This window comes from Candidatus Accumulibacter sp. ACC005, from assembly GCF_907163215.1.
GTDB lineage: Bacteria > Pseudomonadota > Gammaproteobacteria > Burkholderiales > Rhodocyclaceae > Accumulibacter > Accumulibacter regalis.
Genome location: NZ_CAJQUB010000001.1, coordinates 57,150 through 112,149 on the forward strand (window position 1 = coordinate 57,150; position 55,000 = coordinate 112,149).

Consider the following 55,000-nt stretch of genomic DNA (forward strand, 5'->3'; position numbering starts at 1 on the left):
CCTTGTCGAGGCCAAAGGTGACCAGTTGCGGGAAGGCGATCAGCAGGCCGACCATGATCACCTGGATGCACACGAAGGGAATCGCACCCCAGTAGATGTCCGTGGTCTTGACCGATGCGGGGGCGACCGAACGCAGGAAGAACAGCGCGAAACCAAAGGGCGGGTGCATGAACGAGGTCTGCATGTTCACCGCCAGCAGGATCCCGAACCAGATCAGGTCGATCCCCAGTGCCTGTGCGACCGGCCCGAGCAGCGGCACGACGATGAACGAGAGTTCGAAGAAGTCGAGGAAGAAGGCGAGGAGGAAGACGAGAACGTTGACCACGATCAGGAAGCCGACTTCGCCACCCGGGAGTCCGGTGAGGAGATGCTCGACCCAGCGGTGCCCGTCTACCCCGTAGAAGGTGAGCGAGAAGACGCGCGCGCCGACCAGGATGAAGATCACGAAAGTGGTCAGCTTGGCGGTCGATTCCATGGCCTGCTTGAGCAGCGTCAGCGACAGCCGTTGCCGTGCCAGCGCCATGATCAGCGCACCGGTCGCGCCCATCGCGCCGCCTTCGGTCGGCGTCGCGATGCCCATGAAGATCGTGCCGAGGACCAGAAAGATCAGGAACAGCGGCGGCACCATGGTCGTCAGCGCACGCATGAAAAGCTTCATTCCGTGCAGCGTTCGCGCTTCACGTGGCAGTGCCGGTACCCAGCTTGGCTTGAAGATGGCGATCAGGATGACGTAGCCGACGTAGAGACAGGTGAGCGCGATGGCCGGGATGAAAGCGCCCTGGTACATGTCACCGACCGACTTGCCCAACTGGTCGGCCATGATGATCAGTACCAGCGACGGCGGCAATATCTGCGCCAGCGTTCCGGACGCGGCGATGATGCCGGTCGCCAGTTTGGTGTTGTAGCCGTAGCGCAGCATGATCGGCAGTGAGATGAGGCCCATCGAGATGACCGATGCCGCCACCACCCCGGTGGTCGCCGCGAGCAGCGCGCCGACGAAGATCACTGCGAAGGCCAGGCCGCCGCGCAGCGGTCCGAAAAGCTGGCCGATCGTGTCGAGTAGGTCTTCGGCCATGCCCGAGCGCTCGAGGATCAGCCCCATGAAGGTAAAGAAGGGGATGGCCAGCAAGGTATCGTTGTTCATGATGCCGAAGATGCGGTCCGGCAGCGCCTGGAACAGTTGCGGGCCGAGCAGGCCGAGCTCGATGCCGATCAGGCCGAAGAAGATTCCGTTGGCTGCCAGGGCGAATGCTACCGGGAAGCCAACGAGCAAAAAGAGGACCATCGAGGCGAAGATGATCGGGGCCATGTTGTTGATCAGGAACTCGGTCATCACAGTTCTCCCTGGCGGGCCTTGATGGCCAGTGCCAGTTCTTCTTCGGCCGTTGGTTTGCTGGGCTTGGCAGTCGGGTCGGGGCACAGGCCCTGCACGAAACCGATCCGTTTGATCAGTTCCGAAATGCCCTGAATGACCAGCAGAAAGAAGCCTATCGGTACCAGCAGGCGCACCGGCCAGATGGTCAGGCCACCCGCATTGCTCGACTGCTCGTTGGTTTCATAGGCGAGGACGAATATCGGCCACGACATGTACATCACGGCAACGGCCATCGGCATCAGGAAGAAGATGATGCCGAAGATGTCGATCATCGCTTGCCCGCGTTTGGAAAACTTGCCGGCAATGAGGTCGATGCGCACATGCTCGTTGCGCATCAACGCGTAGCCTGCGCCGAGCAGGAAAATTGCCGAGAACAGGTACCACTGAATCTCGAGAAACGCGTTCGAGCTGTAGTCAATGGTGTAACGCATGACTGCGTTACCGGCACCGATCAAGGTGACGACCAGTACCAGCCAGATGATGCTCTTGCCAACGCGCTCGGTGAGGGCATCAATCAGGCTTGAAAGCTTGAGTAAACCATTCACGGGATAAACCCTCCTTTGACAGTTTGAAATGCGGTCGTCGCAGACTCGATCGCCGGCCGGTTTCCTCTTCCTTGGGAAGCTTGGCTTGGCCACCGCACCAACTAAGCCACGCACGGCAAGCGCGGTGGCAAGAAGGCGCGCCGATTATGGCACATCTTTCAGTTATGCGAGGGCGATTGTAGGCCAGGAAACCATGCCGGCGAGATGGAAAAAGACCTTGCCGATCAGGTGTTTAGAAGGAAGGTCCCGGCAGACGCTGGCGGCGGCAGTGGGCGTGTCTGGCCGCTGCACGCTGTCGGTCGGTCTCACCCGGAGGCCGGCCGCACGCGCGACGACGTCGATCGACTGGTCGCCTCGCGCATCCGAGTCATATTGATGCCGTTCAGCATCGAATTGACGAAAGCAGCGAGGTCGCGTGATCAGCGTGCCGGCAAGGGTGGGGAAGGCGGTCGGGGAACAGGCGAAGGTCGCTGGCGGGGAGCGATCCCGGCCCTGTTCGATGTGGACGACCATCATTTCGACGGCAATGATCGGATCCATCGGTACGCGAATCAGGGGGTGTATTTGCGGTGCGCGTGTGCCTTCAGCGCTGCCACCCGCTCACGCCGGGTGTCCTGAATTGAGCTACCATGCCCAGTCAGACGGCCCGCCGCGCCCGGAATGCTCATGCCGAAGCCCGCACCCGGGCGGAGCAGAAGCTTTTCCGCGAAAACACGATCCGGACAAGGGAACGATGAATACCAACAGAACCGAAGTCGCCCGAACAACCCTGGCCGTCCTATTCATTGGCGTGCTGATTGCCGCTTCCGGCTGGATTCTGAGGCCGTTTCTGCCGGCGCTGATCTGGGCGACGATGGTCGTCGTTGCCACCTGGCCGGTGATGCTGCGCATACAGCGGCACCTCGGCAATCGGCGTGCCCCGGCGGTGATGATCATGACCCTGCTGGTCCTGCTGGTGCTCGTCGTTCCCTTGTCGCTGGCCATCGCCACGCTCGTCGAGAATGCCCCGCAGATCGTCAGCTGGGGGAGGCTTGCTGCCAGCTTCGAGGTGCCGCCGCCGCCCGAGTGGGTGGCCAGCCTGCCGCTGGTCGGGCACCGGCTTGACCAGGCGTGGATGCAGCTGGCGGTTGTCGGAACCTCGGAACTGACGGCCAAGATCGCCCCCTATGCGGGCAATCTGACCAGGTGGTTCGCCAGGGAGGTCGGCAGTTTCGGGCTGGTTTTCGTGCAGTTCTTGTTGACCGTTGCGCTGTCGGCGGTGCTCTATTCATCCGGTGAACGGGCGGCTGACGAAGTTCGCCGTTTCGGGCGCCGCCTGGCCGGAGAACGCGGGGAAGGCGCCGTCGTTCTGGCCGGGCAAGCCGTGCGTGCCGTGGCCCTTGGCGTCGGCATTACGGCCTTCGTGCAGTCGGTACTCGGTGGTATCGGCCTGGCTATCGCCGGCGTGCCTTTTGCCCCGGTGCTGACCGCCTTGATGTTCATGCTCTGCATTGCGCAACTCGGGCCGACGCTCTTGCTGGCGCCCGCCGTCGTCTGGTTGTACTGGAGCGGCGATACCGGCTGGGGAACCTTCCTGCTGGTGTGGACGGTGATCGTCGGGACCATGGACAATTTCCTGCGTCCGCTGCTCATCAAGCAAGGCGCCGACCTGCCCCTGCTGCTGATTCTCGCCGGCGTCATCGGCGGCTTGCTGGCTTTCGGTCTGGTCGGTATTTTCGTCGGTCCGGTGGTTCTGGCGGTTACCTATACCCTGCTCGAAGCGTGGCTGGACGATGCCCCGCTTGTTGCCGAGGCAGCGTCGGCGAGCATCGCCGAATCGCCGCGGAGGAAAGGGCCGCCGCCTGCCGGCTGACCCCTGCCGACCCGGCGTTCAGCCGGCGAAGGCCAAAGGTCGCCGCGGCGCACCCGACCGGACGAGAGTGGGGTAAGGAGGCGCCATGCTAGAATCCTGCGTCGTCGTCATCACCCATTTGCCGGATCCCTGCCATGTTTTCAGGAATCATCGCCGCCGTTGGCCAAATCACCGCGATCGCCTCTCGTGACGACGGCGCCGGCACCGTTCGCCTGACCATCGACGCCGGCAAGCTCGACCTCGATGACCTTGCTCTGGGTGACTCGATTGCCTGTAACGGCGTCTGCCTGACCGTGGTCGACCAGCAGGACCAGCGCTTCTTCGTCGACGTTTCTCCGGAATCGCTGGCGTGCACCGTGGGCCTCTCCGCGCCCGGCCCGGTCAACCTGGAAAAGGCGCTGCGCCTCGCCGATCGCCTCGGTGGGCATCTCGTCTCCGGTCACGTCGATGGCATTGGCGAGGTGCTGCGTTTCGACGCGGTCGGCGACAACCGGCTGCTCGAAATCCGCGCTCCGGCGGAGCTCGCCAGGTACATCGCCCGCAAGGGGTCGATCACCGTCGACGGCGTCAGCCTGACGACCAACGCGGTTGCCGGCGCCAGGTTCACGATCAACCTGATTCCACACACGCTCGCCGCGACCACCCTGGGCCGCCTGCAGCCGGGTAGCCGGGTGAACCTCGAAATCGACCTGATCGCCCGTTATTGCGAGCGTCTGCTGAACGCCGATGCGGAGCGGTGAGGGCACGGCTTCGTCGCTTGGTCGTGGTCTGGCGACTTTCCCAGGACCCCGGGGCGCATCACGGAAGACCATCTGACGTTCCCTATTGCGTGAAACGCTACTGGAGCTTGAGGGAGCAATGAACCGTTCAGCCGCCCGGACGCGACTCGCCGACCCTCGTCAGCCACGGCAACAGCGCCGCTGCCGCTTCGTCAGCGCCTGACGGCTGCGGAGTCGGCGGAGCGGCCTGACTCCACACGCTTTCCAGCACCGGCCGCAGCCGACCGGAGAGCAGGTCAGCCGCGCTCACTTCCCGGCAGCGTCCGTGCACCTGCAGCCAGTCGATGAGGAAATCCTGCTCGGGCCAGTCTTCACGGCGCAGATAGAGCAGTGGCGTGTCGTTACAGGCGGCTTCGGCGAAGGTGCCGTAGCCGGGTTTGCCGAGCACCGCGTCAGCCGCGCGCAGGAGATCGGCGACCGGGCGACCCAGGGGCTCGAAAGCGGTGGCTGCCGGATGCTTGACCTGCCACGCTTGCGGAACCAGCCAGCGGACGCCGGGGATGGCGGGCCAGGCATCGATGGGCAGCTGCTTGTCGAAGCCGCCGAAGGCGATCAGCACCAGCCGCTCGTCGCTGCGACAGCCGATCTGCGCGTGCAGTGCCTGCCGGCAATCCTTGCCCAGTGCGGCGATCGGGCCGATGGCGCGCAGCCTTGGCAGGTCGGCCATGGCCATTCCCGGCGTTACGCGCAGGAAGGACTCGGCGCCGTTATAGGCGTCGAGTATCTGGCGCTGAATCGTCGCTGCCCAGTCCTCTCTGGCGAAGAAGTAGGCAAAGAGCTCGGCCCAGTTCAACGAACATAGGGCGATTGCCGGGATGCCGGCGCGCGCAGCGCCGGCCAGTGGCAGGTAGGCGACGTCGCTGAACACCAGGTCCGGTTGCAGTCCGTGCAACAGTCGGGCGTCGCCGTCGACCCGCTCATCCCAGTCGGCGTGCTGGCGGCGGTACGCCTGAGCCGTCGCCGCGAGGTCGAGGCTGACGGCGTCGTGCATCACGTAGCCGAAGTCGCTGCTCGCCTGCAGGTGCGTGAAATCAGCGCCTATCCGGGATTGCAGTCGGTCAGTGGGCAGGCCGCTGCGGATGGTCAGGCGCAGTTCGGGCAGACGAGCGGTCAAGGCCGCGAGGACCGGCGCCACCTGGGCCAGATGGCCGAAACCGTGTGCCGAGATATCGACGAAGAGGTGTGCGGGTCGCCCCATCGGCGCCAGTCAGACGAAGCGCGCCAGCATGGCGCCCGGCAACTCCGCCGGCAGCGGGATCCACACCTTGTGGCCGTTGCCCGGCGCGACGCGGATCTCGGCACCAGCGAGATTCTCCATGCGCTCGAGAGCGATGACGCGATTGCCCGACGGATGGATGATCTCCAGCCGGTCGCCGACCGAAATGCGGTTCTTGATATCGATCAGCGCCAGCGAGCGCGTCGCGTTCCACTCGATCACGTCGCCGACGTAGAGGCTGCGCCCCGATTCCGAGTGGCCACGCAGGTAGTTCTGCCTCTCGTGTTCGTGGTGGCGCTGGTAGAAGCCGTCGGTGTAGCCGCGGTTGGCGAGGCCGTCGAGTTCGCCGAGCAGGCGGGGGTCGAAAGGGCGGCTGGCCACGGCGTCGTCGATGGCGCGGCGGTAGACCTGTGTGGTGCGCGCGACGTAGTACGGCGATTTGGTGCGCCCCTCGATCTTCAGCGAATCGACGCCGATTTCGGTCAGGCGCCGGACGTGCTCGACGGCGCGCAGATCCTTCGAGTTCATGATGTAGGTGCCGTGCTCGTCCTCGTCGATCGGCATCAGCTCGCCGGGGCGTTCCTTCTCCTCAAGCAGCCACTCACCGCCACCGACGCCGGCGCCCCCGGACTGGCAGGCGCCGCCCACCGCATTGCCCGCCCCGCCGTCGGCCGGCTTGACTTTGTAGTCCCAGCGGCAGGAGTTGGTGCACGTGCCCTGGTTGGGGTCGCGATGGTTGAAGTAGCCGGAAAGCAGGCAGCGGCCGGAGTAGGCGATGCACAGCGCGCCATGGACGAACACCTCGAGTTCCATCTCCGGACACTCCTGGCGGATCTCGGCGACTTCGTCGAGCGACAGTTCGCGCGACAGGATGATGCGCCTGATCCCCAGCTTGCGCCAGAAACGCACGGCGGCAAAGTTGACCGTATTGGCCTGCACCGAGAGGTGCACCGGCATGTCCGGCCAGGTCTCGCGGACCATGTCGATCAGTCCCGGGTCGGCCATGATCAGCGCGTCGGGTTCAAGCGCCACGACCGGCGCCATGTCCGCGAGGTAACTGCGCACCTTGCGGTTGTGCGGCAGGACGTTGCTGACCACGTACAGCTTCCTGCCGGCGCCATGGGCGTCGGCGATCGCACCGGCCAGCGCGTCGAGGTCGCCGAAGGCGTTGTTACGCACGCGCAGGCTGTAGCGCGGCTGGCCCGCATAGACGGCATCTGCGCCGTAGGCGAAGGCGGTGCGCAGCATCGTCGGCGAACCGGCAGGCGCGAGCAACTCGGGAGAAGCGGAGGCAGGGAGCGAGGCAGAGATGGCGAAAGTCCGGGAGAGGGGCGTGACAGGGGACTAAGGGTAGAATGCGGCGAGTCGCGATTCTAACCTCATTTCTTTCCCCATTTCCCCGAGCACCCGTCCATGTCCGAAGAGATCCTGATCAATTTCACCCCGCAGGAAACGCGCGTCGCGGTCATGTACCAGGGCGCCGTTCAGGAACTGCACATCGAACGCTGCGCCAGTCGTGGCTACGTCGGCAACGTCTATGTCGGGCGCATCGTGCGCATCCTGCCGGGAATGCAGTCGGCGTTCATCGAAATCGGCCTCGACCGGACGGCTTTCCTGCACGTCGCCGATATCCGCGAGCCGCGCGCGAACGACGAACCGCTGCGGCCGATCGAGCGCCTGCTCTTCGAAGGTCAGAGCATCCTCGTGCAGGTCATCAAGGACCCCATGGGCAGCAAGGGAGCGCGTCTGTCCACGCAGGTATCGATCGCCGGGCGGATGCTCGTCTATCTGCCGCAGGACAAGCATATCGGCATTTCGCAGCGCATCGAGAAGGAGGCCGAACGTGAAGCGCTGCGTGAAAAGCTGTCGCGCCTGGTGCCCGACGACGAACCCGGCGGCTTCATCGTGCGCACCATGGCCGAGAGCGCCAGCGAAGCCGAGCTGGCCAAGGACATCGAGTACCTGCGCAAGATCTGGCGCGATATCAAGCTGCAGTCGACCACCGCCGCGCCGCCTGCCCTGCTCTATCAGGAACTGTCACTGGCGCAGCGCGTGCTGCGCGACTTCGTCAACCCCGAAACGTCCGCCATCGTCATCGACTCGCGCGAGAACTTCCAGCGCCTGACCGCGTTTGCCGGCGAGTACACGCCGACCGTCGCGCCCATGCTCGAGCACTACACCGGGCAGAGGCCGCTGTTCGACCTGCACGGCGTCGAAGACGAGATTCAGAAGGCACTCGCCCGCCGCGTCGATCTCAAGTCGGGCGGCTACCTGATCATCGATCAGACCGAGGCGATGACCACCATCGACGTCAACACCGGCGGTTTCGTCGGCGTGCGCAACTTCGACGACACCATCTTCAAGACCAATCTCGAGGCGGCGCAGACCATCGCCCGCCAGCTGCGCCTGCGCAACCTCGGCGGCATCATCATTGTCGACTTCATCGACATGGAGAACGAAGAGCACCGCAGCGCGGTCCTCAGCGAGTTCAACAAGGCGCTGGCGCGCGACCATACGCGCCTGACGGTCAACGGCTTTACCGCCCTGGGGCTGGTCGAAATGACGCGCAAGCGGACGCGCGAATCGCTCGCCCACGTGCTCTGCGAAGCGTGCCCGACCTGCGAGGGGCGGGGTGAAGTGAGAACGGCACGTACCGTGTGCTACGAGATTCTTCGCGAGCTGCTGCGCGAAGCGCGCCAGTTCGACGCGCGCGAATACCGCGTGCTCGGCAATCAGGCGGTCATCGACCGCTTTCTCGACGAGGAGTCGCAAGGTCTGGCGCTGCTCTCCGATTTCATCGGCAAGCCGATTTCGCTGCAGGCCGAGCCCAGCTATACGCAGGAGCAATACGACATCGTGCTGATGTGAGTTGCTCCCGCCGTTCGCCAGGCGCCGCACGACGACCGCGACAATCGACGTCGCTCGGCTTGACCACAGGCCGGCGGGGGTCCTATAATCGGCCGCCCTGAGGTGATGTAGCTCAGTCGGTTAGAGCGATGGATTCATAACCCATAGGTCGGTGGTTCAATTCCACCCATCACCACCAACGGATTCAAGCACTTAGCCCGGCTCACAAGGTCGGGCTTTTTGTCGTCTGGCGTCCGTGTAGCCACCATGTAGCCGGATTCGAGCAATCCGAATCAATCCCCCAAAAGAAAAAACCCGGCGCGCTGCCGGGTCTATGTCTTGTTGGTGCGGGTGCTACGCTGTGCCGACTTGTACCGGGTAGCGCGTCGGGGCCACGCGTAGCCAGGGCAGGCAGGACGACTGCGGCTTATTCTGGCGGGCGTTCGTCGGCGCCTCGTGGAACCCCAAGGAAGCCGCGAACAACCCAGCCCGTAACCGCCATAAAGACCCAGCCGAAGGCGAGCCCACCAAAGAGAACGGCAAGGGCAGTTTTGACATGCCCCTGCAGGGCCGCTTGGTCGTGACCGATGGCTGACGGCCCTCCGGTAAAAGCGAACACCGTACAACCCACAACCCACAAAGCGCCAAACAGCATGCCGATTCGGCGCGAACCCTCGAACAGATTGATTCTCATGCGGCCCCCCGGCGCCCCCGTAACTGTCAGCTTCATGATAGGAGGCGCGGCGCGATTCTGCCACTGCTCACGCGTACTGCGTCACGCCTGAACATCGGGCCGCGCGCGCATCTCGGCGACTCGTGCAATTTGAAGTTTCTTGCACGCTTCACAACTTCGGTTTTTTCGGCCGGCCGCCCTTCCTGCCGTTGATACGTGCCTGCTCTTTCCCTGCCTCGGTCTTCGGGCCAGTCGAGCAGCCACCATGCCACTTGCAGCGCCCGTTATCGTAGAGGGTCGTCAGCTTGCAGGGTGTCCCGGCTCTCGTCTTCGCGCCACAGGTCAAGCCAATCAGGTCGGCGGGAAGCGCTGGGCAATGTGGGGGCGGACGCTGATAGCCGCGCTCTTGCCATAGGCGATGAACAGCGGCGCACAAATCGCTATGCTCCCGCAGTCGTCGCCGCTTGTCAGCCGTCGATTCATTCATGGGCACGTTTCGTCGGGCGGCTTGCTTCTGGCATTGTGCGGTGCGCTGTCTGCAAGTTTCGGGCCATAAGCACTTGATTCCTGCCAGATACCATACTGCACAAAGCGGGGCACGCTTCCTGCTTTTGGTTGCTTTCGGCATTGAGCACTGCAGCATTGCACCGCCTCAACATGGAACGTCGACCGACTTCCCGGCGCCTGTTTTCGCGTCATCGCCCAGGGTAGCCGGCGCATCGCGGTGCAGTGTCGAGCCCTCGCCGATAACTGGCAGCTCCCGCAGCACGTCCCGGCAATCTCTCGCCACGAAGGCCACGCCACCGAACCGGCGCACCAGAGAGAGAAACTCTGCCTGCTCAGCTCGCACCTTCCCGCCCGGCGCTTTGCACTCCACGGCCAGCAGGCGGCCATCCTGCATCATCCCGAGCAGGTCCGAACAGCCAGCCCACCCGAACCGAACAAACCGGCCGCCAATCTTCGCCACTCCAGAATTCTGACGCTCCACCCAGGCGACAGCAGGATGATGCCGCAGGGCCTTGAGCACTTCGGCCAGGGCGGCGGCTTCGGGCCTGTCGTTGGTGCGCGGTAGCCGCGAGGCGTCGAACCCGAACAGGTCGGCGCTCATGTCCGGGCCTCACGGCGCGCCAGTAGCCATTGCGTCGCCACCGTAGCGGCCTCGCTGCCGTTGTGCTTGTCGGGATGGCATAGGCGAATCAAGCGCGCCAGCATGTCGGGGGGAAGGTCGGCGGCTCGCACCTCGGCGAAGGCGTCGCGCAGCTCCCGCACTTCCTCGCGCAGTTCGAGCAGTTCGACATGCTCGGCGCGCTTTGACAGCTTCCAGCAGGGCGTGCACGTTTTCTTCCAGGAAGCATCCTGGTCGAATCGGTCGCCGCAGCTTGGGCAGGTCGCGGCGCTCATGCTCTTACCCTCCCCAAACTCCCCAAACTCCCCAGTTTTGGGGGAAATGGGGCGGGCAAGCTCCCCAAACTCCCCACTCCCACTCTAAAGAGTGGGGGGAATGGGGTGCCCCAGTGGGGTGACGTCATGAAATCCACAGCCAGCCCTCCCGCAAGGTCAGCAGCCCACTGTTCACTAGGCTGGTGATAGCCAGGCGTGCTCTATACCCTCGCTGGTCGCTGTCGCAAGTCAGCCGCCCCTTGGTGCCTGCAATGGCATCTTCGAGACTGAGCACCGGCCGGCCTATCGGCAGCTCGTCCGGCACGCCGGCCGGGCGTCGATCGCAGGCGGCCTTGAACATCTCGCGCAAGCCGTCCCAGACAAGGCGAGCGTTTCCGCCCTTCGGAATTTGAACCCGGCGCACCGCATCGCCCGCGTTCTCGTCTGGCACGACAACGCAGCTCGTGACCGGCTCGCCGTCTTCGTCCTCGCCGATCTCCACCACATCCAGCCGGAACGGGCGCGCTGCGCCGTCCTCGCCGTCCTTGCTCTTGGCTACCGTCCATTCTCGGCGGTCGTTATTGCGCGTCACTTCGATGGCAGCATCAAGCGCAGCGTGCAGGCTGGAGTGCCCACGCAAGCCCCTGGTAGCGTCCTTGCCAGTGTGATGAACCAGCAGCACCAGCCCGCCCAATTCGGCCTGTATCGCCTTCGCGGCGCCGATCGCTTCGCCCATGCTCTTGCTGTCGTTCTCATCCATGCCAGGCGCGGCGCGGTTCAGCGTGTCGAGACAGAGCACGCCACCATTCCAGCCGGCGGCCCGAACCGCTTGCACGAGGTCGGCGCGGTCGGTCGCGTTGCGGATGTCGAGCGTCCGCAGCAAGAAGTGCAAGCCATCCGCAATCCGTCCGTGCTTCGCCTGGTATGCCTTCCACCGTTGCGGGATTCCGGCTTCGCCTTCAAGTGCGACGTAGAGCACTGGCGCGCGCACCACCCGGCAGCCGAACCACTCGGCGCCGTTTGCGACGCTCGCCAACAGACTGAGCACCAGAAACGATTTACCCGAACCGGACGGCCCGAACACCGCGCCGATGCCTTCGAGCGGTAGCACGCCACGCACACGCCAGCGCACAGGCGGCAGCGCGGCCAGGTCGTCGGGCGTCAGTAGCCGGAACCGTTGCGGGTGCGCCTTGGCGCGCGCCAGCAGGGCGGCAACAGCCGGCAGCCCGTCGCGTTGGTGCATGTCGTTCAGGTCGCCGTTCTGGCCAAGATCCCGCGGCAGTTCCACCCATACGCCGTGGACGTCCTTGGCGATGGCGGCGGCTTGCGATTCCTTGCCCACGTCGGGCACGACAACCAGCCGCGCGGCCTGGTAGTGCTGGCGCAGTGCTCGGGCGATACCTGCCATCCTGCCGACGCCGAAAGCCACGACAGCGGGCGCGCGCGTCGCCTGGTGCGCGCTCCACGCTTGCCCGGGGCCTTCAACGATGTAGGCGGCGCCATCCGGCTTGAGCGGCCCGCCAATAATCAGGCAGGCGTCCGGCCAGGGCGACAACTTGCAGCCCGGCAGAAACAGCTTTTTCCCTTGCGGCGTGATGAACTGCAGCGTGACCAGTTCGCCGGCCAGTGTCGAGCAGGGCAGCACCAGCGAACCGGCGCAGGCGTTGCCGGCTATCGTCAACGGCCCATCATAGGTGCGCAGGCTATCGGGAAGCCCCAGCTTCTGCTTGATGTACGCCTGCTCGATCGTCGCCGGCTTGCAGGCGTCCAGAAAAATGGCGCGCGGGTCATGCAATGGCGGCTTGCTGCTTGCCTCGGGTTGCTGGCGCTTCTCCTGGTGCGATTGCGGGCGCTTGGCGGGCGCTTCGTCGCCATCCGTCCAGCCGGCAGCACGTGCGGCGGCAAACAGCGTAGCTACTGTGACGGAACCCGGCTTGCTGGCGCTCTTCCAGACTGAGCGGCATTCGCCCTCGCTGCCGTAGTTGTGCGCCTGCTCGCTCCAGCGGTTGAATTCCTCAAAATCGCCCCCGCCATTTGCGAACGCTGCGGCTAACCTGAAATGCTCGCCGGCATTGCATCCAGGGTCCAGGCTCCAGAGAGCAGAGCGGGCGCGCTCGATCTCGGCGAATGCGTCGCGCATCACTGGAAACCTCGCGCAGCAAGAGCGGCGGCGGTGCCGGGGTCGCCGCGGTCAATCCGATATTCCGCGATTGGTCGGCGGCAGCCAGGGCGCATGATTTCGCGCGTGATGAACCGCCATCCTCGGTCTTCAAGCTGTTGGATGTAGGCAGCAAGGCGCCAGCCATGCCCGCGATAATCAGCTTGATTCTGTGGGCCAGTCAGAAGGGCGTTCACGGCCTCATCGGCGCGCGTGCCAAGCTTGGGCCAAGTCGCGGCGGCTATCGGTGGCAACGTGTCGGGGAAAAGGTCGGGTCTGGTATCATGGCGGCGCGGTTCCAGGGCGCTCGCGTTCACTTCGGTGGGGCGGGCGCATCGCATTTACGCCACCTCGCCGGAGGTTAGTCTTTCCGCCGAATCGGCAGGCCAAAGCAAAAACCGATTGGGGCATTTTCTCGGACGAACGCCGAAGTAATGGCCGTTGCGGCATAAGGCGGCGCGCAGAGTTTGCGCTTTGATGCCCAAGCGAGCAGCGAGGGCTTCGGTCGTCAGCATGGGGCGGCCGTCGTCGGCTCGCGTGATTTGGGGGGCGTTCATATCGTTGCTCCTGTTCGTGATTACCAGGGGTGACGATATTTAGCCGGATTGCATGGCGAAATTCAGGCGGAATATTGGCGGGAATGTGGCGGGAATGTGGCGGTTATTGCCCGCTTCCGCCTGAAGTCGTGGCGGAAATATGGCGGCTCAATCGTACTCGCCAGTCAGCAAGGGCTTTGAGTCCTTCGAGCGGGCGGGCAGGTTGTTCGCCAGCTTGCGCAGGCAGCGTGCCAAATCCCAGCCGCCCGGGCCTTGGGTCAGCCACCAGCATGCTGCGAGGTAAGGATTGAACTGGCCGGGCCCCACTCTGGCGGCTTTCAGTCCGTTGCGGTGCGCGCGTCCTGCGTAGTTTGCCCATTTGCCGCCATCGGGAAACATAGCTTCAAGCTGCTCCACTCTCACGGGGTCGAACAGGCTTGCAAGCTCGTCGTCGTGGCCATCGTCCCGCACAGTTGTTTGCTCGGATTCTGGCGAAGCTCCCGCCAGCGCGCGAAGCTCGGCGGGGATGTCCCAGCCGACGGCTATTGCCCACGCCGCGCACACGGCCAAGTCCACGTCGTCGTAATCACGTCCAGTCGTGCGGTATTCTTGGCCGTCCAGAATGCGATAACGCTTGTCGAACATCGCCGCCAGTTCATCCGACGGAAAGCTACACGGCTCGAAACTCAACCGGCCCCCGGGAGACATCCAGCCGCCGGGCCGAACCTCCAATGAGTCGGGGTCAAAGTCGAGTGACAGGGCGCAGAACTGCCACAAGGCAACGCTTGGCATGTGCCGCCAAAGGTCCCAATCTGGCAGGCTTGTTGCCCGCTTGTCATCGTTGCTGGTCATGGTGGGCGCTCCTTCTCTGCGCTCCTTCGTTTGGGATGCCGCGCCAGCAGAGGAAGGGCTCTGTTTTCTCCCCGTCGGGATAGGCGCGGCAGTGCTGCACGGTGCTACAGGCTAGCTGTCTCTCGGGTCTTCGCCATCACTTGTGGGAAAAGCTCCCGGCACTCGTCGGCCAGTTGGGCGCACGCCCACAGGTATTGGTCTTGAATCTCGTTGCTGTATCCCCTGAACGCCTCGCCACCTCCGCCGTAGGCCACCTCCAGCAGGGCGGACAAGTGAGCCAGTCGGGTGTCAAGATGGTTGCATAGATCGTTGGCAGACGCACCCTCGGCGATGGCATAGACGGGCGCCACTTCGCACGGATAGTTGAACGGCGTGCGGCTTGGGTTACTATTTTCAGTAGCCATAATGTGAAGCTCCTTTTCACGTTGTGGTCAGGGTCGGCCGGTGTTTGCCCACCTTCCGGCCCGTTTGCCTGAAACCGTCAGGCGGCGGTGATAACTCGCAGGCTGGGCGCCTGCTCTCCGGCGGGTTGCTCGATACCCGCTTCGTTGAGAATCCAAGCCTCTATCTTCGTGTGCCACATGCGCAGCAAGTCGAGCGGGCGAACCCGGTAATGCTTCTCGGCAGTCGCGCTCGGCTTGTGGCCCATGATTTGCGCCGAGACTCCGGCGGGGCATTCCACCCATTCAGCCAGCGTGCCAAACGAGCGGCGCAGACCATGAATGGTGACGTTTGGCAAGCCAGCGGTGGCTAGTGCCTTGTTGTGCTGAATGCGCGGCTCCTGAAGCCTTCCAGACGCAGCGGCGGGGCTTGAGAATACCCACTCATTACGACGTGGCAGCGCGGCCAGTAGCGCAGCAGCATAGGGGGTCAGCGGAATAGTGCGCTCGCCGTCGACCTTGTCCTTGATGGTTATCGCCTTCCACTGGAAGTCGACATCGTTCCAGGCCAAGCCGGCCAATTCTTCGCGCCGTGCCCCGGTAAGCAAGAGGGTTTGCAGATAGGCGGCAATGACCGGATTCTGTATCTGGCGCACCGCGGCGAACCACGCCGGCAACTGCTCACGCTGCAAACAATCGTCCTTGGCGGCTTTCTTCGGCAGTTCTTCGCGGGCCATGCGGGTGATGCAGGCGTCAGTGTGCGCCTGGTCGCGGTACTCTGGACGGTCTCCGCACCAGTTGAGGAATGCGCGCAGCAGCCCGAATGCAAGGCGCGTATGCGTCGGGCGCCGGATGGATTCATCTTGCAGCCAAGCGCGCACGCGGTCGGCGTCGATCTGCTCCAGAGGAAGGCGCAGTAGCGGGCGCAGGATGCCCGGCAGGGTCTTGTCACTCTCGCCGGGTCTGCGGCCTTGGGTGCGCTGGTCGCCGCCCTCCTTGCTCACCGTCGCATGGTCGCCAAGATGGCTTTGGCTCCACCGTGGGGCGCGAACATCGATGTACGCTTGCCACGCTTCCATTGCTGGCGCCTTGATGCGCTTCGCTTCTTCCCGCTTGGCTTCGACTGCGGCGAGTCGGTCGGCTTTCTCTTGGCGCGGGTCAATGCCTTGGTCAACCATCGTTTGCAGCCGGCGCGCTTCGTCGCGGGCGGCGTCGAGATTCCACGCCCGCACGTCGCCAATGGTCACGCGCACGGTTTGCCGGTTCAGCTTGGCTTCAAAGATGAACGCCTTGCTGCCGGCAGTCACGCGAACGGCCAGGCGCGGCGCGTCGGTGTCCCAGAGAAAGGCCTGCGCCACTTCGGCGGGCAGCGTCTTGCGTCGGATACGGTCGGGCGTCAGGCGTTCGCGTTCGGGCGGTAGGCGTTTGCGGTTCATGCTGTCGGCTCCGGGTTTGGCTACACGGGGAATCCATGTAGCCACCATGTAGCCAAATTATAGCAACCCGTTTCAACGTCAAGCAACGCCTATTTAAGCTAAATAACTGATTGCGCGCCGTTTTGATGCTTTTCTCGAATCCCATTCAACATGGAAAAATGCGTAGAAGTGAGGATTCATAACCCATAGGTCGGTGGTTCAATTCCACCCATCACCACCAAAGAATCAAGCACTTAGCCCCGGTCAAAAGCCGGGGCTTTTTGCTGTCGGGCTTCCGGGGGCCTTTCTGTGCCGCGTTCTCGGGGTGCCGTGCCAATCGGGCCAAGGGGAACGGTTTTCGCCTGCGGGGACGAGCCTTGGGCCGAGCGCGGCAAACTCGGGTCTTCCCTGTTTACGCGGCGCGGTTTCCCTGCCGAGCGCGCACCAAGCATCGACGCCGTCATTGCGAGGAGGCATAGCCGACGCGGCAATCCAGCTCCACCCTCTGATCTTCATTCCGTCGCCACATCAACACCCCACGAGCCAAACGTCTGGATCGCCACGTCGGCTGCGCCTCCTTGCAATGAAGTGCACTCGCGGGTCGGTGCGTCAGTTCCCCCTTTACGCCCAATGGATTCAGGCATTTAGCCCAGGTGACCCGCGGGGCTTTTGCTTCCCGGCTGCCGCGTTGCCGTATACACTCGTTAGCCTCAGCTTGCCTGGATCGCGCGCAGGGATCGTGCGGCGGGCGAGATGTTCCTTGCCAGGACCGCCGATGACCGCAGAGCTGTTTCGCGAAGATGCCACCCTCTCCGCCTGTAAGGCCCGTGTCACGCAGGTCGACGAGCGCGGGGTGCAGCTCGATCGCACCGTCTTCTATCCGCTCGGCGGCGGCCAGGCCGCCGACCGGGGGCTGCTTATCCTGGCTGACGGGAGCGAGCTGGAGATTTTCGATACCCGCAAGGGTGTGCGGCCGGGCGAGATCCTGCATCTTCCGGCCACCGGGCAGCAGGCGATGCTCGCCCACTGCAGGGTCGGGACGGAGGTCACCGCGCAGATCGACAGGCTGCGCCGGCAGCACCACATGCGCTTTCATACGGCCACGCACCTGCTTTGCGCGCTGGTTCCGCACCCGGTCGATGGCTGTTCGATCACTGTGGATTACGCGCGCCTGGACTTCCACATGACCGCGCCGCTCGACAAGCAGGCGCTGACCGCCGGTCTTGCGCGCCTGGTCGACGAGGCTCACCCGGTCCGTCATCGCTGGATCACCGAAGCAGAACTCGACGCCAACCCCGGCCTGGTGCGCAGCATGAGCGTCAAGCCACCGCGCGGTCAGGGGCGGGTGCGCGTGCTCGACATCGAAGGCGTCGACGTGCAACCCTGTGGCGGCACCCATGTTGCCAACACCAGCGAGGTCGGCGCGGTGATCGTCACCAGGATCGAGAAGAAATCGGCGCTGACGCGCCGCGTCGTGCTCGGCTTTGCGCCGCTGGTCGATAGCGCGAGCTGACCGGTGTCCATGGCGTTGCGCGGACAGGGAACGCCTGCTTCTTTCCGGGTGACGCCCCTGGCGGCAATTGTCCGCAGCGCCGTCGTCATCGTCGTCCTGCTTTGCGCGTCGCTGGTCGGCGCCCAGGAAGCACCGCTCCCCGGTATTGCCGACCTGCGCCAGCGGCTGGCGTCGGTCGAACAGTCGGGCGGTCTCAGCACCGCACAGAAAGCGGAAATCACTGCCCTGTATCGGCTGGCCATCTCGCGCATCGAGGCCGCCGAGCGCTTCGAAGACGAGGCGCGCGCCTACACTCAGGCGCTGCTTGACCTGCCTCGCGAGCGGCAGCGACTGCGCGCCGAGCAACAAGCCTACCGGGCGCCGAAAGTCGGCAAGGACTTCGAAAAGCAGGCGCCGGGCGTCGTCGAGCAGGCGCTTCTGGAAGCGGTGGGTGCGGAAGCCATCCTGCGCACGAAACTCGCCCGGGTGCAATCCAGCGTGCAGTCGGAGCGTGCTCTGGCGCTCAAGCAACTGCTGAGTACGGCGCAGGAGGGTGTGGACAAGGTCGACGCCGCCGCGCGCGCCGTCGGCACCTCCGAGCCAGCCGACGAGGCCGAGGCCGCCGCCCGCGCCGCCGCCAAACGCCTCGCCCTGGCCCGCATCGAGGCGCTCAGCCAGCGCCTGGCCAGCCGACCCGCTCGCCTGGCGCTGATGGAAGCCGAAGCCGACCTGCTCGCCGAGCAGCTGGTCAGCACGACCGACTACATCGCCGCCCTGCAGGCGCTGCTGAGTCGGGTCAGCAAAGCCGGCGTCAGCGCGCTGGTCAGCCGGCTCGAGGCGCACCTGCAGTCGCTTGGCGCGGCGCCCGAGGATTTGCGGCGTTTCGCCGAGGTCAATATTCGCCTTGCCCGGTCAGTCGATGAAATCCTCGCCAGGAGACAGCAGGCGGAGGCCGAAAGTGCGCGCCTGCGCGGTGACGTCTCGCTGTTGAACAGCAAGCTGGATACCCTCGATCGTTTGCTCAATCTCAATCAGATCGATCCCTCGGCTGCCTTTGGTATTGCCTTGCGCCAGGAAAGGGACAAGGCTTCGGACGCCATCAATATCGATAGCGCGAGGGCGGCGGCGGAGGGCGAACTGGAGGCCAGCCGGATCGCACTCTTTCAACTCGAGGAGAAGCGTCCGCCCTACGACCTGCCGAGCAAGGCCGCGCTGGAAAAGCTGTTGCGTGGCGCTGCACCCGACTGGGGTAGCGCGATCGATACGCTCCTCGAACAGCGGCGCAGCCTGATTACCCGCCTGAAAAACGAGCAGGCGCGCTACGCCGACGAACTGTCGGCGCTGCTCACTCAGCTCAAGTACTTCTCCGAGCGCTCGCATACCTGGCGCGATGCGCTCGAGAGCCATCTGTTCTGGATTCCCAGCGCGCAACCGATGGGTACGCAGACACTGCGCGCGGCGGCCGAATCGGTGGCCTGGCTCGCGGAAGCGGCGCACTGGCGGGACGTGCGTCAGGCCGTAGCCACAAACCTGGACATCCGCCTGCCCGGATTCCTGGCCGGGCTGGCGTTGCTGCTCCTTGCCATCGCCAGCCGCGGCTGGCTGAAGCGGCGATTGCAGCGCATGGCGTCGCGCATCGGCAACGTGCAATCCGACCATCTGGCGCTGACGCTGGAAGCTTTCGCGATCACCGCGGTGCTCGCGCTGCCACCCGGTCTGCTGCTTTTCGGCCTGGCCTACCTGGTCCATAGCCCTACGGGTTTTGCGCGCAGCCTGGAGACGGCGCTGACGACCAGCGCTGTGCTGATCCTGTTCATGGAGTTCATCCTGCAATTGGTTCGCTCGAACGGCGTCGCCGCCGTGCACTTCTCGTGGAGCCGGTCGACGCTGACGCTGCTGCGTCGCAATACGCGACGGCTGATGCTGCTTTTCGTGCCCATCACCATCGTCATGGTCCTGGTTTCGGTCCATGCGGCTCCCGAGATTCGCGATGGTCTGGGACGAATTTCCCTGATCCTTCTGTGTGTCGCGATTGCCTGGATCGCTTCCCGGCTGTGGCGCCTGTCGCGCCTCAGCCTCGCCGAGACCGACGGCGACAACTGGCTCTGGTATATCGTCTACCTGTGGTATCCGGCACTGATGGCCATCGCCCTGGCGATGATCGTGCTGTCCCTGCTCGGCTATCACTACACCGCTTCACAGTTGCTGCGCCTGACCATGCACTCGATCCTGCTGGTCACCATGGCGACGCTCGTTCACGCCACGCTCGAGCGTGCCTTTGCCGTCTTCGAGCGACGCCTCATGCTGGCCCGGGCAAGCGAGGCGGGCTCCGAGTCGAGCGCGCGAAGCATCGATCGCCATGCCGCGCAACGCGCGGCTGACGCGATTCCCGAAGACGTGCAAGGCTACGAAATCGATCGTCGGACGATCAGCCGACAAAGCCGCGCACTGCTCCGCCTGATCGTTCTGGTTGGCGTTGCTTTCGGCATGGCGTCCATCTGGCAAGGGCTCTTGCCGGCGGTTCGCACGCTCGACGAGATCGTGCTCTGGCGGATGGGCTCGGGCGACGGCACGCTGGCGCCGCAGGTGGTGACCCTGTGGAGCCTGATCGTCGCCGCTACCGTTTTCACCATCGCCATCATCGCCATCAGGAATCTGCCGGGTGCGCTCGAGGTGGCGGTCCTCAGCCGCTTCAACCTGGCGCCCGGCACCGGCTATGCCATAACCATGCTTTTGAACTATCTGATCGTCCTCGTCAGCCTGCTCGCCGCGTCGAACCTTCTCGGAATCGACTGGAGCAAGCTGCAGTGGCTGATCGCGGCGCTCGGTGTCGGTCTCGGCTTCGGCTTGCAGGAAATCGTCGCCAACTTCGTATCCGGCATCGTCATTCTCTTCGAGCGGCCGTTCCGCGTCGGCGACATCGTGACCATCGCCGGGCATACCGGCACGGTGACGCGCATCCATATCCGCGCGACGACGATCAGCGACTGGGATCGCAAGGAACTGCTCATTCCGAACAAGACCTTCATTACCCAGGACTGCATCAACTGGACGCTGTCCGACCCCATCACGCGCTTGATCGTCCCCCTGGGCGTCGAGTACGGCAGCGACACCGAGCAGGTCGTCGACACCCTCATGGAGGTGGCGGGCAGCAATGAAAGCGTCTGCGACGAACCGGCGCCTGCCGCGCTGTTTCTGCGTTTTGGCGAAAGCAGTCTGGAGTTCGAGTTGCGTGTGTTCACGCGCCTGGTCCTCTACCGGAGCATCGTCACCCACGAACTGCACATGGCCATCGACAAGGCGTTTCGCGAACGTGGAATCACGATGTCGTATCCGCAACGCGATGTGCATCTGAGCACCGATTCGCCGCTCGAAGTTCTCGTGAAGGCGCCAGCGTCGGAACCCGGTGCGCCGTCATGAGCGTTCGGCGATTGCCGCCCGGCTGTGCGCGCCGACCCTGATCAGGGCGACTTGCCCGGCTCCGTCGAACAACGCGTGGCGACCGTTTCACGAATGATCCCGGCCAGGCGGCGCACGCCCGGACCGGCAAAATCAGTATCCGCGAGAACCAGATATAGTGGCACCAGCCGTTCACGCCCCGCGCGCAGTGGCAGCGCTTTGAGCAGTCCGCTCGCCAGCTCGTCGCGGATGTGCTCAAGCGGCAACCAGGCGAAGCCGTAGCCCATGCGTATCGCCTGAATCGAGCTCGCCATTTGGCTGACTGTCCAGCGCTGGTCCACCTCCACCGATAGCGTCCGCCGATCGCGGGTCGCGCCGGTGTCGCTGACCAGTACGTGGCGGTGCGCGCGCAGATCACGCGCGCCGAGTTCTCGCCCGAGCCCGTGCAGCGGGTGGTCACGATGGGCGACGGCGACGACCGGCATCTGCAACAAGGGGTCGCCGAGAAAGCCGGGCGGTGTCTGCGGCGCAATCGCCAGGTCGGCCTGGCCGGTGAGCAGCGCCTCGGTCGTACCGCCAAGCACCGATTCGATCACCGTGATACGCGTGCGCGGGCTCTCGGCGCCGAAGCGCGCCAGGCAATCGAGCAGTAGCCAGGTCGGGAAGAGGATTTCCGCTGCCAGGTGAATCTCCGCCTCCCAGCCAGCCGACAGGGCAAGCGCGGCAGCTTCCAGGTCCCTGGCTTCGTCGACCAAGGCCAGCGCGCGTCGGTAGAGCATCTGCCCGGTCGGCGTCAGCACCGCCTTGCGTCCCTGGATCGCGAAAGCCTTGAGGCCGAGCAGCGATTCTATCTTCTGCACCGCGTAGGTCACCGCCGACTGGCTCTTGTGCAGAACCTCTGCCGCCTGCGCGTAGCCACCGGCATCGACGACGGCGATCAGGGCTCGCCATTGTTCGAGGGTGATATGCGGAGTCTCGGGCATGTATCCAATGAATAGATAAAAAGTAGCGAAATATTGTTCTTTTTTATCTTAAGGGTAAATAGTCAAATGAGGGCATACGCAACGGAGCTCGGCGTTGCCGACTTCCCCGACCCTTCTCCCGCCAAACAGGAGGCCCCATGAACACCCGTAACCTGCAACAAGTGATCCGCTCCATCCCCACCTCGGACGGCGCCGGCGTCAAACTCCGGCGCAGTCTTGGCCACGCCCCTAACCTCCGCCTCGACCCCTTTCTGCTGCTCGACGAGTTCTCGTCCGAGAACGCCGACGACTACATTGCCGGCTTTCCCGATCATCCGCATCGTGGTTTCGAAACCGTCACCTACATGCTCGACGGCCACATGCTGCACGAGGATCATCTCGGTAACCGCGGTGACCTGCGCAGCGGCGGTGCGCAATGGATGACCGCTGGGCGCGGCATCATCCACTCGGAGATTCCACAGCAGCAGAGCGGCCGCATGCGCGGCTTCCAGCTGTGGATAAACCTGCCGGCGCGCGAAAAAATGAAGCCGGCGGCCTATCGCGACATCCCGTCGGAAGCGATTCCGCGGGTCATGCTGGCGGGCGGCGTCGAGGTCAAGGTCATTGCCGGCGCGCTGACCGTCGGCGCGCAGACCATCGCTGGACCGATCCAGGGCATCAGCACCGAACCGCTGTTCCTCGACGTGCGCCTGCCCGCCGGAACGTCTTTCGCGCAACCGTTGCCGGCCGGCCACAACGCTTTCCTCTATCCCTACGAGGGGCGGCTTGGCGTCGGCGCCAGCGATGAGCGGCGCGCCCTGGCGGCGCACGAGGCCGGCATTCTGTCGCCTGCCGAGGTGGTTGAACGGCTCGAAGTGAGTGCCGACGACGGTGCTGCCGCGTTTCTGCTACTCGCTGCCCGCCCCCTGCGTGAGCCGGTGGTCCAGTACGGCCCCTTCGTGATGAACAGCCGCGACGAAATCGAGCAGGCCGTTCTCGACTATCAGAACGGCCTGCTGGTCTGATCGTTGGCGCCTGCGCATCCCGGAGACAGGGTGGACAGGCTAGCGAAGCAATTCCCCGCCCCCGCCCCCGTCATTGCGAGCGGGCTGCCGCCTTCCCGTGGCGTGCCGTCAGGGCAGGCGTTGCTCCAGCGCATACAGCGCTTCGGCGCTTTCGCGGCGGCGGACGAGGTGCGCTTGCGCGCCGTCGACCATGACTTCGGCCGCGCGCGGGCGGGTGTTGTAGTTCGAACTCATGGCCATGCCGTAGGCGCCGGCGGAGAGTATGGCCAGCAGGTCGCCTTCGGCGAGCGTCAGTTGGCGGCCGTGCGCGAGAAAATCGCCGGATTCGCAGATCGGGCCGACGATTTCCCATTTGGCGGCATCGCCTGCACGTGCGGCCACGGGGACGATGTCGTGCCATGAGCCGTACAGCGCCGGCCGGGCGAGGTCGTTCATTGCCGCGTCGACGATGGCGAAGTTCTTGACTTCACCAGGCTTGAGATACTCGACGCGGGTGAGCAGGACGCCGGCGTTGCCGACCAGGCGGCGGCCGGGTTCGAGCAGGATGCGCAGTGGCCGGCCCCGCAGCCTTGCGAGCAGGGGTTGCAGGTAGGCGTGGACGCTGGTCGGCACGTCGTCGTCGCTATAGCGGATGCCGAGGCCACCGCCGAGGTCGATGTGGTGCAGGGCGATGCCGTCGCTGGCCAGTTGGTCGACCAGCACCAGCAGCTTGTCGAGCGCTTCCGCAAAGGGCGCCGCGTCGAGCAGTTGCGAGCCGATATGGCAGTCGATGCCGCTGACGTCGATGTGCGGCAGGGCGGCGGCCTGTCGGTAGAGCGCCCGCGCTTCGTCGTAGGCGACGCCGAACTTGTTTTCCTTGAGGCCGGTGGAGATGTAGGGGTGTGTGCCGGCGTCGACGTCGGGATTGACACGCAGGCTGATCGGCGCGCTCTTCCCGAGCCTGCCGGCGACGGCGTTCAGGCGCTCGAGTTCGGGGGCCGATTCGACGTTGAAGCACAGGATGCCGGTGTTCAGCGCCAGTTCCATTTCGGCGGCGGTCTTGCCGACACCCGAGAAAACGATGCGCTGCGGATCGGCACCGGCGGCGAGGACGCGCTTGAGTTCGCCTGCCGAGACGATGTCGAAGCCGGCGCCACGGCGCGCCAGGACGTCGAGCACGGCGAGGTTGGAGTTGGCCTTGACGGCGTAGCAGACGAGTGCGTCAAGCCCGGCCAGTTCGTGCTGGAACTCGTCGAGAGCGCTCTCCAGCGCCTGCCGCGAGTAGACCCAGCACGGCGTGCCAAACTCGCTTGCAATGTCGCTGAGCGGCACCGACTCGGCGTGCAGCACGCCGTTGCAGGTGTGGAATGGAGTCAATGGGGTCAGCGGATCGGGCGTCATTTGCTCGGCTTCTCGGCGCTCGCGGGCACCGTGCTAGAATCGTCGGCAGCCGCCGCCGGGCTTGGCGGGGGTGTCATGGCCACCGGTTGCGGGGGGAGCGTCAGTGATCCTCGGCTGCCGCAGCCGGCGAGCGTGGTGGTTGCCAGCAAAGCCAGCGCAAGATAATGCCGCATAGGTCGAATCGCCAAAACGGGAAATGTTAGCACAGGATGAATGATAGCGAATTCAACGCGCTTGCCGACGCAGCGCTGCAGGAGATCGAGGCGGGACTGGAACGCAGCGGCGCCGATCTGGACTTCGAAATGGTCGGCGACAGCGTGCTCGAAATCGAGTTCGCCGACGGCGGCAAGATCATCGTCAACCGCCACAACTCGGCCAGGGAAGTCTGGGTGGCAGCCCGGTCGGGCGGTTTTCATTACCGCTGGGACGGCAGTTGCTGGCAGGATACCCGCGGCGGCGAGGAACTGATGGCCGCCCTGTCGCGACTGGTTTCGGCGCAGGCCGGGGAAACGGTCGTGTTGCGCTGACGTGCGCTTGCCGACCCGTGTCTGCGCGCCGGCAGCGATCAGAAAGCCAGTTGCAGGCGTGCCCCGGCGACGGTGGCGTCGGGTAGCGACAGCCCCGGATTGAGGATGCGCTGGATCAGCGGCTGCACGATCACGCCGCGCGCCAGCTGCGCCTTGTAAGTCACTTCGACGACCGTTTCACTGCTCGACGACAGCGGTGTGTCGAGGTCGGCCGCGAGCAGTTGCCGTCCCTGCGGGCCGACGTGCGCGCGCGTCGCCGCGATGCCGAACACGTCGTCTTCGCGGCCGGCGAAGACGCCCTGCCAGGAGATGCCGGCGCTGAGCGAGTAATCGATGTTGTTGGTCTTGCCGTCGGTCACCCCGTAGCGCAGGAAGGCGCTCAGATGGCGACTGGAATCGGGGACTCGATAGAGGGTCTGTTCGCCAAGAGCGTAGGCGCCCCAGTGCGTCGTGATTTTCGCGTCTCCTGCTGCATCGACGGCGACCAGCTCGGGGAACTGCGGCGTGAAACGCCAGGCGCCAAGGGCCAGCTTGCTGATCGGTGCGAAGCCGTCGGCCGCGTTGGCCACCGAAGCGGTATCGCCGAGCTGCACGCCCAGCTCGGCCGGCCGCAGGCCGACTTCACCGATGAGCATGCTGCCGCTGCCCTGTTGCCAACTGATGTTCGGGCCGGCGCTTGCTGCACGATCGGTTGGAACGCCGCGGGTGAGGGCCAGCATCGCGTACCAGGCCGGGTCGGGATCGACTCGCAGACGGGCGCCCCAGGTGCTGGTCGGATAGATCGACGGGCCGGCCAGGGTGCCGAAGTCGCCCGCCTCGGCGGACATTCCGAACGACGGATGCAGAAACACGCTTGACGAATCGGTGACGTAGAACTCGGAGTCGATCGGATAGAGGCCAAGGCGCAGCGACGCCTTGTCGTCGGCGAAGGACTGCTGCAGCCAGGCCTGGAAAATGCCACTGCGGTTGACCGGCGCTTCGATGTTGTCGACCCCCATCAGGCTGCCGACGTCTTTGAGGTTGACGCGCGCGCCGCTGTTAGCGATCACTTGCAGGTACGCCATTCCGCCCTGCCAGCCGAGCAGCCTTTCGCCGTCGAGGTGCACGATCAGGTCGACGTGACCCATGTAGCCACCGCCGCGTTTGAGGCCGCCGCTGTTGTTGCGCAGGTAGTCGGCGGTATAGAGGAGTTCGAGCCCGACGCCGGCGTCGTAAAGGCGCTGGCGCGCGCCGTTCCAGTCGCCGCTGAGCGTGCTTTCCTGCCAGTCGGGCGCAGCGCCGTCAGCACTCCCGCTCATCGTCGCCTCGCGCGCCGGCCCGCCCTCGCTTTCCAACTCGTCTTGCCGTTCGCTCGCCGGGTCGCCAGTCGCCGTGGCAGCCATTGCCGACCAGGGCTGGGCGAGGATCGAGCCGAGCAGCAGGATGGCGAGCGCCGCCTGGCGGGAGTGATGGTGAGATCGCATGCTACGAATCCTTCCTGTTGATGAACAGTACGGGCTGCGGTCCTGTCTTGCCGGCGCAGCCGCTGCAGCCGCCACAGGAGCTTCTTGCTCGGGCAGCGGCGCGCCGGCGCACGGCGTCGGGATCGGTTTTCGCAAGGCCCATGCCCTGCGCCAGCCTCGCCGCGTGCTCGGCAAGCGAGAAACGCGCCGCTGTGGGGAGCAGTCGCCAGCCAGAGTAGAGGCCGGCGCAGGCGACTGCGGCGTATACAATCATATCCTCAAGCATGGCCGCCCCCGGTCAGGACGAGTGCCACCCGGTAGGTAACGAACGACGCGAGGTAGGCCAGGGTGAACAGATAGCCGGCCATCAGCAGCGGGTAGCGCCACGAGTTGGTCTCGCGCTTGACGGCGGCGAGCGTGGCCAGGCACTGCGGGGCGAAAACGAACCAGGCGAGCAGCGAGAACGCCGTCGGCAGCGACCAGCTCGCGGCCAGTAGCGGGCCGAGCTGTCCGGCCACGTCGTCGCCGGTCGCCGAGAGGGCATAGACCGTGCCGAGCGCTCCGACCGCTACTTCACGCGCCGCCATGCCGGGAACCAGGGCGATCGAGATTTGCCAGTTGAAGCCGATCGGGGCGAAGATCACTTCGAGCGCCTGTCCCAGCATGCCGGCGTAGCTGTACTGGATCGCCGGGCCGCTGGCGCCTTCCGGCGCGCCGGGAAAGGTCGACAGGAACCACAGCAGAACGGTCAACGCGAGAATGATGTTGCCGACGCGGAGCAGGAAGATTTTCGCGCGTTCGAGCAGGCCGAGCAGCAGATTGCGGCCGTGCGGCAGACGGTACGAAGGCAGTTCCAGCAGCAGTGGATGCTGCAGGCCCTTGCTGACCGTCATCTTGAGCACCGCGGCGACGGCCATCGCGCTGACCACGCCGGCGACGTAAAGAGCGAACAATACCAGGCCCTGCAGGTTGAAGACGCCGACCATCGTCTGCGGAATGAAGGCGCCGATGATCAGCGCGTAGACCGGCAGGCGCGCCGAGCAGGTCATCAGCGGTGCGATCATGATCGTCGCCAGGCGGTCGCGCCAGTTGCTGATCGTGCGCGCGGCCATGATCCCGGGAATGGCGCAGGCGAAGCTCGAGAGCAGGGGGATGAACGAACGCCCGGACAGGCCGACGGTCCCCATCAGGCGGTCGAGGAGAAACGCCGCACGCGGCAGATAGCCCGAGTCCTCAAGCGCCAGAATGAACAGGAAGAGAATCAGGATCTGTGGCAGGAAGACGAGCACGCCGCCGACGCCGGCGACGATGCCGTCGACGAGCAGGCTGCGCAGCAGGCTTTCCGGCATATGGGTGCCGAGGAATTCGCCGAATGCGCCGACGCCGGCGGTGATCATCTCCATCGGCAGCCTGGCCCAGCTGAATACCGCCTGGAACATCAGGAAGAGAGTGGCCGCCAGAATCAGCAGCCCCCACACCGGGTGCAGCACGACGCGATCGATGCGCTCGTCGAAGCGCGTGTCGATCGCCGGCTCGCGGACGCAGGCGGCGAGAATCCGGCGCACCTCGCGCTGCGTGGCGGTCACGTCGGCCGCATCTGGCGCCAGCCAGGCAGCCGCCGGTGGCCGTGCGCCGGCGTGCCCGGGTGGCTTCGCGGGCACGGCGGATTCGAGCTCGGCGAGCAGGTCGCTGGCGCCGCCGCGTCGGACGGCGACGGTGTTGACCACCGGCATGTCCAGTTCGCGCTGCAGCGCGGCGACGTCGATGGTGATGCCGCGCTTGCGCGCCAGGTCGGTCATGTTCAGCGCCAGCATCATTGGCAATCCCAGGCGCTTCACCTCGAGCACCAGGCGCAGGTTGAGCTTGAGGTTGGTGGCGTCGCTGACGCAGACGATCATGTCCGGGCGCTGTTCGCCGGCGAGGGCGCCGAGGACCACGTCACGGGTGATTTCCTCGTCGATGCTGGCGGCGTTGAGGCTGTAGGCGCCGGGCAGGTCGAGAAGGCGAAATTGCCGGCCGGCCGGGGTCGTCAGTTGCCCCTCCTTGCGGTCTACGGTGACCCCCGGATAGTTGGCGACCTTCTGCCGGCTGCCGGTGAGCAGGTTGAACAGCGCGGTCTTGCCACAATTCGGGTTGCCCAGCAGGACAAGGCTCAGTGCTGCTTCGCCGGTACTGCTCATGGCTTCGCCCGCCCGTTGCGCAGCGGAGCGACCAGCACCCGCTCGGCTTCGAAGCGGCGCAAGGCGAAGATCGTGCCGCCGACGCGTACGGCAATCGGCTCGCCACCCGGAAAGCCACGTGCGACGACGCGTACTCGCTCGCCGTCGACGAAGCCGATTTCGTACAGCCGCAGCGCCAGCTCGCGAGCAGCGTCGCCGCCAGCGGCGGCAACGTTGCCGCCGCTCACCGTACCTTCGTGACCCTGGGGAAGGTCAAAAAGGGAAATCAATTCCAATGCGCCATTCATGTCGTCTGCCACCTTCCTGCGAGTGCGTCTGTAGAGCTGCGAATACGTTCGAGCGTTCACGAAAAGACGGCGAGGCTCCGGGAGCGTTGTCGCCGTCAGTGCAGTGCACCAGAGGCAAGGCTCCGCGTGCACAGGGTGCAATATACATGAGAATCATTCGCAACAAAATAGCGTGGCGTGGTTATTTTTGCAGGCTTCGATGGCGCCGGCGGCTCGGTCCGGATTCTCCCGACGAGTGGCCAAAGAGTGGCGAGGGTTTTGGCACGCGTGCGTCAGATCGCCGCAGCCTGGGTCAAGCCACGGGGCTAGGCGTAGAATCGCAGTTTTCGACTCCTCTGAAGCGCTGCCAACCACGATGTCTCAAGCCACTCGGGCGCTAGACGGGAAGCACAGGCAGGCGCCGGCTTTCATGCCCGGCAGCACGAATCCGCTGACCCGTGTGCTTGTGCTGCGGCGCATCGAGGTGCTCACCCAGTCCGTGGTCTTGCTGCTGGCGGTGGCCTGGCTGAAGATACCGCTCGACGTCGCGCCGATGATGCTGGTCATCGCCCTGCTCGCTGCCGTCAACCTGCTCACCCGCTGGCGCCTGGACCGCGGTGGCCCGGCGAGCGAGGGCGAAGTCTTCGTTCATCTGGCGATCGACGCCGGCGCCCTCGGCGTCCTGCTCTATTTTGCCGGTGGTTCGGCCAACCCCTTCGTTTCGCTGTTCCTGCTGCCGCCAACGCTGGCCGCGGCGATGCTCCCGGCCCGCTACGCCTGGGCCATGGCGGTGGTGACGCTGACCGCGTACACCTTTCTGATCTTCTGGAAGCTGCCGCTGCCGCCGCCGCAGGGCGATCTCGCCCAGTTCGACGCGCTGCTCGCCCGCGCCACCGGTGGCGCGACCGAGCACGCCATCCACGGCAGCGGCTTTGCCTTGCACATTCTCGGCATGTGGTTGAACTTCGTGATCAGCGTTGGCGTCGTCGCCTTCTTTCTGACGCGCATGGCCGCCGCGCTCAAGCAGCGCGAACGCGAACTCGCCGCGGCGCGCGAAGCGGTTCTGCGCGACGAGCAGATTCTCTCGCTGGCCACCCTGGCCGCCGGCGCGGCGCACCAGTTGGGGACGCCGCTGGCGACGATGGCGGTGGTCATCCGCGAGCTGGAACTGAACCACGGCAGCGGCGACGCCGAGCTGCGCGAAGACCTGCTGCTGCTGCGCGAACAGGTCGACCGCTGCAAGCAGACGATTTCGCAGATCCTGGCTTCGTCCGGACACGGCCGCGAGGACAGCCTCGGCGCGCTGGCGCTCGACGCCTACCTGCAGCACGTGCTTGACGAATGGCAGTTGATTCGCCCGCACGCGCGGCTCAGCGCGAGCTGGCAAGGCGCGCAGCCGGCGCCCCTGATCGCCGCCGACCGCACCCTCGCGCAAGCGCTTCTCAACCTGCTCGATAACGCCGCCGACGCTGCCGACGCCAACGGCGCCGGCCAGGAAGTGCTACGCTTCTCCGCGTCCTGGGATGCCGACGCCTGCCGGATCGAGATTCTCGACGCCGGTTCGGGGCTCGCTGGCGAGGCGATGCAGCGCGTCGGCGAAGCCTTCTTCACCACCAAGGTCGACGGCGGTGAGCGTTCCGGTGGCCTTGGCATCGGTCTGTTTCTGACCAACGCCACGCTCGAACGCCTGGGGGGCAGGGTGGAACTCCTCAACCGCCAGCAGCCGCCCGGCGGCGCCTGCACCCGCGTCACCCTGCCCCTGGCCCGCCTGAAAGCGCAACACTGAAAGCTGACCCGATGTCCGAGAGAATGCCGAAACTGCCTGACGACGAGCGCTCGACGCTGCTGCTGGTCGACGACGACGATGTTTTCCGCCGCGTCCTGGCGCGTGCCCTCGAACGCCGCGGCTACGCGGTGAGCGTTGCGGCGAGCGTCGATGCAGCGCTGGTCAGCGCGCTCGAGCAGCCGCCCGAGTATGCCGTCGTCGACCTGAAAATGCCGGGTTCCTCCGGGCTGGTGCTCATCGAGAAACTGATCGAGCTGGACCCCAACACGCGCGTGGTGATGCTCACCGGCTACGCCAGCATCGCCACCGCCATCGAGGCGATCAAGCTCGGCGCCCTGCATTACCTGGCCAAACCCTGTGACGCCGATCAGGTCGTCGCGGCGCTCAACAAGAGCAGCGCGGGCGACGCGGCGACGCCGGTAGCCGGCTCGCCCCTGTCGGTCGACCGGCTCGAGTGGGAGCACATCCAGCGCGTTCTGGCCGAGCAGCAGGGGAATATCTCGGCCACCGCACGCGCCCTGAAAATGCACCGCCGGACGCTGCAGCGCAAGCTCGGCAAGCGGCCGACGCGGGAGTAGCCATGACCGGCACTGGCGAGCCCGGCAGCGCGGAACGGATGCGCATCGACAAGTGGCTGTGGGCGGCGCGCTTCTACAAGACGCGCTCGCTGGCGGCGCAGGCGATCGCAGCCGGCCATGTCCGGCTGGCCGGTCAGGCGGTAAAGGCGGCGCGCGAGCTGCACGTCGGCGAGAGCCTCGAAATCGTCGTCGGCGACAGCGTCTGGAACGTCGTCGTGCGTGGCCTGAACGCACAGCGTCGCCCGGCACCGGAAGCGCAACAGCTCTACGCGGAGACAACCGAGAGCCGCGAGCGCCGACTCGCGCAACAGGAGGCCAGGCGCCTCGCGCCGGTCCCCGGCAGCGACCTGCGCGGGCGACCGACCAAGAAGGCCCGGCGCCTGATCCGCGGCTTCAACGACAACTTCTGAACGGCAGGAAGGGGGCCCTGGCCATGAGCTACCGCCTGCTGGCAGACGCTGTCGTTTTCGCGCATCTGCTGTTCATCGTTTTCGTTATTCTTGGCGGTGGGCTGGCGCTGCGCTGGCCGAGGCTCGCAGTGGTCCATCTGCCGGCAGCGTGCTGGGGAGCCTTCATCGAACTGAGTGGCGGGATTTGCCCGCTGACGCCGCTGGAGAACGCCTGGCGGCAGGCCGCCGGCGAGGCCGGTTACGCCGGCAGCTTCATCGAGCACTACCTGCTGCCGATCATCTATCCGGTTGGGCTGACCCGTGACATCCAGTTTGTTCTGGCGGCGGTGGTGATCGTCGTCAACGTCGGTATCTACGGCTGGCTGCTCTGTCGCTGGTGGCGCTCGCGCTGACTCAAGCCGACGTGGTGTTACGCGGGATCGTCCTTGCGTTTGGCGCGCGGGTGCGCCTTGTCATAGACCGCCGCCAGATGCTGGAAGTCGAGGTGCGTGTAGACCTGCGTCGAGGCGATGCTGGCGTGGCCGAGCATTTCCTGGACGGCGCGCAGGTCGCCCGATGATTGCAGGACGTGCGAGGCGAACGAGTGGCGCAGCATGTGCGGGTGGACGCGTGCCGGTAGGCCTTGCGCCAGACCGCGCCGCGCCAGTCGCAACTGGATCATGCGCACGCCGAGACGCTGGCCGCGCTGTCCGACGAAGAGAGCGGCTTCGTCGCTGCTGGCCAGTCGTGGGCGTTGACTGACCCATGCCGCAACCGCTTCCCGGGCCTTGCGGCCGACCGGCACGATGCGCAGCTTGCTGCGCTTGCCGAGGACGCGCACTTCGCCGGCCAGCAGGTCTTCGAGGCACGACAGATCGAGCGCCGCGAGTTCGGCCAGGCGCAGGCCGGAGGAGTAGAAGAGCTCGAACATCGCCTGGTCGCGAATCGCCAGCGGACTTTCGTCGCCCGTTTCGAGCAGGCGACTGGCCTCGTCGGGGGAAAGCGTCCTGGGCAGCGCCTTGGGGCTTTTCGGCGGGCGCACGCTGTCCACCGGGTTGTGCGTTGCCGACCCTTGCTGCCCCAGCCAGCGGTAGAAGCCGCGCCAGGCGGAGAGCGTACGCCCGAGCGAGCGGCCGCCGAGGCCATGGGTGTGCAGCTGGGCGACGAAGCGCCTGATGTGATGCGTCTGGATGGCGTCGAAGGCGAGGTCGGAGCGGGTGTCTGACGGTCCTCCGCTGCCCGATCCAGGCAGTTCGCCGATCAGGCGGCAGAGCGAGTGCAGGTCGCGCCGGTAGTTGTCGACCGTGTGCGGTGACAGCCGCCGCTGCTGGGCCAGTTCGTCGAGGTAGGCGCCGATGCTGGCACTACGCTCGCTGGCCGTGGCGGCGGACACTTCCATGCTTTCAGCGCAGGACGCGCGCCAGCGCCGCCGACGCCATCTCGCCGAGGCGCTCGAGGTAGATCGTCCCCATGCCGCTGTAGAAGCGTTCGCCATCCTCGCTGCCCATGGCGATCATGCCCATCGTGCCGCCGCCGTTGCGCATGGCGATCAGCGCCTGCGAGCGAATGTGCAAGGACGCTTCGCCGAACCACGACGAGGTTTCGAAGCCGGTGGTCGACCCGCAGTAGGGCTGCGCCAGCGTTTCCGCAAACGCCTGCAGTTTCTCGCTGACCTCGGTGAACTCGGGCAATTCCTCGCTTTCGGCCGGGCGGTCCCAGAGGCGCACGGCGACGTGCGGAACGGCGAGATCGTCGCGCAGGTGGAAGTTCAGCGTGTGCAGGACCGCCTGGAAGCTGTTGGCGGCGATCATGCCCACCGCCAGGCGGTGCATCTTCTCGCTGATCGCGTCGTTTTCCTCGCCGAACTGCAAGAGCTCGCCCATCTTGCTTTCGAGCTGCTTGTTCTTGTCGCGCAGCGCGAGCATCTGGCGCTCGGTGATCGAGATCGTTCGCCCACCATGCGGGTGCGGAACGACCATGTTGGCCATCAGATCCGAGTGCTCTTCGAAAAACTGCGGGTTGGTGTGCAGGTACTCTGCGACTTCGCTGGATTTCATACTTCGATTTCTCCCTTGAATACGGTGACTGCGGGGCCGGTCATCAGCACGGGTGTGCCGAGGCCGTTCCAGGCGATGTTGAGCATGCCGCCACGCGTTTCGACGCGTACCGGCGAATCGAGCAGGCCGCGGCTGATGCCGGCGACCACGGCGGCGCAGGCGCCGGTGCCGCAGGCCAGTGTTTCGCCGGCGCCGCGTTCGAAAACGCGCAGGCGAATCGCCTGCCGGTCGACCACCTGCATGAAGCCGGCGTTGACGCGCTGCGGAAAGCACGGGTGTCGTTCGATCAGGGGTCCCTCGTGCTCGACCGCTGCCGTGGCGACGTCGTCGACCAGTTGTACGGCGTGCGGGTTGCCCATGCCGACGGCGGTGATGGCGATTTCATGGTCGGCGATGCGCAGCGTCTGGACCAGGTCGTCACTGGCGCTGAGGAATGGAATCCTGGCCGGCGCGAGGACCGGCACGCCCATGTCGACGCTCACCGTGCCGTCGTCCTCGAGGCGCGGGACGATGACTCCGCAGAGGGTTTCGACGCGGATTTCGCTTTTCGCGCTCAGCCCCTGCTCATGAACGAAACGTACGAAGCAGCGAGCGCCGTTGCCGCATTGCTCGACTTCGCTGCCGTCGGCGTTGAAGATGCGATAGCGAAAATCGACGTCCGGCTGGCGAGCTTCTTCAACGAGCAGAATCTGGTCACAGCCGACGCCGAAGTGGCGGTCGGCGAGCAAGCGCAGCTGCGCCGGGGTCAGCGCGATCGACTGACGAATACCGTCGAGGACGACGAAGTCGTTGCCCAGTCCGTGCATCTTGACGAATGTCAGCTTCATGGTTGTTGAGGTCCGGTGGCAGGCGCGAGCAATGACCGGGCCATTATAAAGTCGTCCATCACGAATCCGCCGCCAATATCGACGCTGACCGAGTCACGGATGCTGAAGCCCTGCTTCCGGTAAGCGGCTATGGCGTTGCTGTTGCCCTTGTTCACGGCCAGGATCAGTGTTTCGCAAGCATTTTCGAGGGCCCGCGCGACCACCCGTTCGACCAGGCGACGACCGATTCCCAGGCGCTGTCGCTGCGGGTCGACGTAGAGCTTGTCGAGCTTCATCTCGCCGGGCGTTCCGGTGAGCAGGCAGGAAACAAAGCCCGCCAGCTGGCCATCGACGGTCAGCTGGTCCCACCACACCGTGGCCATGCCCAACTCGTCGTTCACCCGCTGCGCTCGATAGCGTTGATCGAGCATGTAGTCGATCTGTTCCTGGCTGATGATTCCCAGGTAGGTGTGCTGCCAGACGCGGCGTGCGAGTGCGGCGACCGCTTCGACGTCGGCGGCGGCAAGGGGTGAGATGACGATGTCCATGCAGGCTCCGAAGCGCTCGGCGCATCGACGCCAGCCGATTTGCCCGAGCGGGCGGCGAGCTGCCGCCGGCGAGCGGCAAGTGGTGGCGGTCAGTGACGAGGAGTGACGAGCGAAAAGGGCGAATTGTACCGGGTCGCGTGCCGGCGCGTGCAGGGCACCCACCGTCATTGCGAGGAGGGGTAGCCGACGCGGCGATCCGGTGCCATCGTCTCACTCCTCTGCCGCCGCAGCGACAAGGCGCAGAAGAGTCCGGCACACTTGTCGGCGCTGGAGCGTGTGGCTTTTACCGCCCGGCGCTTGGCCGGGCGCTGACCGCCGCGTACCAGCGCTGGGCGTTGGCGGCGTCGGCAGGCAGGGCGATTTTCAGCCAGCCGGCGAAATCGACGAGCACCATGGCCGTGATGTCGGCCGCGCTGAAGCGATCGCCGGCGAGGTAGTCGCGTCCGGCGAGCAGTCCGTCGAGGCGGGCGAGGAAGCGTTCGCTGCGCAGCTTGCCGCGTTCGCCGAGCGCCGGGATTTGTGCGTAGTTATCGGCGCCGGTCAATGCCCGGTCCTTCATCCCCGGCAGTGAATTGCGCACGGCCTCGGTCATTGCCTGCCAGCCGTCGTTCTCGATGTGCCACACGAGATCGGCGATGAGCGCTTTTTCCGTCGGCGTCGTGCCGAGCAGCGGCGGATTGGGAACGGTCTCTTCGAGATAGCGCCAGCAGCCCTGCGACGAGGTCAGTCGCGTACCGTCGTCGAGTTCGAGCACGGGAACGGTGCAGTAGGGGTTGATCGCGCGGTATTCCGGCGAGAGGTGTTCGCCGTTGCGCAGGTCCACCTCGCGGCTCGGGACGTCGAGTCCCTTTTCGGCGATGAACACGCGTACCAGGCGGGGACTGGGGGCAAACTTGCAATCATGGAAGAGCATGGCGGGTTCTCCTGTTGGTGGGCGTTGGCACGCCCTGTCGTTGCCCGGCGACGCTGGGCCTCAGTCCAGCGCCTCGACCTTGTACGCGCCGCAGGACGCGAGGTCGGAATCGCTGCCCGCGGGCAACTGGGCAGACAAATCGCGCAGCGCGCCGCGCATGCCTTCCTCCAGCACCGGGTGGTAGAAGGGCAGGCGCAGCAGCTCCTGCACGCTCAGCTCGCGTTCGATGGCCAGCGCCAGCACGTGCGCCATGTGCTCGCCGGCCGGTACGCACATCTCGCCACCGAGCAGCCGGCCGCTGTTGCGGTCGGCATAGAGGCGCATCAGGCCCTTGTTGTGCTGGGCGGTTCGCGCCCGGCCCTGGCGCTTGAAGCTCGCCTGGCCGATCACCAGCTGCGCTGCGTCGAGGTCGGCGAAGCGCTGGCCGACGACGGCGACGTTGGGGTCGGCGAAGACGATCGCCAGCGGTGTGCGGCGGCGGAAGCAGCGCAGCTCGGTAGCCATGGCGTTGATGCCGGCGATGTGGCCTTCGTCGGCGGCCTCGTGCAGCAGGGCCGCCCGGCCGTTGGCGTCTCCGGCCAGAAAGATCGGCAGGTCGGCGATCTGCAGGGTGTTGGGGTTTACCGGCGGCATGCCGCGCGCGTCGAGTTCGACGCCGAGCGTTTCGAGGCCGAGGCCAGCGACGTTCGGACGCCGGCCGATGGCGGCGATCACTTGGTCGGCAACGACGCGCACGGCACCGCTGCGCACTTCGATGCCGTCAGCGGCCGGCGACAACTCGGCGCTTGCGCTGGTGTGGAAGGCGAATTCCTTGTCCAGCAGCTCGCGCAGGGCGAGATCGACCGCTTCGTCGCTCAGCCCGGCAAGCCGCGGGTTGGCGCCGAAGCCAGTGACTTCGACGCCGAGGCGCGACAGCGCCTGGGCGATCTCGATGCCGATTGCGCCGAGTCCAACGACCGCCATTCGGCGCGGCAGCGTTTCCAGTTCGAACAACGTGTCGGTGGTCACGATACGATCGCCAAAGGCGCGCCAGGCGTCCGGGATCACCGGTTGGCTGCCGCTGGCGATGACGATCCGCCGGGCGTGGTAGCGGCGCTCGCCGACGGCAACCGTCTGCGCATCGAGCAGTCTGGCGCGGCCGGCCAGGCTGCGCTCGCCCAGTTCGTCGGTCGCTGCGAGCGTGCCGGCGACGAAATCGTCGCGCAGGGCGCGCACGCGGCGCAGCACCGCCGGCACGTCCACGCTCAGCGCGGCGGCGCCGCGGATCCCGAAAGCGTCGAAGCTGTGCCGACGGTGAAAGGCGTTGGCCGCTTCGATCAGCGCCTTGGACGGCATGCAGCCGACGCGCGCGCAGGTCGTGCCGTAGGCGCCGTCGTTGATGAGCAGGAAGCTCTCGCTGCGCTTGTGCACTTCGCGCAGGGCGGCGAGGCCGGCAGATCCGGCGCCGATGATGATGACGTCAAGCGTCTTGTCCATTATTCGGTCCCTCGCTGGGAGGCACGTGTTGCGCCGTTGGCAGGCGGGCGATCGCGTCGGCGATCAGTCGTGATCCAGTTTCTTGTCGGTGAACAGCGTGTCGCGCAGTTCCTTGTCGAAGGCCGCGTCGCGGCGGCGGATCCATTCGAGAACCATCGCCGCGTGCTCCTTCTCCTCGTCGCGGTTGTGCTTGAGAATGGCGCGCAGCTCGGCATCCTTGCAGGCATCCATGCGCTGGTTGTACCAATCCACGGCTTCAAGTTCTTCCATCAGCGAGACGATGGCCCGATGCATGTCGCGCGCTTCATCGCTGAGTTCGGAAACGGGTTCGTGATAGCCTTCGTTTGCCATTATGTATTCCTCCAACAACACTTCGGGTTGAACAGAAATCGTGAATGAATCGGTGCGGGAAGCGTCTCCGCCAATGATCATAGACCATCATCCGCCAGCACAGAAGCCGGATGAGGCATCGGCGCCCGCGCTGTGGGAGTTCGTCCGGCTCGCCGACTACCGCGTTCCGAATCCCGTCGGGGCGAGCGCGGCACTCGAAAAATGGGCCTCCTTGAAACGGCTTTTCCGCGCTGGCGACAGGGAAGAGCCGACGCCGGTGAAGGCCGAAGCGGATCTGCAGGCGCTGTCGGGTGCGCGTTTGCAGTCTCTCGTGCAGCCGATTGACTGGCGTTGTGCGGCGGCAGCGCTGGACCTGGCCCTGGCCGACTGGTTGCCCGACAGGAAACCGATCATGCCGGTCAGATTCGTCATCGGTCAGCCGCATAGCGGTCATCCGGAGATCCTTGCCCACTGGGCCGCCCGCCACCGGGTGCACGCGGTGGCGGCACCAAGCGTGGAGCAGATTCTTGGCGGCGATGAACGCTGGCTCGAAGAGTGGCCGACGAGCGAGCGTCTGTGGATGCTGCCGAACCTCGAACACTGCTATCTGCGCCACGCCGATGGCCTCGGACTCGTGCGGCGTTTGCTCGCCCACGCGGTGAGCGGGGCGCTGGGGCGCGGCGTGATCGCGTGTGACAGCTGGGCCTGGGCGTACCTGCAGGAGGTCTGGCCGCTGCCGCAGCCGGAAGCGCTGACCCTGCAGGCCTTCGACGGGCCGCGCCTGTCGCGCTACCTGGCCGACCTGGTTTCGCGCGAGAACGGTGGCTGTCTGCGCTTCTGCAACAGCGTGACCGGCAAGGAGATTGAATTGGCATGCGGGCCGAACGAGTCGGCAGTCAGCCCGGAGATCAATCAGCTCGCGGTCCACAGCCGTGGCAACATCGGCGTCGCCTGGACTTCCTGGCGGGCGTTGCTGAGATCTCACCCCGAGCAGCAGGAGCAGCCGGCACAGCAGGAGCCTGACTCGAAGCAGGACGTGTCCGACGCTGCGGACCGCGCCGTGCAGCGGGCAAAGGCTGTCGCTCCCGATGCCGATATCGTCTGGGTCTGCGAGAGCGTGCAGGAGCCTCCCTTGCCAGCGGAAAAAGGCGAAGGCATGGCCTTCATCCTGCACGCGTTGCTGTTACACAATGGCTTGCCGGTGTCGGTGCTGCCCGAGCTGCTGCCCCAACCCGAGCATCGCATCGCCTCGCACCTGCTGCAACTGCAGGCCCTCGGCGTCGTTGTCCTGGCCGGCGAGCGCTGGCAGATCAGCGCGTCCGCCTACGCCGTGGTCCGCGAGTTCCTGCGCCGACGTGGCTTCTTGAAAGATGAATTCTGAGGCACCGAGCATGGAAACCCCTCAACTGGCAAAACTCTTCAATACGCTGGACACCGGCACGCTGCTGGAGTTGTTGCTGATCGTTGCCGTTGCGACGTTACTGATCGTCGTTGTGCAGAAGCTTGTGCCGTGGCTTGCCGACCAGCTGCATGGCGCGCATCGACTCTATCTGCTGGCGATGGTGCCGCTGCTGCGCCTGGGCATCCTGGTGGTCGCTTTCATGCTGCTCGTCCCGCGGATCATCGAGCCGTCATTCCAGAACATGGTCGCCCTGCTCGGCACGGTCGGACTGGCGCTCGGTTTCGCCATGAAGGATTATGCCAGCAGCCTGATCGCCGGCGTCGTGGTGGTCGGCGAAATGCCCTATCGCAATGGCGACTGGATCGAAATCAACGGGATTTATGGCGAAGTAAAGCATATCGGCATGCGCACGGTGCAAATCGTCACCCCGGACGATACGCAGGTCAGCATCCCGCACCTGCGGATGTGGAACGATCCGGTTTTCAATGCCAACTGCGGTAAGCCCCAGCTCCAGTGCGTGGCTGATTTCTATCTTCACCCGGCGCACGATGCCGCGGCCGCACGTCTGGTGCTGCAGGACGTCGCCCTGACCAGCCCCTACCTCTATTTTGACGACCCGATCATTGTGGTTGTGCACGAGAAGCCCTGGGGAACGCACTACCGCTTGAAGGCTTATCCGATCGACGCGCGGCAGCAGTTTCGTTTCATCAGCGATCTGACCGTCCGCGGCAAGGCCGCGCTGCTCCGACTCGGGGTCAGCTTCGTCACTGCCCCGGTCGTCGCCGGCAAGCAGGCCTGAGCGAGGCAGGCGAGCGCCACCGGCCGCCAATCCCGGACTTGAGCTTGAAGCGCCTCATGGCACTCAAGGCGCCCCGGGCGGCAGACGCCAGCACGAGGCCGCATCCCTCCCGACAAAACTGGTGGCTTGCCGTGCATGCGGGTGGGGTGATCTGGCGGCGCGATCACGAAGTGATCGCCTTGGCGATGCCTTCCCTGCTGCGACAACGTCGTCAGGGAGCGCTTCGTCCTGAATCTCAAGAGGGAGCGTGTCTGGCCGGGCAATTATGCCAACCCTGCGGAGACCACCCGAGACGTCACCGATTGCATCGTCGGCTTCGACAACAGCGTCCGCCTGCACATCACTCTCGGGCTTCGTCGTGTATTGACAACAGATACACGTCGCCATACGATTAGTGTGTCTGTTGTGTATGCATAAAAGGAGAAACTCATGCGCGATGCCGCCATCAACCTGCGGGCACTTCCCGAGCAGCGGGACCTGATTGATCACGCTGCTCAGTTGCTCGGCAAGAACCGTTCGGACTTCATGCTCGAAGCCGCCTGCGACAAGGCGCAGGCGGTGGTGATCAATCAGGTTTTTTTCAGTCTCAACGCCGAAAAGTTCCGGCAGTTCACCGCCCTGCTTGACGCGCCTCCGGACGCCAATCCGGGACTTGAGCGCCTGATGGCGGTCAAGGCGCCCTGGGAAGCCGACGCCAGCAAGGCATGACCCTTCAACTCAATCCGCCGCAGCCACTGTCGGCCGCCCATCGTCTGGATGACTTTGCGTGCGGCGAAGCCGTGCTCGACGAGTGGCTCAAACGGCGGGCCATGGCCAACCAGTTGAGCGGGGCGAGCCGCACGTTTGTCGTGGCCGATCGGGAGCACCGCATCTACGGCTACTACGCCATGGCCGCAGGTGCTGTCTCGCGTCAGATGGCCACGAGTTCAGTGCGCCGCAATATGCCGGACCCCGTTCCGGTGATGGTGCTGGCCCGGCTCGCCGTCGATCATCGCGCCCAGGGGATCAAGCTCGGCGCTTCCTTGTTGCAAGATGCCGTCAAGCGGGCGGTGATCGTTTCGCAGAACGCCGGGGTCAGAGCCTTGCTGGTACACGCGCTCCATGACCAGGCCAGGGAATTCTATGAGCACTACGGATTTCAGGTTTCACCGGCGCATCCGATGACGCTGATGCTGCGTTTGAGCAGCGTCGTTTCCTGAGCTCAGCAGCCGGCGATCTCCGACCATGAATTGTTAATGGCGTCTCTGTTGAGTTCGTATGCCGTGCTACGTCCGCCGCCAGGCGTCTTGCGCAGCACACCCAGGACGAGCAGTTCGTTGATCTCGCGCAGTGCGGTATCCGGTGAGCACTTGCCGATGGCCGCCCACTTGCTGCTGGTCAGTTTGCCCTCGAATCCCTCGAGTAGGCGGTTGAGGAGTTTCACCTGCCGCGCGTTCAGCGGTGTCGTGGCCCAGCGCTGCCAGAAGCGCGTCTTGACCAGTACGGCGTCCAGGGTCTCTTGTGCGGTGCTGACCGCGCCCCGCAAGGTATCGAGAAACCACCTCAGCCAGTCCGTCACCTCGAGAGAACCCTTTTGCGTGCGCTCCAGGATTTCGTAATAGTCCCGCCGCTCGCGCTGGATTTGCGCCGACAGACTGTAGAACCGTTGCGGACTACCATCGGCACGGGCCAGCAGCAGGTCGCCGAGCGCCCGCGCGATACGCCCGTTGCCGTCGTCGAAAGGGTGGAGCGTGACGAACCACAGGTGCCCCAGACCCGCCTTCAGGATCGGGTGATCTTCGCTGCCAGCGTTCACCCAGTCGATGAGGCGCCCCAATTCGGCCTCGAGTTTCTCTGCTGGAGCCGCTTCGAAGTGAACACGTTGCCGACCGATGGCACCGGAGACGACCTGCATCGGTCCGTTCCCGTCGTCCCGGAGCATTCCCACGCGAATGGGGGAGAGTCCGCTATAGCCGGTCGGAAACAGGGCCGCGTGCCAGCCGAGCAGGCGTTCTCGTGTCAGTGCCACCTCGCAGCCTGCCGTCGCATCGAGCACCATGTCGACCACGCCTTCGACGTGGCGATCGACTGGCGCCAGCGCTCCGACGTCCACGCCCAAGCGGCGCGCGATCGACGAGCGCACGGACTCGGCGTCGAGGCGCTCACCCTCGATTTCGCTGGTCTTGAGAACATCCTCGGTCAGCGTCGTCAGGCTGGCCTGATCCCGCAGTGCGATCCCGACATCGGCCAGTCGGCCAATGAGCAGACCCTGGGCACGGCTGGCGTCGGCCAACGGCCCGGCCAAAGCGGCCAGGTCGTAGCGCCAGGCCGGCCAATCGGGAGCCTGCCAGATGTAGGTGTAATCGCCGTTGGTCATGCGGAGATTATGGCGGGCATTTTACGAAGCGGCAAGATATTCACCGCAATCGGCGCGGAGAATGTTTCGCTATTCGCCGCAGACGCCGACTGCTTTGCTGGCCAGATCATCGAACGTCACCCCATCAGACTCGCGGTTGGCTTTCGGGCCGGCATAGTCCTGCCAGCGGCGGACGATCGTGTCCACGTACGTCGGGCCGAGTTCCATCACTCGCGCGTACCGGCCAGACTTCTCGGCGGCGATCACGGGGGTTCCCGAACCGCCGAAGGCAGCCAATTGGCGATGGTTGCGTTGGAGGCGCTCGTGGACTTCTGGTCGCCGACGGGTGGGAGGCCGGACAGAAGAATGGCCAGGAGAGAGTGAAAACAGCCAGATCGCAGTCGCCGTGCGAATCACCGAAGTCCCCGGGCTTCCCCACGAACCCGCGCCAGTAAGCAAAAAAAAGACCAACCCGATGACGGGTTGGTCTTCTTGTCTGGTGGCGCGTGGTTTCCTGGAAACAAACTCGCTATCGGGGCATGTGAGTACTGGCGAGGGCAAGAGCAGAAACGTCCGGCGGGCCATAATTGAGAAACGCCGTCCGACCGCTCCGTATAGACGCCAGGACCTTCAGCACATTCACTGCCAGCCCGATGCCGACGACGGACCGCTAGCACCGTGCATCACTTACCCCGCAATCCGGCGGCGACATCCCGAAATGAAGCCAATGCGGCCTCCAGGTGCTCAATGATCTCCTGCTGCAAGACATCCGGCGGCGGCAGATCGTCGAGCTTGTCCAAGCTGTCGTCTTTCAACCAGAAGATATCGAGACTGGCCTTGTCACGGGCCATCAAGTCTTCGTAGCTGAATAACTTGAAACGTTCGGTGGCGACGCGCTCGTGGCGGTTTTCCGGGTTGTAGCAGGTGATGAAATCCTGCAAGTCGTCCAGCTTGAGAGTGCGTGTCTTCAGCGTGAAATGCTTGTTGGTGCGCAAGTCGTAGAACCAGAGCCCCTTGGTGTGGATCTGGCCGTTTTTGGGCTTGGCATCGAAGAACACCACGTTCGCCTTCACGCCTTGCGCGTAGAAGATGCCCGTAGGCAGCCGCAGCACGGTGTGCACATCGCAGTTCTCCAGCAACTTGCGGCGGATCTTCTCGCCAGCGCCGCCCTCAAACAGCACGTTATCCGGCAAGACCACCGCCGCTTTACCGTCCACCTTCAACATGCTGACGATGTGCTGCAGAAAGTTGAGCTGCTTGTTCGACGTGGTTTCCCAGAAATCCTGCCGCTCGTAGGTAAGCGCCTCCTTGTCTTCCTCACCCTCTTCGTTGGTGATGGTCATGCTGCTCTTCTTGCCGAAGGGCGGATTGGCCAGCACGTAGTCCACCTTGAGCCTGGACTCGGTGATCAAGGCGTCGGAGCGCTCTACCAAGGGTTCGCCATCGAGTTCACCGATGCTGTGCAGGAAGAGATTCATCAAACACATGCGGCGCGTGTTGGGCACGATCTCGTTGCCGTGAAATGTCCTGTCGCGCAGGAACTCTTTCTGGCGTTTGTCCAGCTTGGCGCCGGGGCGAGTCAGCCAGTTGTAGGCGCCCAGGAAGAAGCCGCCCGTCCCACAGGCCGGGTCCGCAATGGTCTTCATCGGCTCGGGCCGAACGCAGGCCACCATCGCTTCGATGAGCGCGCGCGGGGTGAAGTACTGGCCCGCGCCGCTCTTGGTGTCTTCGGCGTTCTTCTGCAGCAGGCCTTCGTACAGGTCGCCCTTGGTGTCGGCACCCAGGCTGATCCAGCTCTCCGCATCGATCAGTTGCACCAGGCGCGAGAGCTTGGCCGGATCCTGGATCTTGTTCTGCGCCTTGAAGAAAATGGCGCCCAACATGCCCGATTCCTGGCCCAGTTTGTGCAGCGTGGCCAGGTAATGCGCTTCCAGCGGTTCGCCCACCTTGCTGGTGAGGCTGGGCCAGTCGTAGCCCTTGGGGATGCGGGTGTCGCGGTTGTAGGGCTCCCGCGCGTATTCGTGCGCAAGCTTCAGGAACAGGAGGTAGGTGAGCTGTTCGAGGTAATCGCCATAACCCACCCCGTCATCGCGCAAGGTGTGGCAGAAGTTCCAGACTTTCTGCACGAGACTGGAAGTATTCATGCTTCTGACTCGAGCAGTTCGTGTTCCATGCGCCGGATGCCGGCAATCAAAGTCCGGAAGCTGCTGGAGCGATCGTTGTCGATGTCCAGATACTGGCCGATGGCGCGTGAACCCACGATCTTTTCATAGCGCTGGTTCGTCAGTGCCTTCAGTTCCTTGCTCGGGCTACTCAAGCGATCGGGTGCCCTGAATTTCCTGCGGAGCTGTTTTGTGGCGAGGCCCTCGATAGCCAGCGCTTGCTCGACTGCCTTTAAATCGGCCAAATAGAACGTCTCCAGTTCGCGACACGCGATTCGAACCAGGCAACGATCCGCTCTGCCTGATTGTGCGCACAGGTCGCGCAATTTGTCCTTGACTGCCGTGCAATCGGGATGGCTGTCCTGATCCCGTAGCACAATAAAGCGCGCCTGTTCGTTCTGATACCCGCGGAGCTTGCGCGTCAGCTGCTTTTCCAGGTCTTGCTTGCCCTCGAACGGGACGCAACGGTACTGAATATCTTCCTTCAGAAGGCGCGGCAACAAGGACTCCAGCATGGCCTTGGCCGAGGGCTCTTCGAGCAGGAATACCAATTCCATCATAATGGGTCCGCCCCGTCGAAGAAGCCCTGCTTCCACAGGTAACCGAGCTGATCGCCTTCTGCGACATAGGCCGCAATCTGCAGGTTGTCCTGGGCGCGATGGATGCCCGTGTAGCCCTGCTGCTTGACCAGCCAGCACACCTCCTCCAGTTGCAGTGCATTCAGGAAGTCCGGCGAATGCGTGGTGACGAATACCTGACTGCCTCGATTGGCATAGCTGCGGAATTCCTCGGCCAGTTCTGCCATGAGTTGCGGATAGAGCTGGTTTTCCGGCTCCTCCACACATAGCAGGGGATGGGGCTTGGGGTCGTGCAACAGCACCAAGTAGGCGAACATCTTGATCGTGCCGTCGGACACATAGCGGTCCAGGAACGGTGTCTTGAAGGAGCCATCCTGAAAGCGCAGGGTCAGGTAGCCGTCGTCCATCAGTCTCGGTTCCACGGCTGACACACCCGGCACGCGCCGCGCCATGGTGGTCAAGATGTTGGCGAAGGTTTCCCGGTGTTGCTCGTGCAGATAACGCGCCACCAGTGGCAGGTTCTCGCCCGATTCCGACAGGTGCTCGGTTTCACCCGCAGCGTCCTTTCGGCCGCGTGCCGAGTTGATGTGAAAATCCGACACGTGCCAGTTCTCGATCAGACTTCGGAAAGCGCTGGCCGCCTTGAATCGCTCGAACTGCCCCAGCCCCTTGATCGCCAGCGTGTCCGGCGCCACTTTCTGCGTTTCGCGGTCCAGTTCCTCGTCGGGCTTATTGAATTCCTCCTCGTTGGTGATGGCGTAGCCTTCGCCCTTGGCAAAGCTGAGAAAGTGATAGGGGCTGCCGTAGCGGCCCCGCTTGTAACGGAGTAGTTCCTTCAGCACCAGGGGTGAGCCCTTCTCCTCGCTGATTTCCACCGAATACGTCACCAACCGCTCCACCTTCGTGATCTCCATGCGGTATTGCAGTTCGATCAGTATCGTGTCCTTCTGCGGATCACAGCCCCGGCTCAGCACCTCCGAAAATCGTCCGCGCTTGTCCAACGCCTGGCGGACATTGCCTCGCAGGCAGTCGTGCAGGAAGCCGAACACGTCGAACAGGGTGGACTTTCCGGTGCCGTTGGCGCCCACGACGACGAGAAAGGGCGGGATGTCCTTCAAGTGCACATCGCGGAAGGCCTTGAAATTCTTGAGGCGGATGGATTCGATTTTCATGGTTCAGACCTCATGAAGTCTGCGGCGCCCGCGCGAGTTTTTCGCGTAGGCTGATGCGTTTCGCTCAGCGCGGATACGTTCGAGCAGCACGCTGGCGGGTTCATCGTTCGGGTCTTGCGGCACCAGTTGGCCGGCGAAGGCGGTACGCAGGATGTTCTTGCGTTGGGCGGTGGATTGTTTGAGGGAAAGCTCGATAGCTGTGATTTGCTCTGCAGCATCGCGGTCCGCTTCGTTGACCAACCGAACAATCAATGCCTGCTCTACAGCCGGCGGAACAGGGACGGCAAGGCTGCTGAATCGACCAAGGCTGACTTTTTTCTGCGCTACACCCTGTGTCATTGGTTCAATTTGACGCTTGCCAATGTTCGAATTGACTACCGACTTCAAGAAAACTGGGCTCATCAGGTCAGGCCAGCATCGAATTTTGATGCAGTCAGCCGTGATGATTGCGGGAGGTTGGTCGTCCGGGTAAACGTTTGCGTCTCCGGGTGGTTCACCCATTTTTGTGACCAATACATCGCCTGCGGTAACAATGTGAGCACTCAACTCAATGGCTTTCTCTGAGGTTACATACTTGGTGTGCCCTCCGCCGTATTTACCTGACCGAATATTGCGAACGAAGACCAGAGGCACACCAGAATCGCGGTAGTCCGGAACTTTGAGGTTGCTGCCAAATGGGCCTATCGAAAGGCTGTATCGCTCGTCGGATGCGATCTGCTCAATGCTCGCCCACACCCACCGCTCCGGCAAGTCTGGTAAGTCGGTGGTATCCGGTCGCACCGGCTCGGGGTATTTCTTCTGCCAGTCTTTGGGCGGGGTTTTGCCTTGCTCCTTGAACTTGAGGATTTGCTTGGCTTCCCAGCGGGTGCGGCGTTCGGTGAGGATGCGCTCCAGCAGTTGCGCACCGGTTTCTGCTGGCTTGTGATGTGTTCGCCATTCGGCGGTGAGCGCGCCTTCCACGGCAGCTTTCATCAGCGATTGGCGGTATTTCGCCAGCTTCTTCTGTGCGAGCTCGAGTTCGGCCACGCCGGCATCGAGGTCGGAGAGCAGTTCTTCGAGTTTGGCGACGATGCGGGTTTGTTCTGCACGAGGTGGCAAAGAAATAGGCCATGCCTTTACGATCCCTTGGGAAATGTTGGGCTGGGCGCCACCTTTTCCAGCATCCACGAACCCTTTTTCCTGCGACACCAGAAAGTAATAGAGAAATTCCGCACTGGTTGCCTCGGGAACACCTACAGCACAAGCTTGATTGGTTGCAGCATCGATTCCGAAAATGGAAGTCTTGCCTATTGTTGCGCCATACATCGCAATCGCAACGGAGCCCTTCGGAAAGACCTTTGCGCTTGACTCAGAGACGGCTTCATCGGAGATGTGTTCTTCTGAGCGGTAGAGGATACGAGGCCCAAGCTCGCCGGTTTTGAACCACGGAACCGTCCCTGAGTAATACGCAGGATTCGATCTTGACGGAGTACCACCAGACGACCAAGTTGCAATATCTTCAAGGGTTGCTGGAATCCATCCATTCGGCAAATCACTCACGCCACCAACTCCTCACTCATCTCCTTCATGAGCCCATCCAGCTCCTTGCCAAACAGCCCCCAAGCCTTCTGCAACCCGCCCTTGTCGGCCAATTCGGCGTAATCAAAGTCGTCGCGGCTGATACTGCAACTGCTGGCGATGTGCTCTTTCATCAGGCGCAGCCACTCAGTCTGCTCCGGCGCGAAGGCAGTGCCGCGCTGGGCGTTGTGGCGGAAGATCCAGGCTTGGAAGCGCTTGTCCACTTCGTCGGCGAAGGGTTTGAGCTCACCGTCCAACCCCAGGGCGAAGCGCACTAGTGACACCAGATCGGTGAGCTGGCGTTTGCTGTCGCTGCCTTTCACTTGGGTGGCCCGCACGCGGGCGTAGGCATTCCATAGGCGTTCGGTGGTGAGCATCAGTGGCGGCTTGCTCAGGCGCTCGTGCAGGTCTTCGATCATGTCGAAGGTGAGTGTTCGGCGCTGGTAGGGCTGCTGGTAGAAAAAGTCCAGTGCGGCGATTTCGTCCTTGTGCTGCTTCAAATAGTCGGCAAAGCTTTGAATTACCGCTTTCGCCTGCGCTTCGGCCTGTTCGGAAAATCCGGAGAAGGTCACCTGATCCAGGTTGATGTGGTCGATGAGTTGCTCGCGCTCGCGGCGGGCGCTTTCGATCTCGTCACGCAACGCGGGCTGGTCGAAGGGCGCGCAGGCGGCGGCCACGCGTTCGGCGCGGGCGGCTTCAATCTCTTCCGGCAGGAGGGTGTCTTCACTGCGGGTGATGCCCTTGGCCCTGGCGGTGGCCAGCGCGGCTTGCACGATGGCGTCGGGGTTCAGCGCGGCAATCAGACCCTTGCCCAGTTCAGCCATGGGAATACCACCGCTGGCCTTTTCGATGCGCACCTGCGCCTTGTCGTCCAGTTGTTTGGCCAGACGCAGCAGGCGATTGGCGAGCGAGAGCACGGTGTCGTCGTCGCGGCTGCCCATCGCCACGCCTTGCAACAGGTCTTTCAGCGCCACGCCGGGCTTCTTCTCCAACGGGCGGCTTTCAGTCTTGAGGGATTTCTCCACGCCCACGGCGTCGATCAGCACGAAGCGCGTCTTGGCGCCTTCTGCGCTGTTGCTGACGCGCTTGAGGCTGTCGCCATCCAGGCTGCGCACGCCTCGGCCCTTCATTTGCTCGTAGTAGCCCCTGCTGCGCACGTCTCGCATGAAGAGCAGCACTTCCAGTGGCTTGACGTCGGTGCCGGTGGCGATCATGTCCACGGTGACGGCAATGCGCGGGTTGTAGTCGTTGCGAAAGCTGCTGAGGATGCTTTCGGCGTCTTCTTCGGCGCGGTAAGTGACCTTCTTGCAGAAGGCATTCCCTTGACCGTAGACCTCGCGCAGGATGTTGATGATGTCGTCGGCGTGGCTGTCGGTCTTGGCAAAGATCAGGGTCTTGGGCGTCTCTTTGCGCGTCGGGAAGATCTGCGTTTCCACGGCGGTTTTCATGGCCTGGATCACTTTGCGGATCTGGCTCACGTTGACCACCGAGCGGTCCAGCTCCTTCCCGGTGTAAGCCGTGTCTTCTTCGGTTTCACCCCAGCGCTTCTTGCGGGTTTGGCGGTCACGGTGGTCCACCCATTCCTTGGCCTTGAGCTCGGCGCCTTTCTGGGTGATTTCGGTTTCGATCTCATACACGTCGTAGCCGACGTTGACGCCATCGGCCACCGACTGCTCGTAGGTGTATTCGGCGACGATGTTCTCGTTGAAGAAGCCGAAGGTGCGCTTGTCGGGCGTGGCGGTGAGGCCGATCAGGCTGGCATCGAAGTAGTCGAGCACCTGCTTCCACAGGTTGTAGATGCTGCGGTGGCACTCGTCGATGATGATGAAGTCGAAGGTTTCCACCGGCACGGCCGGGTTGTAGCGGACGAACTTTTCCTGTTTGGCGGTTTGCTGCACTTCGCTGAGCGACACGTCTTCGGCCGATTCGTCAATCGGCTCGCCGCTCAGGATGGAGTACATGCGCTGGATGGTGCTGATGCACACCTGCGAGTGCGGGTCGATGTTGGGTGAGGCCAACCGCTGCACGTTGTAGAGCTCGGTGAACTTGCGGCCATCATCCGGCGGTGTGTAGGCCATGAATTCCTGATGCGCCTGTTTGCCGAGGTTGCGGGTATCGACCAGAAACAGGATGCGCTTGGCGCCGCCGAACTTGAGCAGGCGATAGACCGAGGTGATGGCGGTGAAGGTCTTGCCAGCGCCGGTGGCCATGTGCACGAGGGCGTGGGGTTTGTCCAGCGCAAGAGACCTCTCCAGCCCGGTGACGGCGCTGATCTGGCAGTCGCGCAGGTTCCTTTCAGGCAGCACGGGCATTTGCTCGGCCAAGCGCCGGCGCAGGGTGTCAGGCTGCGCCAGCCAGGCGTCCAGGGTTTCTGGCTTAAAGAAGTGGAAGATTTCGCGCGAACGAGGCGCGGGGTCGGCGTTGTCGGTGAAGCGGATGATCTGGCCAGTGGCCTCGAACAGGAAGCGCAGGGGCGTGTTGTCCTTGCGCCATTTGAGATTGGCGGTGGCGTAGCGCTCGGTCTGAGCTTCCGCCACGGTCAGGTTTTCGCCCGCGCTGTCCTTCTTGGCTTCGATCACGCCCACCGCACGGCGGTTGACGAACAGCACGTAGTCGGCCGGGCCACTGTCGGTGGGGTATTCGCGCACGGCCACGCCCAGGCCTGCCGCCAAATTGAGCTGCTTCATGTCCTGGATGAACCAGCCGGCTTGCCCCAGCTTCTGGTCAATCTGCTGGCGTGCCTTGGTTTCCGGCGTCATGAGTGTTCCTCCTGCACCCCGTACGGGTCTATCGCCCACGACGCACGGTGCAAGGGCAATACAACTCTTTGATTGATGGAGCCAGCGCCGGCGTATCGCCCACCGGCTATCGCCCAGCTATCGCCGATATGGCGCAAGTTGTCCGATAGCCGGTTCATGACACCGCCCAGTACCGCCGCCAGCGGTAGTTGCCTTCGAAGCGCACCGCCCCCCGCCCGATCAAGTCTTCCAGCGCGCGTTTGACTTGCTTGGGGTGGATCTCCCCGCCAACGCGTCTATGGATGTCGCTGATTGCGGATTCGGGGTAACGCTGCAGGTCTTCAAGCACCAGCGCCGCCAAACGATGCGGCTCGATGCGCTTGAGAGTGGTCTCGCCGGTGAACTTGAGGCTGCGCAGCAGGCCTGAATCAACAAAATAGCGCGTGGCCTGGGTGCGGCCGGCGCTCTGCACCAGATGCCAGTCCAGCAGGCGCTTGAGCCAGGGCTGGAGTGCTTCGACCGATGGCAGTTCGAGGGTGGTTGCCAGCTCGCGGGCGGTCAGTGCGTCGTGCTGGGCCAGCAGGCCCAGAGCGATACGCTCGCGCTGGGCGAGCTGGTAGGTCTGATCTGCCTTGGCGATGAAGTCGATGACCTCGGGCTTCAGGATGCGGCGGCGTACGGTGACCTGCACGCGATCGTGCGTTTCGATCAGCTCCGGTGCGGGGCGGCCTTGCGACAGCAGCACCTCGAAGATCTTGTCGAAGCCACTGCCTTCACGTTCCATCAGCTTCAGGTCGTGGAACAGACGGGCCAGGTGCTCGTTTCGGCGCACGGTGGTGTGCAGCACGTTCTGCGGCGTGACACCCAGTGGCAGCGGGCCGGGGTTGACCACCTCCAGTCGGTCCGGGTGCAGATTCAGGAAGATGTCGCCGCGCTGGGTGTAGGGGCGGTGCACCAGTGCGTTGACCAGGAGCTCACGCACCACGATTTCGTCGAAGGCGGGCACGTTTTGGCGGTACAGGCCATCGGGTAGTTCGTACCGCTCGCGGAAATCCGGCACCTCCAGCCAGACTGCCTCGATCAGCTCCATCGGGCTCTGCGTGTGGTCGTCCCACACCAGCTTGTTGACCTTCTGGCCGCGCTCGTCGTACTTGATGAACTGGATGACCGGTGCCGTGGTCAGTTGGGCGCGGTGATGCTGGCGGCCAAGGCACAGCACGCCCAAGTTGGTGAGGTCGTGCCCCCGCGCGAGCTGATAGTGGTCGAGCAGCTCGTCGTCGGTCTTTTCCTTGACAGAGGCTTTGACACGTTCAGAGGCGCGCAAAGCCTGCAGCAGCTTGTCGCGCTTGGCGGCATCCGCCTCGACGCGCGGAAAATGCAGGGTGGTCTGCGTATCCCACGGTAGCGCGGAACGCTCGCTGGCCAGTCGCATCACGTCGTCGCCTGTGACGGGCTTGCTCTGATCGGCCACGCGCAGGAAATACCTGCCGTCAGTGGTGGAGGCCACGGCCATGGCCCGGGGAACGCGCAACTCGATGTACTGGCCGCCATTGGGGGCGGTGACGACATCGGCCAGCACTGCAAGGTTGACGGTGCGCTCGGCCAGCTTGCGCCGCACGGTGTCGGGCAGGTCGGCGGGGATCTGTTGACCGGCTGGCGGCGCATCCTGCCCGTCCTCGATGCCCAGCAGTAGCCGACCGCCCGTTGCATTGGCAAAGGCAATGCAATCCTTGGCGATTTCGTTCCAGTCTGCCGTCTTGCCGGTCACTGCTCGCAAGGACTTCTGGTCGAGGAGTTGCCCTTCCTGACTCAAGAGATATCCCCCAATCTATTGTTCATGGCCTGCCGCCTCCGGGCTGATCTTTTCTGTCGTCGGCACAAGTGGCACGTACCCAGCCATCCCCTTCGGAAATCTTGAACTTCCACAGCCGCCCAAGCCTGTGCGCCGGAAGGCCTTTACTGTCGATCCATCGATAAATCGAGTCCCGCGACCCCGAGATGCGCGGCGATCTGCTCGACTGAAAGGTGCTCGGAAAATATTGCATTGTCGTTTTTGCGTCGCCTCTTGTAACCCACCAACTCCGCGCTAAGGATCCAAAGTTCGGAGCGTCGCTCAAGCTCGAGGCGAGCCTCTTGGATATGCATTCCTCATCAAGGTGATCGCATTAGCCGCGTAGTTTGCCTTCTCCCTCAACCACCGCCGCTACCTCGTTGCCCGGAAAGCCTTTTTGCAGTTCCTGTTGGCTGTCACGGTTGGAGAGTATCCGGCCAGAGGAAGAACGGACCGAACTTGGGACTCATTCGGAACTCACCGCCGACTTCTTTGCCCTTGTCAGTGAGGTAATGCTTTCCTTCCCGCGACTCCAACAAGCCGGATTGCACGAACTTTTCCGTAAGCTCGTTGGTTTTCATTCCCAATCGTTTGGCAAGCTTCGAAGTGGTCAGTTTTTCGGCTGACGTGTCCTCCATCTCGGTCTTGCTTTCGGTCTCACTCGATACTCGTTCCAGAGAAATGCGAACCTCTTCGCTGATACGAATGATGCGTTGCGCTTCCTCGTAGGCGTCTTTGTAGAGCTCGGCGTCGTCGGTGCGGCGAATCAGCACGCCCATTTCGTTGTTGTTGACTTGGCTGAACTCGTAGAGATTGAGGCTGGCGATGATGCAAAGCTCCTCGTTCAAGTAGCACTTGGCATGGAGGTTCTTGCAGAAACTCGTGCGAATGTAGGTCAGACCCTTCAGCCAGTTGATTTCCTCAGGCTGGAGTTCACTCTTGCCATAGACAATACGTACGTCAATTTTTAAGCGGTTCTTGTCTGCGAGGAGTTCCTTGATGCGATCATTGAGTTTCAGAAACGGGCTGATCAGGATGAGCCGGTCTTTGGCGCCCTTGATGAGTTCTTCGAGGAAGTAGTTGGTAGCACTGGTGTTCAGAAATTTTGCCATTTCGCGATCTCGGCTGTGCGACGGTTAGGTCTGGTGTGACGAGCAAACGGGATAGGGAGCGGCCTCGCGACGTCTTTGCTAACGCCACCGTGCGTAGAGGGAGATGAACGGCGGCTCGGCGGCTTGAGTCGATTGGCATGAAGTGGAGCTTAGCACCAAAGTCGCCAATTTCAGCCGAACGGTCTCGAGTCGTACGTAACGCCAACGTCACTTCGGTGCAGTCGCAAGGTATGGACCACCAGACTCGCTCAATGGCTACTCGCCGCAATATAGATTTACTCCCTTGCCTCCTTCACTTCCTTGGCCACCTCATCGATTCCGGCATCGCGGTTCTTCTCGATGAAGTTGAAGACTCAGCGCACGATCGCCCACCCTGGTAGGCCGCAGCCGAAGATCAAGCCGCCGAGCGCTACGAGGCCGGTCACCGAATCCACCCACTCCTGCAACCGGAAATACTGGACGGCGATCGCACCGCCGCCGATTCCGGTGACGACGGTGCTGATCAATCCCACCGCCCACTCGCGCGTCGAGCGCGGCGGCGTCATCAGCATCACGACGATGGCCGACAGCAGTGCTCCGCCTGCCGCCGCACCTCCGGCGGCCTTGAATGCCGCAGCCCCGGCGACGCCACTACTGGTTGGTTCCGGCACGATGTTTCTCCAATGCAAAGAAGACCGCCAAAGGCGTTAGCCTTCGGCGGTCGGGTGATGAAACGGGGTGTATTCAAGGTGGTGCATCGTGCATGGCCGGTATCGACCGGCGCGACGAAAATTATGTATCCGGCGTCACGCGAACGACATTGGTCCCATCGGCCAGCAGCAGCGCACGTTTTCCCTGCGCCACCACCACGCCGCTTCCCGCTGCTGTCTTGAACGTCATCGCAAACGCACCGCTGTTGCTGCAGTAGACGATGCCCTCCCAGCTATCCGGAACGATCACGCTGCGGTTGCCCGTGAGCACGCCGGTAGTGGTCAGGTAGCGACATCGCGCGTCCGCTGCCGTCAGCGTTACGTCAGCCGCTGTCACCGCGACACTCGCCCTGCCGGGCAGGTACGCCGGCGCGACCCACGCGCGCTGATCGGTGTCGCTCGTGACCGTGGCGGTGCCGGTGACGGCGGTGTAGAGCGGAATCGATCCGCCGGTGAAGCCCACGGTATTCCTCGACACCACGCCCGCGCGCGTCGCCTCGATGTAATTCGTCGTGCTCGGCGAAAGTACCAGCGCCGCCGTGTTGTTGGCAATCGCGGTCAGCACGCCATCGACCATCATGACGCCGCCGTAGTAGAACCAGTTGAGGCCGGAGCACAAGCTGGCGCGCCGCCCGAACAGAGTCGCCGGGCTGCCGGCATCGAACAGCGCGTTGGCCGTCACTTCCTTGGAGGACTGCGATTGCGCGATGAGATCCAGATGGGTGGTGCTGCTGGCCATGGTCTACCTCGTGATGGACGTGGTGAGCGGATATCCCCGACCAACGGTGGCCGAGATCTGAGTGAGCTTGAGATACAGCGTCGCCTGGTTGGCGCCGAAGTCGCTGACCTGGTCGATGCTGGTGTAGACGCAGGACGGAGCGCTCGCCGTGATCGTCCGCTTGACCGTCGCATAGCTGCCGTCGGCGTAAACGTCGATGGCATACGACTCGGATGCCTCGGCGAGCGACGCATCGACGTGGTCCCGCCACTCGCCGCCGTCGCGCGTGCGCCGAATCCAGGACAACGACCAATCATTGCTCGAATGGTCCCGGTTTCCGGTC

General features: G+C 64.1%; 55 protein-coding genes, 1 tRNA gene and 2 pseudogenes (2 of these 58 only partly in view). 18 read left to right on the plus strand and 40 right to left on the minus strand.

Annotated elements, in window-relative coordinates; all coding sequences use genetic code 11:
- The 3 genes from QZ613_RS00265 to QZ613_RS00275 form a co-directional block, all read right to left on the minus strand.
- Positions 1-1,333, minus strand: partial view of a TRAP transporter large permease subunit gene (locus QZ613_RS00265; RefSeq protein WP_291903281.1) — the 5' portion only. 167 nt of this gene lie to the left of the window's left edge; 1,333 of the gene's 1,500 nt are visible here — the first part of the coding sequence; it begins with the start codon at positions 1,331-1,333; the stop codon falls past the left edge of the window.
- Positions 1,333-1,920, minus strand: coding sequence for a TRAP transporter small permease subunit (locus tag QZ613_RS00270; protein ID WP_043567611.1), 588 nt, complete (start codon positions 1,918-1,920; stop codon positions 1,333-1,335). The genes QZ613_RS00265 and QZ613_RS00270 overlap by 1 nt, the downstream gene beginning before the upstream one ends.
- 162 nt (positions 1,921-2,082) lie before the next feature.
- Positions 2,083-2,460, minus strand: a complete 378-nt coding sequence (locus tag QZ613_RS00275; protein WP_043567609.1) for a hypothetical protein — start codon at positions 2,458-2,460, stop codon at positions 2,083-2,085.
- A 193-nt stretch (positions 2,461-2,653) separates the two neighbouring features.
- Here QZ613_RS00275 and ydiK point away from each other — a divergent pair, with 193 nt between their 5' ends.
- Together ydiK and QZ613_RS00285 are read left to right on the plus strand one after the other, a co-directional pair.
- Positions 2,654-3,772: an AI-2E family transporter YdiK gene (ydiK, locus tag QZ613_RS00280; protein WP_043567607.1), complete on the plus strand. Its 1,119-nt coding sequence runs from the start codon at positions 2,654-2,656 to the stop codon at positions 3,770-3,772.
- A gap of 134 nt (positions 3,773-3,906) precedes the next feature.
- Positions 3,907-4,512, plus strand: a complete 606-nt coding sequence (locus tag QZ613_RS00285; RefSeq protein WP_043567606.1) for a riboflavin synthase — start codon at positions 3,907-3,909, stop codon at positions 4,510-4,512.
- A gap of 127 nt (positions 4,513-4,639) precedes the next feature.
- On the opposite strand, the gene QZ613_RS00290 is transcribed toward QZ613_RS00285, so the two are convergent.
- Complete coding sequence (locus QZ613_RS00290; protein WP_043567605.1) at positions 4,640-5,749, minus strand: hypothetical protein; 1,110 nt, start codon at positions 5,747-5,749, stop codon at positions 4,640-4,642.
- A gap of 9 nt (positions 5,750-5,758) precedes the next feature.
- The gene (gene yegQ, locus QZ613_RS00295; protein WP_291863080.1) at positions 5,759-7,015 is read right to left on the minus strand and encodes a tRNA 5-hydroxyuridine modification protein YegQ; all 1,257 of its coding nucleotides are present in this window, start codon (positions 7,013-7,015) and stop codon (positions 5,759-5,761) included.
- 165 nt (positions 7,016-7,180) lie between these two features.
- On the opposite strand from yegQ, the gene rng reads away from it, so the two are divergent.
- Both rng and QZ613_RS00305 read left to right on the plus strand, forming a co-directional pair.
- Positions 7,181-8,635, plus strand: coding sequence for a ribonuclease G (gene rng / locus QZ613_RS00300; protein ID WP_043567602.1), 1,455 nt, complete (start codon positions 7,181-7,183; stop codon positions 8,633-8,635).
- A gap of 101 nt (positions 8,636-8,736) precedes the next feature.
- Positions 8,737-8,813: transfer RNA gene (locus QZ613_RS00305), tRNA-Met, on the plus strand.
- 228 nt (positions 8,814-9,041) lie between these two features.
- On the opposite strand, the gene QZ613_RS00310 is transcribed toward QZ613_RS00305, so the two are convergent.
- The 5 genes from QZ613_RS00310 to QZ613_RS00330 form a co-directional block, all read right to left on the minus strand.
- Positions 9,042-9,308 carry a hypothetical protein gene (locus QZ613_RS00310; RefSeq protein ID WP_291981204.1) on the minus strand — a complete coding sequence of 89 codons (267 nt, stop codon included), beginning with the start codon at positions 9,306-9,308 and terminating at the stop codon, positions 9,042-9,044.
- Positions 9,309-9,456: 148 nt separating this feature from the next.
- The gene (locus QZ613_RS00315; protein ID WP_366144405.1) at positions 9,457-9,930 is read right to left on the minus strand and encodes an HGGxSTG domain-containing protein; all 474 of its coding nucleotides are present in this window, start codon (positions 9,928-9,930) and stop codon (positions 9,457-9,459) included.
- A gap of 9 nt (positions 9,931-9,939) precedes the next feature.
- Positions 9,940-10,395 carry a VRR-NUC domain-containing protein gene (locus QZ613_RS00320; RefSeq protein ID WP_291981208.1) on the minus strand — a complete coding sequence of 152 codons (456 nt, stop codon included), beginning with the start codon at positions 10,393-10,395 and terminating at the stop codon, positions 9,940-9,942.
- Entirely contained in the window at positions 10,392-10,688 is a 297-nt protein-coding gene (locus tag QZ613_RS00325) for a hypothetical protein (protein WP_291981209.1), read from the minus strand. The genes QZ613_RS00320 and QZ613_RS00325 overlap by 4 nt, the downstream gene beginning before the upstream one ends.
- A gap of 124 nt (positions 10,689-10,812) precedes the next feature.
- Positions 10,813-12,807 (minus strand): AAA family ATPase, encoded by a 1,995-nt coding sequence (locus tag QZ613_RS00330; protein ID WP_291981211.1) that lies wholly within the window; start codon positions 12,805-12,807, stop codon positions 10,813-10,815.
- Here QZ613_RS00330 and QZ613_RS00335 point away from each other — a divergent pair.
- Positions 12,795-13,190 (plus strand): hypothetical protein, encoded by a 396-nt coding sequence (locus QZ613_RS00335; protein WP_291981356.1) that lies wholly within the window; start codon positions 12,795-12,797, stop codon positions 13,188-13,190. The genes QZ613_RS00330 and QZ613_RS00335 overlap by 13 nt on opposite strands.
- A gap of 339 nt (positions 13,191-13,529) precedes the next feature.
- On the opposite strand, the gene QZ613_RS00340 is transcribed toward QZ613_RS00335, so the two are convergent.
- From QZ613_RS00340 to QZ613_RS00350, 3 genes are all read right to left on the minus strand, one after another.
- Positions 13,530-14,213, minus strand: a complete 684-nt coding sequence (locus QZ613_RS00340; protein ID WP_291981213.1) for a hypothetical protein — start codon at positions 14,211-14,213, stop codon at positions 13,530-13,532.
- Between the two features lie 104 nt (positions 14,214-14,317).
- On the minus strand, positions 14,318-14,617 hold the full coding sequence (locus QZ613_RS00345; protein ID WP_291981216.1) for a hypothetical protein: 300 nt from the start codon (positions 14,615-14,617) through the stop codon (positions 14,318-14,320).
- Between the two features lie 77 nt (positions 14,618-14,694).
- Positions 14,695-16,029: an integrase family protein gene (locus tag QZ613_RS00350; protein ID WP_291981218.1), complete on the minus strand. Its 1,335-nt coding sequence runs from the start codon at positions 16,027-16,029 to the stop codon at positions 14,695-14,697.
- 754 nt (positions 16,030-16,783) lie between these two features.
- Between QZ613_RS00350 and QZ613_RS00355 the strand changes: the two genes are divergently transcribed.
- Entirely contained in the window at positions 16,784-17,521 is a 738-nt protein-coding gene (locus QZ613_RS00355; RefSeq protein WP_043567600.1) for an alanyl-tRNA editing protein, read from the plus strand.
- A gap of 9 nt (positions 17,522-17,530) precedes the next feature.
- Complete coding sequence (locus tag QZ613_RS00360) at positions 17,531-20,920, plus strand: mechanosensitive ion channel domain-containing protein (RefSeq protein WP_291868543.1); 3,390 nt, start codon at positions 17,531-17,533, stop codon at positions 20,918-20,920.
- Between the two features lie 41 nt (positions 20,921-20,961).
- Here the strand turns inward: QZ613_RS00360 and QZ613_RS00365 are convergent, their stop codons facing one another.
- Entirely contained in the window at positions 20,962-21,882 is a 921-nt protein-coding gene (locus QZ613_RS00365) for a LysR family transcriptional regulator (RefSeq protein ID WP_043567598.1), read from the minus strand.
- 137 nt (positions 21,883-22,019) lie between these two features.
- On the opposite strand from QZ613_RS00365, the gene QZ613_RS00370 reads away from it, so the two are divergent.
- The gene (locus QZ613_RS00370; RefSeq protein WP_043567596.1) at positions 22,020-22,886 is read left to right on the plus strand and encodes a pirin family protein; all 867 of its coding nucleotides are present in this window, start codon (positions 22,020-22,022) and stop codon (positions 22,884-22,886) included.
- Positions 22,887-22,994: 108 nt separating this feature from the next.
- On the opposite strand, the gene lysA is transcribed toward QZ613_RS00370, so the two are convergent.
- Both lysA and QZ613_RS21010 read right to left on the minus strand, forming a co-directional pair.
- Positions 22,995-24,266: a diaminopimelate decarboxylase gene (gene lysA / locus QZ613_RS00375; RefSeq protein WP_291868548.1), complete on the minus strand. Its 1,272-nt coding sequence runs from the start codon at positions 24,264-24,266 to the stop codon at positions 22,995-22,997.
- Positions 24,263-24,439, minus strand: a complete 177-nt coding sequence (locus QZ613_RS21010) for a lipoprotein (RefSeq protein ID WP_363319482.1) — start codon at positions 24,437-24,439, stop codon at positions 24,263-24,265. The genes lysA and QZ613_RS21010 overlap by 4 nt, the downstream gene beginning before the upstream one ends.
- A 36-nt stretch (positions 24,440-24,475) precedes the next feature.
- On the opposite strand from QZ613_RS21010, the gene cyaY reads away from it, so the two are divergent.
- Positions 24,476-24,793: an iron donor protein CyaY gene (gene cyaY / locus QZ613_RS00380; protein ID WP_043567593.1), complete on the plus strand. Its 318-nt coding sequence runs from the start codon at positions 24,476-24,478 to the stop codon at positions 24,791-24,793.
- 38 nt (positions 24,794-24,831) lie between these two features.
- Here the strand turns inward: cyaY and QZ613_RS00385 are convergent, their stop codons facing one another.
- From QZ613_RS00385 to QZ613_RS00400, 4 genes are read right to left on the minus strand one after another with little or no spacing between them, the layout of a single operon-like run.
- Positions 24,832-26,256: a carbohydrate porin gene (locus tag QZ613_RS00385; RefSeq protein ID WP_043567592.1), complete on the minus strand. Its 1,425-nt coding sequence runs from the start codon at positions 26,254-26,256 to the stop codon at positions 24,832-24,834.
- Position 26,257: 1 nt separating this feature from the next.
- A complete protein-coding gene (locus tag QZ613_RS00390) occupies positions 26,258-26,509 on the minus strand; it encodes a hypothetical protein (RefSeq protein WP_291868555.1) in 252 nt (83 codons plus the stop codon).
- A 4-nt stretch (positions 26,510-26,513) separates the two neighbouring features.
- A complete protein-coding gene (locus QZ613_RS00395) occupies positions 26,514-28,415 on the minus strand; it encodes a ferrous iron transporter B (protein ID WP_043567589.1) in 1,902 nt (633 codons plus the stop codon).
- Entirely contained in the window at positions 28,412-28,702 is a 291-nt protein-coding gene (locus tag QZ613_RS00400; RefSeq protein ID WP_043567588.1) for a FeoA family protein, read from the minus strand. The genes QZ613_RS00395 and QZ613_RS00400 overlap by 4 nt, the downstream gene beginning before the upstream one ends.
- A gap of 409 nt (positions 28,703-29,111) precedes the next feature.
- On the opposite strand from QZ613_RS00400, the gene QZ613_RS00405 reads away from it, so the two are divergent.
- From QZ613_RS00405 to QZ613_RS00420, 4 genes are read left to right on the plus strand one after another with little or no spacing between them, the layout of a single operon-like run.
- Entirely contained in the window at positions 29,112-30,467 is a 1,356-nt protein-coding gene (locus QZ613_RS00405) for an ATP-binding protein (protein WP_043567587.1), read from the plus strand.
- 11 nt (positions 30,468-30,478) lie between these two features.
- A complete protein-coding gene (locus tag QZ613_RS00410) occupies positions 30,479-31,045 on the plus strand; it encodes a response regulator transcription factor (protein ID WP_043567585.1) in 567 nt (188 codons plus the stop codon).
- Between the two features lie 2 nt (positions 31,046-31,047).
- Positions 31,048-31,455: an RNA-binding S4 domain-containing protein gene (locus QZ613_RS00415; RefSeq protein ID WP_043567583.1), complete on the plus strand. Its 408-nt coding sequence runs from the start codon at positions 31,048-31,050 to the stop codon at positions 31,453-31,455.
- 23 nt (positions 31,456-31,478) lie between these two features.
- Positions 31,479-31,847 carry a DUF2784 domain-containing protein gene (locus tag QZ613_RS00420; protein WP_043567582.1) on the plus strand — a complete coding sequence of 123 codons (369 nt, stop codon included), beginning with the start codon at positions 31,479-31,481 and terminating at the stop codon, positions 31,845-31,847.
- A gap of 17 nt (positions 31,848-31,864) precedes the next feature.
- Here QZ613_RS00420 and xerC read toward each other — a convergent pair whose 3' ends face one another.
- The 7 genes from xerC to QZ613_RS00455 form a co-directional block, all read right to left on the minus strand.
- Positions 31,865-32,833: a tyrosine recombinase XerC gene (gene xerC / locus QZ613_RS00425; RefSeq protein ID WP_043567580.1), complete on the minus strand. Its 969-nt coding sequence runs from the start codon at positions 32,831-32,833 to the stop codon at positions 31,865-31,867.
- A gap of 4 nt (positions 32,834-32,837) precedes the next feature.
- Positions 32,838-33,491, minus strand: coding sequence for a DUF484 family protein (locus QZ613_RS00430; protein WP_043567577.1), 654 nt, complete (start codon positions 33,489-33,491; stop codon positions 32,838-32,840).
- The gene (gene dapF, locus QZ613_RS00435) at positions 33,488-34,318 is read right to left on the minus strand and encodes a diaminopimelate epimerase (RefSeq protein ID WP_043567575.1); all 831 of its coding nucleotides are present in this window, start codon (positions 34,316-34,318) and stop codon (positions 33,488-33,490) included. The genes QZ613_RS00430 and dapF overlap by 4 nt, the downstream gene beginning before the upstream one ends.
- The gene (locus tag QZ613_RS00440) at positions 34,315-34,845 is read right to left on the minus strand and encodes a GNAT family N-acetyltransferase (protein ID WP_043567641.1); all 531 of its coding nucleotides are present in this window, start codon (positions 34,843-34,845) and stop codon (positions 34,315-34,317) included. Before QZ613_RS00440 ends, dapF begins: the two co-directional genes overlap by 4 nt.
- Positions 34,846-35,128: 283 nt before the next feature.
- Positions 35,129-35,758, minus strand: a complete 630-nt coding sequence (locus QZ613_RS00445; RefSeq protein ID WP_043567574.1) for a glutathione S-transferase — start codon at positions 35,756-35,758, stop codon at positions 35,129-35,131.
- A 60-nt stretch (positions 35,759-35,818) separates the two neighbouring features.
- Positions 35,819-37,234 (minus strand): dihydrolipoyl dehydrogenase, encoded by a 1,416-nt coding sequence (locus QZ613_RS00450; RefSeq protein ID WP_043567572.1) that lies wholly within the window; start codon positions 37,232-37,234, stop codon positions 35,819-35,821.
- Positions 37,235-37,297: 63 nt separating this feature from the next.
- The gene (locus QZ613_RS00455) at positions 37,298-37,585 is read right to left on the minus strand and encodes an encapsulin-associated ferritin-like protein (protein ID WP_043567570.1); all 288 of its coding nucleotides are present in this window, start codon (positions 37,583-37,585) and stop codon (positions 37,298-37,300) included.
- Positions 37,586-37,658: 73 nt separating this feature from the next.
- On the opposite strand from QZ613_RS00455, the gene QZ613_RS00460 reads away from it, so the two are divergent.
- The 5 genes and pseudogenes from QZ613_RS00460 (at position 37,659) to QZ613_RS00480 (ending at position 40,964) form a co-directional block, all read left to right on the plus strand.
- Positions 37,659-38,945, plus strand: coding sequence for a hypothetical protein (locus QZ613_RS00460; RefSeq protein WP_043567568.1), 1,287 nt, complete (start codon positions 37,659-37,661; stop codon positions 38,943-38,945).
- A gap of 10 nt (positions 38,946-38,955) precedes the next feature.
- Complete coding sequence (locus tag QZ613_RS00465) at positions 38,956-39,765, plus strand: mechanosensitive ion channel domain-containing protein (RefSeq protein WP_043567567.1); 810 nt, start codon at positions 38,956-38,958, stop codon at positions 39,763-39,765.
- Between the two features lie 195 nt (positions 39,766-39,960).
- Positions 39,961-40,182: pseudogene (locus QZ613_RS00470) on the plus strand (hypothetical protein); the annotation flags it as partial.
- A gap of 12 nt (positions 40,183-40,194) precedes the next feature.
- Positions 40,195-40,473, plus strand: coding sequence for a DUF1778 domain-containing protein (locus tag QZ613_RS00475; RefSeq protein ID WP_043567566.1), 279 nt, complete (start codon positions 40,195-40,197; stop codon positions 40,471-40,473).
- On the plus strand, positions 40,470-40,964 hold the full coding sequence (locus QZ613_RS00480; RefSeq protein WP_043567565.1) for a GNAT family N-acetyltransferase: 495 nt from the start codon (positions 40,470-40,472) through the stop codon (positions 40,962-40,964). The genes QZ613_RS00475 and QZ613_RS00480 overlap by 4 nt, the downstream gene beginning before the upstream one ends.
- A gap of 2 nt (positions 40,965-40,966) precedes the next feature.
- Here the strand turns inward: QZ613_RS00480 and QZ613_RS00485 are convergent, their stop codons facing one another.
- The 13 genes and pseudogenes from QZ613_RS00485 to QZ613_RS00545 all read right to left on the minus strand — a co-directional run.
- Entirely contained in the window at positions 40,967-42,121 is a 1,155-nt protein-coding gene (locus QZ613_RS00485) for a Fic family protein (protein ID WP_043567564.1), read from the minus strand.
- A gap of 69 nt (positions 42,122-42,190) precedes the next feature.
- Complete coding sequence (locus tag QZ613_RS00490) at positions 42,191-42,367, minus strand: hypothetical protein (protein WP_291865159.1); 177 nt, start codon at positions 42,365-42,367, stop codon at positions 42,191-42,193.
- A gap of 416 nt (positions 42,368-42,783) precedes the next feature.
- A complete protein-coding gene (locus QZ613_RS00495; protein ID WP_043567560.1) occupies positions 42,784-44,244 on the minus strand; it encodes a class I SAM-dependent DNA methyltransferase in 1,461 nt (486 codons plus the stop codon).
- Positions 44,241-44,822 (minus strand): DUF4276 family protein, encoded by a 582-nt coding sequence (locus tag QZ613_RS00500; RefSeq protein WP_043567558.1) that lies wholly within the window; start codon positions 44,820-44,822, stop codon positions 44,241-44,243. The genes QZ613_RS00495 and QZ613_RS00500 overlap by 4 nt, the downstream gene beginning before the upstream one ends.
- Positions 44,819-46,012 carry an AAA family ATPase gene (locus QZ613_RS00505; protein ID WP_043567556.1) on the minus strand — a complete coding sequence of 398 codons (1,194 nt, stop codon included), beginning with the start codon at positions 46,010-46,012 and terminating at the stop codon, positions 44,819-44,821. The genes QZ613_RS00500 and QZ613_RS00505 overlap by 4 nt, the downstream gene beginning before the upstream one ends.
- A 3-nt stretch (positions 46,013-46,015) precedes the next feature.
- Positions 46,016-47,551 (minus strand): restriction endonuclease subunit S, encoded by a 1,536-nt coding sequence (locus tag QZ613_RS00510; RefSeq protein ID WP_291865166.1) that lies wholly within the window; start codon positions 47,549-47,551, stop codon positions 46,016-46,018.
- Entirely contained in the window at positions 47,548-50,328 is a 2,781-nt protein-coding gene (locus tag QZ613_RS00515; RefSeq protein WP_043567553.1) for a type I restriction-modification enzyme R subunit C-terminal domain-containing protein, read from the minus strand. Before QZ613_RS00515 ends, QZ613_RS00510 begins: the two co-directional genes overlap by 4 nt.
- Before the next feature lie 154 nt (positions 50,329-50,482).
- Positions 50,483-52,120 (minus strand): ATP-binding protein, encoded by a 1,638-nt coding sequence (locus QZ613_RS00520; RefSeq protein ID WP_043567551.1) that lies wholly within the window; start codon positions 52,118-52,120, stop codon positions 50,483-50,485.
- Positions 52,121-52,142: 22 nt separating this feature from the next.
- Positions 52,143-52,347: pseudogene (locus QZ613_RS00525) on the minus strand (helix-turn-helix domain-containing protein).
- A gap of 207 nt (positions 52,348-52,554) precedes the next feature.
- Positions 52,555-53,250, minus strand: a complete 696-nt coding sequence (locus QZ613_RS00530) for a phospholipase D family protein (protein WP_043567549.1) — start codon at positions 53,248-53,250, stop codon at positions 52,555-52,557.
- Positions 53,251-53,603: 353 nt separating this feature from the next.
- Positions 53,604-53,900 (minus strand): hypothetical protein, encoded by a 297-nt coding sequence (locus tag QZ613_RS00535; protein WP_291865172.1) that lies wholly within the window; start codon positions 53,898-53,900, stop codon positions 53,604-53,606.
- A 121-nt stretch (positions 53,901-54,021) separates the two neighbouring features.
- The gene (locus QZ613_RS00540) at positions 54,022-54,678 is read right to left on the minus strand and encodes a hypothetical protein (RefSeq protein ID WP_291865175.1); all 657 of its coding nucleotides are present in this window, start codon (positions 54,676-54,678) and stop codon (positions 54,022-54,024) included.
- Positions 54,679-54,681: 3 nt separating this feature from the next.
- Positions 54,682-55,000: the final stretch of a phage tail protein gene (locus QZ613_RS00545; protein ID WP_043567546.1), read on the minus strand. 3,026 nt of this gene lie beyond the right edge of the window; 319 of the gene's 3,345 nt are visible here — the last part of the coding sequence; its start codon lies off the right edge, out of view; the stop codon is at positions 54,682-54,684.

What these genes read in the sequence shown, in the direction of transcription:
- QZ613_RS00275 (WP_043567609.1), bottom strand. Translation starts at nt 2,460, where the DNA reads ATGGATCCGATCATTGCCGTCGAAATGATGGTCGTCCACATCGAACAG.
- ydiK (WP_043567607.1), top strand. Translation starts at nt 2,654, where the DNA reads ATGAATACCAACAGAACCGAAGTCGCCCGAACAACCCTGGCCGTCCTA.
- QZ613_RS00285 (WP_043567606.1), top strand. Translation starts at nt 3,907, where the DNA reads ATGTTTTCAGGAATCATCGCCGCCGTTGGCCAAATCACCGCGATCGCC.
- QZ613_RS00290 (WP_043567605.1), bottom strand. Translation starts at nt 5,749, where the DNA reads ATGGGGCGACCCGCACACCTCTTCGTCGATATCTCGGCACACGGTTTC.
- yegQ (WP_291863080.1), bottom strand. Translation starts at nt 7,015, where the DNA reads ATGCTGCGCACCGCCTTCGCCTACGGCGCAGATGCCGTCTATGCGGGC.
- rng (WP_043567602.1), top strand. Translation starts at nt 7,181, where the DNA reads ATGTCCGAAGAGATCCTGATCAATTTCACCCCGCAGGAAACGCGCGTC.
- QZ613_RS00310 (WP_291981204.1), bottom strand. Translation starts at nt 9,308, where the DNA reads ATGAGAATCAATCTGTTCGAGGGTTCGCGCCGAATCGGCATGCTGTTT.
- QZ613_RS00315 (WP_366144405.1), bottom strand. Translation starts at nt 9,930, where the DNA reads ATGCTGCAGTGCTCAATGCCGAAAGCAACCAAAAGCAGGAAGCGTGCC.
- QZ613_RS00320 (WP_291981208.1), bottom strand. Translation starts at nt 10,395, where the DNA reads ATGAGCGCCGACCTGTTCGGGTTCGACGCCTCGCGGCTACCGCGCACC.
- QZ613_RS00325 (WP_291981209.1), bottom strand. Translation starts at nt 10,688, where the DNA reads ATGAGCGCCGCGACCTGCCCAAGCTGCGGCGACCGATTCGACCAGGAT.
- QZ613_RS00335 (WP_291981356.1), top strand. Translation starts at nt 12,795, where the DNA reads ATGCGTCGCGCATCACTGGAAACCTCGCGCAGCAAGAGCGGCGGCGGT.
- QZ613_RS00330 (WP_291981211.1), bottom strand. Translation starts at nt 12,807, where the DNA reads ATGCGCGACGCATTCGCCGAGATCGAGCGCGCCCGCTCTGCTCTCTGG.
- QZ613_RS00340 (WP_291981213.1), bottom strand. Translation starts at nt 14,213, where the DNA reads ATGACCAGCAACGATGACAAGCGGGCAACAAGCCTGCCAGATTGGGAC.
- QZ613_RS00345 (WP_291981216.1), bottom strand. Translation starts at nt 14,617, where the DNA reads ATGGCTACTGAAAATAGTAACCCAAGCCGCACGCCGTTCAACTATCCG.
- QZ613_RS00350 (WP_291981218.1), bottom strand. Translation starts at nt 16,029, where the DNA reads ATGAACCGCAAACGCCTACCGCCCGAACGCGAACGCCTGACGCCCGAC.
- QZ613_RS00355 (WP_043567600.1), top strand. Translation starts at nt 16,784, where the DNA reads ATGACCGCAGAGCTGTTTCGCGAAGATGCCACCCTCTCCGCCTGTAAG.
- QZ613_RS00360 (WP_291868543.1), top strand. Translation starts at nt 17,531, where the DNA reads ATGGCGTTGCGCGGACAGGGAACGCCTGCTTCTTTCCGGGTGACGCCC.
- QZ613_RS00365 (WP_043567598.1), bottom strand. Translation starts at nt 21,882, where the DNA reads ATGCCCGAGACTCCGCATATCACCCTCGAACAATGGCGAGCCCTGATC.
- QZ613_RS00370 (WP_043567596.1), top strand. Translation starts at nt 22,020, where the DNA reads ATGAACACCCGTAACCTGCAACAAGTGATCCGCTCCATCCCCACCTCG.
- lysA (WP_291868548.1), bottom strand. Translation starts at nt 24,266, where the DNA reads ATGACGCCCGATCCGCTGACCCCATTGACTCCATTCCACACCTGCAAC.
- QZ613_RS21010 (WP_363319482.1), bottom strand. Translation starts at nt 24,439, where the DNA reads ATGCGGCATTATCTTGCGCTGGCTTTGCTGGCAACCACCACGCTCGCC.
- cyaY (WP_043567593.1), top strand. Translation starts at nt 24,476, where the DNA reads ATGAATGATAGCGAATTCAACGCGCTTGCCGACGCAGCGCTGCAGGAG.
- QZ613_RS00385 (WP_043567592.1), bottom strand. Translation starts at nt 26,256, where the DNA reads ATGCGATCTCACCATCACTCCCGCCAGGCGGCGCTCGCCATCCTGCTG.
- QZ613_RS00390 (WP_291868555.1), bottom strand. Translation starts at nt 26,509, where the DNA reads ATGATTGTATACGCCGCAGTCGCCTGCGCCGGCCTCTACTCTGGCTGG.
- QZ613_RS00395 (WP_043567589.1), bottom strand. Translation starts at nt 28,415, where the DNA reads ATGAGCAGTACCGGCGAAGCAGCACTGAGCCTTGTCCTGCTGGGCAAC.
- QZ613_RS00400 (WP_043567588.1), bottom strand. Translation starts at nt 28,702, where the DNA reads ATGAATGGCGCATTGGAATTGATTTCCCTTTTTGACCTTCCCCAGGGT.
- QZ613_RS00405 (WP_043567587.1), top strand. Translation starts at nt 29,112, where the DNA reads ATGCCCGGCAGCACGAATCCGCTGACCCGTGTGCTTGTGCTGCGGCGC.
- QZ613_RS00410 (WP_043567585.1), top strand. Translation starts at nt 30,479, where the DNA reads ATGTCCGAGAGAATGCCGAAACTGCCTGACGACGAGCGCTCGACGCTG.
- QZ613_RS00415 (WP_043567583.1), top strand. Translation starts at nt 31,048, where the DNA reads ATGACCGGCACTGGCGAGCCCGGCAGCGCGGAACGGATGCGCATCGAC.
- QZ613_RS00420 (WP_043567582.1), top strand. Translation starts at nt 31,479, where the DNA reads ATGAGCTACCGCCTGCTGGCAGACGCTGTCGTTTTCGCGCATCTGCTG.
- xerC (WP_043567580.1), bottom strand. Translation starts at nt 32,833, where the DNA reads ATGGAAGTGTCCGCCGCCACGGCCAGCGAGCGTAGTGCCAGCATCGGC.
- QZ613_RS00430 (WP_043567577.1), bottom strand. Translation starts at nt 33,491, where the DNA reads ATGAAATCCAGCGAAGTCGCAGAGTACCTGCACACCAACCCGCAGTTT.
- dapF (WP_043567575.1), bottom strand. Translation starts at nt 34,318, where the DNA reads ATGAAGCTGACATTCGTCAAGATGCACGGACTGGGCAACGACTTCGTC.
- QZ613_RS00440 (WP_043567641.1), bottom strand. Translation starts at nt 34,845, where the DNA reads ATGGACATCGTCATCTCACCCCTTGCCGCCGCCGACGTCGAAGCGGTC.
- QZ613_RS00445 (WP_043567574.1), bottom strand. Translation starts at nt 35,758, where the DNA reads ATGCTCTTCCATGATTGCAAGTTTGCCCCCAGTCCCCGCCTGGTACGC.
- QZ613_RS00450 (WP_043567572.1), bottom strand. Translation starts at nt 37,234, where the DNA reads ATGGACAAGACGCTTGACGTCATCATCATCGGCGCCGGATCTGCCGGC.
- QZ613_RS00455 (WP_043567570.1), bottom strand. Translation starts at nt 37,585, where the DNA reads ATGGCAAACGAAGGCTATCACGAACCCGTTTCCGAACTCAGCGATGAA.
- QZ613_RS00460 (WP_043567568.1), top strand. Translation starts at nt 37,659, where the DNA reads ATGATCATAGACCATCATCCGCCAGCACAGAAGCCGGATGAGGCATCG.
- QZ613_RS00465 (WP_043567567.1), top strand. Translation starts at nt 38,956, where the DNA reads ATGGAAACCCCTCAACTGGCAAAACTCTTCAATACGCTGGACACCGGC.
- QZ613_RS00475 (WP_043567566.1), top strand. Translation starts at nt 40,195, where the DNA reads ATGCGCGATGCCGCCATCAACCTGCGGGCACTTCCCGAGCAGCGGGAC.
- QZ613_RS00480 (WP_043567565.1), top strand. Translation starts at nt 40,470, where the DNA reads ATGACCCTTCAACTCAATCCGCCGCAGCCACTGTCGGCCGCCCATCGT.
- QZ613_RS00485 (WP_043567564.1), bottom strand. Translation starts at nt 42,121, where the DNA reads ATGACCAACGGCGATTACACCTACATCTGGCAGGCTCCCGATTGGCCG.
- QZ613_RS00495 (WP_043567560.1), bottom strand. Translation starts at nt 44,244, where the DNA reads ATGAATACTTCCAGTCTCGTGCAGAAAGTCTGGAACTTCTGCCACACC.
- QZ613_RS00500 (WP_043567558.1), bottom strand. Translation starts at nt 44,822, where the DNA reads ATGATGGAATTGGTATTCCTGCTCGAAGAGCCCTCGGCCAAGGCCATG.
- QZ613_RS00505 (WP_043567556.1), bottom strand. Translation starts at nt 46,012, where the DNA reads ATGAAAATCGAATCCATCCGCCTCAAGAATTTCAAGGCCTTCCGCGAT.
- QZ613_RS00515 (WP_043567553.1), bottom strand. Translation starts at nt 50,328, where the DNA reads ATGACGCCGGAAACCAAGGCACGCCAGCAGATTGACCAGAAGCTGGGG.
- QZ613_RS00530 (WP_043567549.1), bottom strand. Translation starts at nt 53,250, where the DNA reads ATGGCAAAATTTCTGAACACCAGTGCTACCAACTACTTCCTCGAAGAA.
- QZ613_RS00540 (WP_291865175.1), bottom strand. Translation starts at nt 54,678, where the DNA reads ATGGCCAGCAGCACCACCCATCTGGATCTCATCGCGCAATCGCAGTCC.